This is a genomic window from Campylobacter hyointestinalis subsp. lawsonii (assembly GCF_013372165.1).
GTDB lineage: Bacteria > Campylobacterota > Campylobacteria > Campylobacterales > Campylobacteraceae > Campylobacter > Campylobacter lawsonii.
Window position 1 is genome coordinate 805,457 of sequence record NZ_CP053828.1, and the last position, 57,671, is coordinate 863,127.

The following is a 57,671-nucleotide window of genomic DNA, read 5'->3' on the forward strand; positions in this document are numbered from 1 at the left end:
TCGATATCGCTTCCATCTCCGATAAGTGGAAAAAATCCCTCTTCAAGCCCGATGACAAAAAGATGCTCAAACTCAAGCCCTTTGCTAGCATGAACGCTCATTATAGAGATAGCGTCATCGCTAATTCTATCTTGTTCGCTTTGCAAAGAGAGTTCATTTAAAAACTCTTCTAGCTCAAAATTTGGTGAGTTTAGAATTTGATCTTTTAAAAGTGCGTAAAATTCGTCTATATTTGCTACTCTATCGACGCCATCAGGCATATTTTTATAGTATTCTTTTATACCAAAACTCTTATCTAGATCGCTTAAAAGATCATAAGGTGTTTTATCTTTTAGATCTCTTAGTGAGTTTGCAAAATCTAGTAAATTTAAGCGTAGTTTTTTGCCTACTACATCATCGTCTATCATATATAAAGCGTTGTAAATAGAGGTCTTGTTCTCATAAGCAAATTTTTCCAGCTTTGCAAGACTTACTTTTCCAAGTCCGCGTTTTGGTCTGTTTATGACTCTATTTAGTGAAAAATCATCATTTGGATTTAATACAAGTCTTAGATAAGCGACTATATCTTTTATCTCCATTCTTTCATAAAACTTTACTCCGCCAACCATTTTATATGGGATTTTGGCTTTATTTAAGCCGTCTTCTAAGCTACGAGATAGAGCATTTACCCTATAAAGTATGGCGATCTCATTAGCTTTTATTCCGCTAGAAAGTAGCTTTGTGATATGCTCTGATATGACTTTGGCTTCTATATTTTCGTCTGCGTTTTCTATGATTAAGATAGGATTAGTATCTTTTTTGGTGCTTATAAGCTTTTTGCCTAAACGACTTCTGTTGTGGTCTATTAGATCATTTGCAGCTTTTAAGATAGATGGAGTTGAGCGATAGTTTTCTTCTAGTTTTACTAGTTTGACATCTTTAAATTGATCTTTGAAATTTAGTATATTTTCTATCCTTGCGCCACGCCAACCATAAATGCTTTGATCATCATCTCCGACTACAACTAAATTTTCGTGTGTTAAGCAGAGTTTTCTAAGGAGTTTGTATTGTAAATCGTTTGTGTCTTGATACTCATCTACCATTATATATTGATATCTATTTGATATTTGGGTTGCTAGTTCATTATTTAAACTAAGGATTTTATAAGTTAGCACTAAAAGATCGTCAAAATCGACGAGATTATTTGATGCTAGATACTCTTCATATAGCTTATAGGCATTTGCTATTTTTTCATAATTATCTTTTGTAAATTCATTTTCTGCGCTTAGTTTTGAACTATTTAAAATATCTTTTTCGCTCAAAAGCAAGTTCTTATATCTAGAAATTTCGTTTGAGATAATAGAAGCTGGAATATTTGTTTCTATATCTTTTATGATCTTTTTTTTATCATCAGAATCTATGATAACAAAGTTGTTTTTTCTACCTAGTTCGTTTATGTAAAACTTTAAAAACAAAAGCCCAAATTTATGAAACGTACAGAGTAGGGGCGCACATGGTAAATTTGTATTTAGTAAATTCATAGCTCTATTTTTCATAGTGCTAGCGGCTTTGTTTGTAAAAGTAAGGGTTAGAGTATTTAAAGGGTCTATGCCTACTTCACTTATGAGATAAGCTAAGCGTGAAGTGATTGTTTTTGTTTTGCCACTCCCTGCACCTGCAAGGATAAGCATCGCACCATCTATATGAGTAGCAGCGTCTCTTTGAGCTTCATTTAAAGAATCTAATAAATTATCCATACTATCATTTTCGCTTTTAAATTTAAGTATTTCATTATATCATAGTTAAACTTTTAAACGTTTTAATACATTAAGGATAAAAATCATCTTGTAATTTTATATATAATTTGTTACATAACTAAACACAATATTTAATATAATAGAGATAAATTGTCAAAATAGTTATTTTAAAACTAAATTTTAAAGCTATGGTTATATAATTGTCAAAAAATATAAGGATAATTGATAATATAAGGGATAAATATGATTAATGAATTTAACAAGATCTACACTTTTATGGCTATAGTAAAAGAAAGAAGCTTTTCTAAGGCATCGCAAATCTTGGGTATTTCTCAGCCTGCTGTTACTTTGCAGATAAAAAAGTTAGAAGAGATGCTTGGGGCTACTCTTATTATGAGAAAGAAAAATGGTATTATCTTGACAAAAGAGGGTGAAAAGTTTTATAAGCTTTGCTTGAAATTTGAAGGTGCTATGTTTAGATTTAAAGAAGAGGCTGGACATATCAAAGATGCGAAAACTCCGATCGTAGTCGCTACGGATGTTTTATTAGGAGAGACTGTTTTGCCTATGATGCTTGATAAAATTTGTGATATAGCAGATAGTAGTTTGGATATAAAGATTACCGATCATACAAATTTGCTTCCTTATTTGCTAGATAGAAGATGTGATTTTGTTTTGATGGCTGATAAAATTTATAACGAACAGCTCGTGTTTAAAGAGCTATTTGAATACAATGTCGTCCTTGTATCAAATTTCAAACAAAATTTAGCTATAAAGATCAACGATCTAGAAAAACATCTTTTTATAAAAGATAGAACAAAAACTTTTATAAATGCATATTTTGATCAATTTGGCATAGACTATGAAAACATTCCTACTGCTTATGTTATAGACGGTTCTATAGCGGTAAAATCAGCTATTATGAATAATAAAACAAAAGAATATTTCGCTTTTTTACCTAAATTTATAATAGAAAAAGAGCTAGAAAACGAAGATATGTTTTTAGTAGAGATAGAAGATGTAAAGATAGTAAGAAAGATATATATAGCAGGGCTTAAAGAGAACGAAGATATAGTCGAAAAATTAGGAAATATGGAAATTACTATTGTTTGTTAAAAAAATCTCTATTTTTTGGATTAGACATAAAAATATGCTTTGATTTTTGTGTCTTCATCTCATTTGATTTTTCTTCATATACTGCAAAATTTATTAGTATAGGGCTTTCTTCTATAAGTATTTGAATTACAGCGCCAAGTGGTATGGTAACTAAACTAGCAAAGTTTTCATTGCCAAATCCAGCTTCAAAATTAATATGTTTTTGTGATAAATTTGCACTATCTAATGTATATCCACCAAGAGTAAATAAAACAACCGGGGCGCTTAGATTTTTATTTATATCTTCAGGGAGATTTGGTTCAAATTTAGTGTAATTTATATTTGCCAAGATAGAAAATGTTATGTCTTTTCTTAAAAGATACTCTAAACACTCATATACATGCATTTTCATAAGTGTTGCAAACTCTTCGTTTTTTAAAATATTTTCTATCATAATACTTCCTTTTTTTAAATTGTGATAAACTCATCTACTAATTTTTTTATCTCATTCATTCCTATATCCCAAAACTCTTCTTTGTTTATATCAAAACCAAACATTGCTACCATATCTTTTGGACTTTTACTTCCACCTAGGCTTAAAAATTTGGTATAAATCTCTACAAAATTCTCGCATTTTCCACTCTTATATAGACCAAATAGAGCCAAAACAAGCAATTGAGCATAACCATAAGCGTAGCAATAAAATGGAGAATGAATAAAATGTGGTATATAACTCCACCAAATTTTATAATAATCATTTAAAACAAGACTATCTCCAAACATCTTCTTACTCTCTTCAAGCCAAATTCTATTTAGCTCATCGCTTGAAATTTCGCCATCATATGAGTGAATGCGACGCTCAAAGGTTGTGAAGTTTATCTGTCTATAAAGTGTAGCGAAGATATCTTCTATTTTGCCAGCTAGCAAGGCGACTCTTTGCTCTTTTGGAAGGCTATTTTTGATATATTCAAAAACCAGCATTTCACAAAATACTGACGCCGTCTCGGCCGTAGTTAGCGGTGTGTGAGAGCTTAGATACCCAACACTATAGCTAAGATATTGATGAATTGCGTGTCCTAGCTCATGAGCTAGAGTAAAAACGTCTCTTCTTCTATCAGTATAGTTTAAAAGCACAAATGGATGAGTATCGCTACTAGCAGAGTGTGAGAAGGCTCCGCTTTGTTTATTCTCATCTGGATAGACATCGCACCAGTTTTCATCAAACGCTTTTTGGGCTAAATTTCCAAATGTAGGACTAAAATCAGTAAATGCTTTTAAAACTATATCTTTTGCCTCTTTAAAATCAAATTTTGCATCATCATTAAGTGGGGCGTATCTGTCGTAGTCATAAAGCTTTTCATAGCCTAAAATCTCGCGTTTTTTATTATAGAATTTAGAGACTAAATCGAAGTTTTCTTCAGTTACTTTTATGAGTGAATCTACGCCTGATTTATCTATTTGGTTGCTTTGGTGACGTGGAGTTTCTGGAAATTCGTAATTTCGCAGTTCGCATTCGTTTTTTAGATCGGTTTTTATCATATTGTAGATAAAGGTCAAAAGATGCTGATTTTTACCTAAAGTATCACTAAGAGACAAGGCGGCTTTTTTTCTTATCTCTCTATCTTTATCATACATTTTTGAGAGAATTTCTTCTTCGCTTAACTCTTTATCTTTAAATTTAAATTTAAGTTTTGCCATACTTTCGTCAAATAGTCTTGAAAATGCGTCTGCACCTGTATTTGAAGTGCGAAGTAGTATTCTTTCCTCAGCTAGGCTTAGTTGATGAGGTTTATTTTTCAAGCTTAGCTCTAAATAGTAGCTGTACGGCTTACAAAACTCTATGAAAATATCTTGTTTTTCTTTTGAAATTTGATTAAATTCAAGCATAAAAAACAGCATTTTTTCTTCTATCTTCGTGCAAATTTCTTCATATTTTGCTAAAAGCGCACCTTTTGAAGTATCTTTTGCGAAGCTGAGCTGCGCGTAACTCATAATCTTATTTAAATTGCAAGTGATATCTTCATACTCTTTTATCGCAAGTAAAAAATCATCTGGATTTAGATCATTTAAATTTGAGTTGTATGTTTGATTAAATTTAAGTGCTTTTTCTTCCGTGATTTTAGAAAATTTATCAAGTTCATCTAGGTTTTTAAAAAATATAGTCAGATCCCAAGTCATAATATTCCTTTAATTTAAAGAAAATATTATATCAAAAAAGAGTAAAAAAAGGAATTGCAAATTATGCAAATCCTTTAAATTTAATTCTTAGAAGCTATAGCTGTAAAAAGTACATCGGTTGAACTGTTTAACGCGGTCTCGACTGAGTCTTGAATGACTCCGATTATGAATCCTACTGCTACTACTTGCATAGCTATGTCGTTGCTTATACCAAATAGCGAACAAGCAAGCGGTATAAGCATCAAAGAACCTCCAGCCACCCCGCTAGCTCCACACGCTCCTATTGCGGCGATCACGCTAAGTAAAAGGGCGTCTAAAAAGCCTATTTGGATATTTAGCGTATTTACAGCACTAAGTGCTAAAACGGCTATTGTTACAGCAGCTCCAGCCATATTTATAGTTGCTCCTAGAGGAATAGATATAGAGTAGAGTTTTTCATCTAAATTTAACTTTTTGCAAAGATTCATATTTACAGGGATATTTGCCGCACTGCTTCTAGTGAAAAATGCAGTGACCGCACTCTCTTTTACGCAAGTCATTATGAGTGGATATGGATTTTTCTTTGTTACAAAATAAACTATGAGAGCATTTACCACAAATGCTACAAAAAGCATAGTGCCCACCAAAACAATAAGAAGTTTAGCGTACCCGCCAAGCGCAGCAAAACCAGTTTGAGCCACACTAATACTAACAAGACCAAATATACCAAATGGCGCTAGGCGAATTATAAATTTAACCACCTTAGTGATGCCATCACTGATATCTTTAAACATTTTTTTTGTTTCTACAGCGCAGTGGCGAAGAGCTATACCCATACCTATAGCCCAAGTAAGAATTCCTATATAATTTCCTGTGCTTAGAGCATGAACTGGGTTATCTATCATTTTAAAAACAAGATCTTTTAATACGACTATTATGCTTTGTGGTGCTAGAAGTTCGGCATTGTTTGTTTGGAGAACTAAAGTCGTTGGAAACAAAAAGCTAGCTATAACAGCACAAAGAGATGCTAAAAACGTACCTATGAGATATAGAACAATGATCTTTTTAAGTCCATTTGCATTGCCAAACTCTTTTATTATTATAGAAGATGATACTAGTATAAAAACCAAGATAGGAGCTACTGATTTTAGTGTGCCTACAAACAAACTTCCTAGTACAGACATACTATTTGCGATAGAAAGAGCAGTTTGATTGCCTGAGTTTGCTATAAATCCAAGCACAGCACCAAGCACTATGCCGATTATTATTTGAAGTATTAAGTTGCCATCCATATAACGTTTTGTTATGCTTTTAAGCATTCCCATTTTAACCCTTTTTTTGTATTTATTAAATTAAGGCGTTTATTATAGTTAGATTGTTATTAAATGAAAATTAAATTTAGTAGGCATTGTCAAAATATGAGCTTTTTATAGAAAAACATTAATCTGCATTTCAATTTTTGTATGTTACAATCTGCCCCAAATTTATAACAATAAGGATTTTAAATAATGTATCTATTTACAAGCGAAGTTGTAAGCCCCGGACACCCTGATAAATGCGCAGATATCATCGCAGATAGCATAGTTGATGCAATACTTAAAAAAGATCCAAATGGTCGCGTTGCAAGTGAAATTTTTGTCGCTGGAAAACACATCGTAATAGGCGGCGAAGTAAATGCTAAGGTTGATTTTACTCATCAAGATTATAGAAATATCGTAAAAGAAACATTAAAGAAGATAGGATATAACGGAAATCCGTATTTTACAAGAGCTCAATGTTTGCACCCTGAAGACATTGAAGTAGATGTATTTTTAAATCAGCAAAGCCCCGATATCAATCAAGGAGTCGATCAACAAAGCGGTGAAATCGGTGCTGGAGATCAAGGCATAATGTTTGGATTTGCTTCAAGTGAGACTGAAAATTTAATGCCAGCGGCGATAACTTACGCAAGAATGCTTTGCGATAAAGTTTATGAATACGCTCTTAAAAACCCTGATAAATTAGGCGTAGATATAAAGACTCAAGTTACAATAGACTATGGCACAAAATCAAATTTTGAAAATTGCAAACCAGAAAAAATCCACACAATAGTAGTTTCCGCCCCAAGTGTTGAAAGCTTAAAAATAGAAGAGGTAAGAGCCCTAATCCAAAGCTTAATAGACGACGCAGGACTACCAAAAGAGCTTTATGACAAAGATAAAACCATAATCTACATAAATCCAACAGGCAGATATGTAAATCATAGCTCACTTCACGATAGTGGTCTAACAGGCAGAAAATTAATCGTAGATAGCTTTGGTGGATACTCACCAATCGGCGGTGGCGCTCAAAGTAGCAAAGACTACACAAAAGTCGATCGTAGCGGTCTATACGCAGCTAGATGGATAGCAAAAAATATAGTCGCAGCAGGTCTTGCTAAAAAGTGTATAGTCCAGCTAAGTTACGCTATAGGTGTGGCGAAGCCTGTTAGCGTGAGCGTGGATTGTATGGGAACAAACAAGAGTTTAAATGATGATGAACTATCTAAATTTGTTTATGAGAACTTTGCCTTAACTCCAAAGTGGATTACAGATAAATTTGGACTAGACAAGCCTAGTAAAGATACATTTTTATACGCTGATGTAGCAGCCAAAGGTCAGGTTGGAGTCTCTAGCTATCCATGGGAACAGCTAGATGCTGTAGAACTTTTTGAAAAATTAAAATAACTCTAAATTTAGCACCTTTTTTTGGTGCTAAACCATTAAAAATTCTAAATAATAAATTTTATTAATTACTTAGCTAAATTTAAACTAAATTATCATATAATGCGCCATATTATTTATCAAGGAAAGATATGGTTAAAATAGCAATCTTGCTACTATTTTTATCTATTTCATTTTTAAATGCCAAAAAATTGCAAGTCATAGCAAGCTTTAACATCATAGCAGACATAGCAAAAAACGTAGCAAAAGATAGCGCTGATGTGCAAAGTCTTACGAAATTAGGTACAGAAATTCACTCATACGAGCCTACCCCAAAAGATATCTTAAGAGCTAGAAAAGCAGATATCGTGCTTTTTAATGGGCTAAATTTAGAAACATGGCTTAGTAAATTTTTAGATAGAACACAAAAACCAAGCTATGACGTAAGTAGCGGAGTTAGCGTGATATACGCAGACGAAAATTCACTCATACCAAATCCTCACGCTTGGATGAGCCTTAAAAATGGTGAAATTTACGTAAGAAACATACAAAAGATACTTTCTAGGCACGATCCTAAAAATAGTGAAATTTATGCTAAAAATGCAGATGAGTATATACAAAGATTACGGAATTTAGATATTTTATTTAAAAATATGCTTAGCAGAATTCAAAATAGATATCTTGTTACTAGCGAGGGAGCTTTTAGTTATTTGGCTAGGGATTATGGCTTTAAGGAGCTCTATATATGGGGTATAAATAGCGATGAAGAAGGGACTACAAGGCAGATAAAAGATCTGATAGATAAAGTAAAGTTTTATCAAATTCCAGTTATTTTTAGCGAAAGTACCATCAGTCCAAAACCTGCTAAAACAGTCGCAAATGAAAGCGGTGCTAAATATGGTGGTGTGCTTTATGTAGATAGTCTTAGCAAAGATATCAATACGTATGAAAAAATGTTAGAAACTACGATTTTAACCATAGAAAGCGGATTTAAAGATGCAAAAAATTAGTCTAGAAGTATCAAATTTAAATGTCAAATATGCAGATCTTACGGCGCTAGAAGATGTAAATTTTAAACTAGAAGGTGGCAATATATGCGCACTCATCGGGACAAATGGAAGTGGAAAATCCACTCTTTTTAAATCCATAATGGGAGTCATAAAACCAAAAAACGCTTCTATAAAAATTTGCTCTTTAAGCCTTAAAGACGCTATAAAAAAATGCTTGATAGCCTATGTTCCTCAAAATGAAGAGATAGATTTTGATTTTCCTATAAGTGTTTGGGAGCTTGTGATGATGGGTAGATACGCTCATATGGGTTTTTTCAAAAATCCTAGTCAAAAAGATGTCCATATCGTGAGCGAAGCTCTTAAAAAAGTAGATATGTATGATTTTAAAGATCGTCAAATATCAAAGCTTAGTGGCGGACAAAAAAAGCGTATATTTATAGCTAGGTCTTTAGCGAGCGGTGCAAAAATAATACTACTTGATGAGCCTTTTAACGGCGTTGATGTTAAGAGTGAAAGTATGATATTAGATCTTCTTATATCTCTTAGATCAAGCGGTCATCTCATACTCATCTCTACTCATAATCTAGGTATGGCGGCGCAGTATTGTAACAGAGCTATCTTGCTAAAAAGAAAAGTTTTGGCATTTGGATTTACGAATGAAGTTTTAACTCCGCAAAACTTAGGTCAAATTTTTGGTGGAAGTCTTAGGTATTTTAAGGTTGAAGTTGATAATATGAGTTGTAATATAGCTCTCATTAGTGATGATGAAAAACCACTTATAATGGTAGATGAAAAGGTGCAAGATGGAATGGTTAATAGAGCCTTTTAGTTACGTTTATATTTTAAAAGCACACTTAGTCAGTCTATTTTTATGTGCATTTTGCGGGTTTTTATCATCTTTTTTGATACTAAAATCATACTCATTGTTAGCTGACGCTCTTTCTCATAGTATAACTCCTGGTATAGTCATAGCTTACACGACTAGCTTTTCTTACACAGCTTCTAGCTTTTTGTGCGGACTTTTTGCACTTTTTAGTATGGCTATAGTCTCAAAAAGTTCGAAACTTAAAACAGATACGATAATAGGCATAGTTTTTTCATCATTTTTTGCTTTAAGCTTATTTTTAGTTTCTATATTCGCTATCCCAGTTAAGCTTGAAAGTCTGTTTTTAGGAGATATCTTAAGTCTTGAAGATAGTGAAGTTTTTGAGCTTGCTATTTTGCTTGGATTGCTTTTTTGTTTTGTTTTATTAAGCTATAAAAAGATTAAATTTATATTTTTTGATGAATTAGGCGCATTTGTAGCAGGATTAAACGTGGGCTTTTATAAGATTATGTTTTTTATTTTGCTATGTTTTTGTACTGTAGCAAGTCTAAAAACAGTAGGAGCCGTGCTTGTCACTGCTATGTTAGTAGCACCTGGAGCTAGTGCTTTTATGATAAGTAAAAAATTTGATAAGATAGTCTTTTTAGCGACTATATTTGCTGGTTTTAGTGGATTTTTTGGTGTGTATTTAAGCTATTTTTTAGATACTTACGCTTCGGCTATGATAGTTTTAACTCAGCTTTTTATATTTGCCTTGTGTTTTATTTATAAAAGGGTTGTTTATGATAGAGTTTTTGCTTGAACCTTTAAGATATGACTTTATGAGAATTGCTTTGTATCTAGCATTTAGTATATGTGTAGTTTGTGCTGTTTTGTCTTGTTTTTTAGTGCTAAAATCATACTCTTTATTAGGGGACGCTTTGTCGCACTCTGTAATGCCTGGTATGATAGTGGCTTACTCTATAGGTTTGCCACTTGGCTTTGGGGCGTTTTTGTCTAGTATAGTTTGTCTTTGGCTTATAGAGTTTTTAAAAGAGCGTAGCGGACTAAGAAGTGATGCCATAACAGCCATTTGTTTTACGGGATTTTTCGCACTTGGACTTCTGCTTTATAGTAAAGTAGAAAGCCCGCTTCATATACATGAAGTTTTATTTGGAAATCTTTTAGGTGTTAGTAAGAGCGATATACAGACTTCAGTTGCTATTTTTGGCATGGTTTTAGTATTTACCTTGCTATTTTTTAAGAGATTTTTTGCGGTATTTTTTGATGAAGTAAATGCTTTATTAGTTGGTATAAATCCTAAATTTTATTATTATTTGATGCTTTTGTTGCTTAGTTTTGTAGTGGTTTTTGGTTTTAGTGCAGTGGGTATAATATTAGTCGTTGCGATGCTGATACTTCCTGGAGCTGCAGCATTTTTGATAACTAGCAAATTTTGGCTTATGCAGATAGTTTCAGTAAGTTTTGCTTTGCTTAGCTCATTTTTTGGTATCATAATAAGTTTTCATAGTGATACTAGCACTCAAGCATTGATAGTTTTATTTCAAACTCTATTTTTCATTTTATCTTTGATATATTCTAAATTTAGGGCGTTATGATCTTGCTAGGGCTACCATTTACGCTATGATAAATGGTAGTATTATACTTATAAGCGTAGTATTTAAGCAAAATTTCTTGTAAAGTTGGCTCTGTTGATGGGACAAACCAGCCGTTGTTTGTGATGGCTATTACGAATTTAGGATTGTTCGCATAAATTTCATCTCTAGTAGCTTCATAGCAGATCGCATTTCTGATCTTTACGCCACCTATCTCATAATCACTTATCTCTTTTGCGGCTCCAAAATCCTTATTTCCGTTAAAAAATATTTTGTTTATGAAATTTGTAGCAAATTTTGGAAGCGGAATTTCTTCTCCAAATGGTACTAATATGACTTTATCTAGTCTTTTTACGTCTCCGTTTAAAAACAGATAAGTCGAGTTATAAGAAGTGCCATTTTCATATCCTAAAGATCCAGTTACTATGCTTATTTTTTTAGATTTTTCTTTTAGATATTCAAGAAGCTCTTTTTGATGATCTAAAAATAGCGCGAACGCACTTTCTGGTAAGACAACTAAAGATGCGTTTTTATCTATGGCATTATCTATGATTTTTAAATTTTGAGATATAAGCTCGTCTTTATAGTTTCTCTCCCATTTTATACTTTGAGGTATTTTTGTATTTGCTAATTCTACTTTAAAAGGTAGTAAATTTGGTGTTTTTTTATCTAAATTTATATTTATGAGTAAAGCACAGATCAAAACTGCTACCCCGTATCTAAATTTAATCATACACACTAGACCTGTTAAAACAGCTGCTAAAGTCCAAATTTGCGGTTTAAAGATCGTATCTACAAATATCAACTCAAGATTGAACCAATTAAAATTAAACGGATAAAAATATCCAAGCAATACAAGTAAAGATGCTCTGATAATTAAATTTGAAAAATATCCACATACTAAAAATATAAAAGCATATATAAATCCTATACTCAAAATTTCTACTGGTATCAAGTACCAAAAACCATAATAAATAAGGCTAAAGCTTATCCAGTAAAACCATAAAATTCCACTAAAAAATCCACTCCAAAACCAAATTTGCTTATCTGATTTGAGTAGCAAATACAGACCAAATATCGCTAAAAAGCAGCCTACAAGGCTAAGATAGCTTATTTCAAATATGGATAAAAAAATGAAAATCGAAAGTAAAGTTGCAACTCCAAAGCCTTTTATTATAAAATTTAAGGTAAAATAGTCTCTTAAATTTTTTTTACCAAAGGAAACCCATGCAAGAAGGAAATATTTTAACTTCATTACTACCTCTAGTTGTGTTATTCGCAATTTTTTATTTTTTAGTTATCAGACCTCAACAAAAACAGCAAAAAGCTCACAAAGCTATGCTTGAAGCACTTGAAAAAGGCGATAAGATAGTTACTAACGGCGGTCTTGTTTGTGAGGTTGTAAAACCAGAAGATGATTTTATCAAAGTTAAGCTTAATGATGAAGTAATCGTTAGAATAGATAGAAACTTTGTTGCAAAGAAACTAGACAAAATCGAGAAGAGCGATGCGAAGAATAACTTATAGGCTTGTTATTTTTATTCTAGCTTTGATATTTGGACTTGGCTTTTCTATGCCAAGCTTCCTTCAAACACAGGGCGGACATAAAATCAGCTTAGGTCTTGACTTGCAAGGCGGATTACATATGCTCCTTGGCGTACAGACCGATGAAGCTATAGCTTCTAAGGTAAAATCAGTAGCTTCAAGTATAAAATATTTTACAAATAAAAATGATATTTTGGTTGATGAGCTAAAAGTCGATAAAGAAAAAGTAACTTTAAAGATATTAGATATCGATGAAGCTAAAAAAATAGATGAGATGTTAAAAGATATAAAAGGTCTTTCTATACAAAAAGATAATCTAGTTTATACTATATCTTTAACCGAACAAGAGAAAATCGATACCGCAAAGTATGCGATAGATCAAGCAGTAGAAACCATTAGAAATAGACTTGATCAGTTTGGTCTAGCCGAACCGACTGTCGCAAAACAAGGGGAAAATCAAATCCTAGTCGAGCTTCCTGGTATCAAAACTATGGAAGATGAGCAAAGAGCAAAAGATCTTATAGCAAAAGCGGCTCATTTGCAGCTTATGGCGCTTGATGAAAAACGTCAAGATCAAGCAAATAGCATAAGCGAAGCTGAGGCTGAAGCTTATGGCGATATTCTTTATCCAGATGTAAAAAATCCTAAATTTAAATACCTTATAAAAGATATACCGGTACTTGATGGCAGTATGCTAGTTGATGCTAGGGTGGCGTTTGATAATAAAACAAATTCTCCTATCATAAATTTCACTTTAAATGCTGAAGGTGCTAGGATCTTTGGGGACTTTACAGGTTCAAATGTAGGCAAACGTCTTGCCATAGTACTTGATGGTAAAGTTTATTCAGCGCCTGTTATAAATGAAAGAATAGGCGGTGGAAGCGGTCAGATAAGTGGTGGATTTAGTGTAGAAGAAGCTCACGACGTAGCGATAGCTCTTAGAAGTGGTGCGCTTTTGGCTCCTGTAAAATTATTAGAAAAAAGAAGTATAGGTCCTAGTCTTGGTCAGCAAAGCATAGATCAAAGTATGGTAGCTCTTAGCGGTGGTGCTATATTAGTCATTTTATTTATGATGATAGTGTATGGTTTAGCAGGCGTTCTTGCAAATATAGCTTTGGTTGTAAATATACTTATTTTGATAGGAGTTATGGCTTTATTTGGAGCTACTTTAACACTTCCTGGTATGGCAGGAATACTTCTTACTATAGGTATGGCAGTCGATGCAAATGTTATCATAAATGAACGTATTAGGGAGCTTTTAAAATCTGGAAAGAGTGTTTATGTGAGTATAGAAAAGGGCTATGAAAATGCTATGAGCGCTATAATTGATTCAAATTTAACAACTCTTATCACTTCTATCGCGCTTTATGCTTATGGAACAGGGCCGGTAAAAGGCTTTGCTGTTACTATGAGTATAGGTATCATAGCTTCTATGCTTACTGCTATTTTAGGAACTCATGGAATGTTTGAAGCTCTTGGTAAAAAGATAGAAAAAAGCAAAAGCACGGTTCTTTGGTTTGGTTATAAGATAAGAAAGGCAGACTAATGCAGATATTTGATAAGGGAAAAATTTATGATTTTATGGGCAAAAGATGGATATTTTTTGCTCTATCTTTTATAATGTTTTTTGGTTCTATCTTTTTGCTTACAACAAGAGGCTTAAACTATGGTATCGACTTTGCTGGTGGTACATTGATACAGATAAAATATGATAACATCGCACCTCTTGATGAGATAAGAGCTAAGCTTGCTACTAATGAAACTTTAAAAAATGCAAATGTAACGGAGTTTGGATCTGCTAAGGAGATAACCATAAGATACGCTGGAAGTAGCGATAGTCTAGGAAATGATCCTGCGACTACGGTTTCACGTATTCTTGCTGATACTGGTAAATTTGAAGTAAGAAGAGTAGATATCGTAGGGCCAAAAGTAGGTAGCGAACTTAGGCAAAAAGGCATTATGGCAGTAGCTGTATCGCTTGTATTGATTCTTGTATATATAGGTTTTAGATTTGAGTGGAGATTTGCTCTAGCTGCTATTTTTAGCGAAATTCACGATGTAGTTATCACACTTGGTGCAATTAGCTTGTTTATGATAGATGTAAATTTAGATACTCTTGCGGCGATTTTAACTGTTCTTGGATATTCATTAAATGATACTATTATCATATTTGATAGGATTAGAGAAGGTATTAAAGAAGACCATTCTATAAAATTAACAGAGATTATAAATGAGTCTGTATCTCTAACTCTGCCAAGGACTATTATGACTTCTGTAACTACACTTTTAACTGTTTTAGTGCTATTTTTCTTCGGTGGAGATATGATACACGGATTTTCTATTATTATGATAGTTGGTATCATCATAGGAACTATAAGTTCTGTGTTTATAGCAGCTCCAATGCTTGTTTGGTTTAAATTTAATGTTGAGCGTTATAGAGTTCATCTTGCAGAAAAAAATCGCATAAAAAAAGAAAAAGAAAAAATACGTGCTATGTATGAAAAAGGCACAGTTTGAAAGGTGGCAAATGAACTGGGGTAAGGTAATATATACATTTTTTGCTCTTATGAGCTTAACTACTACGGCTGGATTTTTATATGATAAAAATGAGATTGCTCTTTTTATAGCAGCTAGCATAAACCTTATTTCTACGCTTCTTAAAATAGGTGTTAGAAATATGCTTTCAGCCGAGCTTTTTGCTAGTTCTTTGGTGGCTGATTTGCACTTGATACCTGCTTTTATATTTTTGGTGGTTTCTGGAAATATGACCGTTGTCTATTCTTTAGCTATAGGTGGAATCATAGCAAATGTATTTTCTATGTGCTTACTGCTTACTGAAGCAAATAAAACAAGAGATGAATTCTAAGGAATATTATGGAATATAATGCTAAAAATATAGAATACAAATGGCAAGAAATTTGGAAAAAAAATGGTTATGCAGAACCAAAAGACGACTATACAATGCCAAAAAAATATATACTTTCTATGTTTCCATATCCTAGCGGTAGGCTTCATATGGGTCATGTTAGAAACTATAGTATAGGTGATGCGCTTTCAAGGTACTATAGAAATCAAGGCTTCAATGTTCTTCAACCGATCGGTTTTGATAGTTTTGGTATGCCAGCAGAAAATGCAGCAATAAAGCATAAAATTCATCCTAAAATTTGGACTTATGACAACATAGATTATATGACAAAAGAGCTTGACGCTTTGGGATTTAGCTTTTCTAAAAAACGCCTTTTGGCTACAAGTGATCCGCTTTATACAAAATGGGAACAAGAGTTTTTCATAAAAATGTATGAAAAAGGGTTGGTATATAGAAAATCAGCCGTTGTCAATTGGTGCGAGAGCGACCAAACTGTTTTGGCAAATGAACAAGTTGAAGATGGAAAATGCTGGAGATGTGGTAATGAAGTGGTGCAACGCGAAATGCAAGGATACTATCTAAAGATCACTGACTATGCAAAAGAGCTTTTAGACTGCTTAGAAACGCTAAAAGGCAGATGGCCAAATCAAGTTTTAACTATGCAAGAAAATTGGATAGGCGAGAGTTTTGGACTTGAGTTTGAGTTTAAATTTGATGATGAGAGTAGAACATTACTAGATGGAATAGATGGTTTTAAGGTTTTCACAACTCGCCCAGATACTATTTATGGAGTAACTTACGCAGCACTTGCACCAGAGCACGCAGTCGTAAAAAAACTACTTGATAAAGATCTTTTAAGCGATGAAGCGTCTATAAAACTAAGATCTATTTTAAACCAAAGTCCAAAACAAAGACAAGCTAGTGATAAAGACGGCGTTTGTTTAAATTTAAATGTTATTCATCCTTTAACAGGTGAAAAAATTCCAGTATGGTGCGCGAATTTTGTCTTAAACGAATACGGCGGTGGTGCAGTGATGTCAGTACCTGCACACGATGAGAGAGATTTTGATTTTGCTAGTAAATTTGGTTTGCCTATCAAACAGGTTATAAAAGCAGACTCATTGCCTTATCCTGAAAAAAATAGTACGTATATAAACTCAGATCTTATAAATGGTATGCATTATGATGAAGCTTTAGAGTTTATCATTTCTAAATTTGAAGAGCAAAACTTAGGTAAAAGAGTTACGAATTATAAGCTTAGAGATTGGGGGATTTCTCGTCAAAGATACTGGGGTGCGCCGATCCCTATGGTGCATTGTGATAAATGCGGTATCGTAACTGAAAAGCTTGAAAATTTACCTATTTTACTGCCTGAGGATGTGAGTATTACTGGTGAGGGAAATCCGCTAGACAAGCATCCAAATTTCAAAAATTGTAAATGCCCTAAGTGCGGCGGTGAAGCTAAAAGAGAAACCGATACTATGGATACATTTTTTGAAAGTTCGTGGTATTTTGCAAGATATGCAAGTGATGAGAAAACTTGGGAAAAAGTAGCTTTTGATAAAAAAAGCGTTGATTATTGGATGAATGTAGATCAATATATCGGTGGGATAGAGCACGCCATACTTCATCTTTTATACGCTAGATTTTTTCAAAAAGTTTTAAGAGACCTTGGATATTTGCGTGATAGCGAGCCTTTTGCTAGTTTATTAACTCAAGGTATGGTCTTAAAAGACGGGGCTAAAATGAGTAAAAGCAAGGGCAACACAGTTGATCCAGATGAAATTATCGCTAGATATGGTGCTGATACTGCAAGACTATTTATACTTTTTGCAGCCCCACCGCAAAAAGAACTTGAGTGGAATGATAGTGCTGTTGAGGGTGCTTTTAAATTTATAAATAGACTTTGTGATAGAAGCGTAAATGCTTATAAAACAGAGCAAATTCCACTTATAAACCACTTAAATTTAAATAAAGATGAAAAATATGCAAGACTAAAAGTCTATGAAGCACTTAAAAAATCAAGCGAAGTTTTTGAGAGTAGCTTTACTTTTAACACTTTAATCGCAGCTTGTATGGAGGCTCTAAATGCCTTAAACGCTCAAAACAATAAAGACGTATGGACAGAGGGCTACTATATCATCTTAAATTTACTAGAACCTATCATTCCACATATTTGCTGGGAGCTTAGTAGTGAGCTTTTTGGGCTTAAGAACTTTACAAAGATAGAGCTAAAAAATGAGGTTTTTGTTCAAGATAGTATAAATTTAGCCATAACAGTAAATGGAAAACGACGCGCTGAAATCGAAGTAGAAAAAAGCCTAAGTAAAGATGAAATTCTACAAATGGCTAAAAAAGAAGTTGAAAAATGGATCTTAGGCAAAGAGCTAATAAAAGAAATTTATGTGCCAAATAAGCTGATAAATTTGGTTATAAAGGACTAAAGTGAAGACGCTTTTAAATTTAATAGCAGTGTTTTTGCTAGTAGGTTGCGGATATAAGCCAGTTTCTAAGATCTCGCAAGATATCTTAGGAGATAGAATTTGGGTAGATGTTGTGATGAGCAAAACAGATCCACAAAATACGGTTGCTATTAAAGACAGCATTAGAGCAGGTATGATAGAAAGATTAGGCAAAGATCTAGCAGACAAAGAAGATGCAGATACTGCTATATTAGCAAGTATAAGATCTTTGAGTTTTAGTCCTATACTTTATGATCAATTTGGCTATGTTACTGCTTATAAAGCAAATTTAACTGTTTTATATAATGTTAAATTCTCAAACTCACAAACAAAAGATATATTAACTTCAGGTGAATATGACTTTAAGATAACAAAACGTGTTAAAAACATAAGATACACAGATAGCGTTATAAGCGATAAAGATAGATATGAGGCTATAAAAAATGCGTCTTCTGAAGCGTTTGGTGAGTTTATATCAAAATTAGCTATAGAGGGTTTAAAAAATGGCAAGTATAATTAATGAAGTTATAAAAGATGCTATAAAAGAGGCAAATACAAGGCATCTTGTATTAACGCCTGATAATTATATGAATGTATTTTGCGATATAGCAAATAAAAAAGGTGTGGTAGTAGAAGACTGCCAAAAGCTATCTAAGTTTATATCAAAACTTGACCCATCTTATCAAGCTCAGCTTAATAAGCTAAGTATAAATACCATAGATGAGCTTTTTGCTTTTATAATTTCAAGATTAAATAGGCAAAGTTCAGTAGATACAACAAAAGTATTTATTCTTCTTACAAAAAGGATTTTACAAAGCATTAGCTTATTGCATAACAAAGAAGCTAGAAATTTAGCAAACATTAGCCTAGAGACCATAGACAAAAAAGTAAGCGTAGAAAATTTGGAGATCATAAAAGATAAATGGTTTGATTTTGTAAGTAACTACGACGATAGCTATTTAAAACTTTTAGAGATGTATGGTGTGAAGCAAAGCGATGATCTACAAAAGATAATAAATACTCTATTAAATTCAAAAATAAGCGAACAAGAAAATCCTGAACTAGAGTCTTTAGCCGATCTGATGATAGCAGCCCTTGTTCCTTCCATAGCTTCAAGTATGAATGATGAACTAGCTGCTATCTGCGAAGAGATAAAAGCCAAACCAGAGCTTTTGCAAAGTAAAGCGATGCAAGGCGATATAAAAAAGATAATACTAAAGCGAGTAGAGTTAGACAAAGGCGAGTTTGCCCAAAAAATCGCTATATTAGATAATATTTTAAATGGTATAAATGATAAAATTATATACTTTATATCTATTTTTAACAAAAATCAAGCAGATGTTAGAAATATCAAAAACGATATAGAAAATATGAATGAAAACTCAGATTATACTTTGGTAAAAAATAAGCTATTAAATATCGCAGATACGCTTGATTTAGAGATTAGTGATCTTGTATCAAAGCTATCAAGCAATGAAAAAACTATAAAAGAGCTAAATGAACGAATACAAGATTTAGAAAATCAACTAAGTCAAGCAAATCAAGCTATAAAAAGCGATTTTTTAACCGGAGTAGGAACAAAAAGAGCCTTTGAAAGTGAGCTGATCCGTATAGAAGAGGCTTATAAAAGATATGGCATAGAATATTGCATCTGCTTTTTTGATATAGATCATTTTAAAAAAGTAAATGATAACTATGGACACGAAGCAGGGGATAAAGTCTTATCTGTCGTCGGTAAAATATTAAAAAAATACTCAAGAGATTTTGATTTTATAGCAAGATATGGTGGCGAAGAGTTTGTTGCTATCTTGCCAAAAACAAGCAAAGAAGGCGCAGTCTCTTTTGCAAATAAGATTTTAAGAAGTATATCAAGCTATAAATTTATGTATAAAGACCAAGAAATAAATTTAACGATTAGTTGTGGTATCTCTTCAAGACAAGATAATACGAGCGATACTGAGACTCTAACCAAATCAGATGAGATGCTATATCTAGCAAAAAATAGCGGTAGAAATTGTATAAAAGCCTGATGATGTATGATTTTTTAAATTCAAAACCGCTTTATTATGATACGATTGACTATTTAAGATTTCCAAAAGCATTTAACGCCATAAAAAGCAATTTTTCCTTGCCAAAAGTCATTCATATAGTAGGGACTAACGCTAAAGGTAGCACCGGAAGATTTTTAGCTCAAATTTTACTAAAAAGCGGAAAAAAAGTAGGGCATTATACGAGTCCGCATATTTTTAAATTTAATGAAAGATTTTGGATAAATGGAAAAAATGTAAGCGATGATGAGCTTGAGTTGGCTCATGAAAAATTGCTTTTATATTTTAAAGCGGTAAATGGCGGCGATAGGTTTATTGACGAATTGAGCTATTTTGAATGGGCGACGTTGCTTTTTGCGGTTTTGTTTAGCGGACTTGATGAGATTGTATGCGAAGCAGGGATGGGAGGCGAGTTTGATGCGACAAATGTTTTTAGCAAAAAACTTAGCGTTTTTACGCCAGTTGGACTTGATCATACAGCTATGCTTGGAGATAGCTTAGAAGCTATAGCTACTACAAAACTAAATTCTATGGATAAATTTGCAATTGTCTGCGAAGACTTTGTATGTTTAAATTTAGCTAAGAAAATTGCAAATTTAAAAAATACTAAACTTATCTTATCGCCAAAAGCGATAGAAAATAGTGTAAATTTATACTCTTCTAAATTCAATTTACCCGGTTTTTTAGCTTCAAATTTAAATCTTGCTTATCACAGTACAAAGTTTTTAGGAGTGCAAGGTTTAGATGATATAGTTTTAAATTTAGACGCTCTAAGTTTAAGAGGGAGATGTGAAAAAATAGCCCCAAACATCACTATAGACGTAGGGCATAATGCTCACGCTGCAAGGGCTTTAAAAGCTGAGTTTGGTGCTAAAAAAGTGAGTTTAGTCTATAATGCTTTTGACGATAAAGATATAAAAGCTGTTTTTGATGAGCTAAAAGATATTATTACTGAAGTTTTGATTTACGAGTATGAGAGTTTAGATAGAAAATTAGCCGGTGCAAAAATACAAAGCATTGCTAAAAGCTTAGGCATAAGCGTATCTAAATTTTCTTGCATCGATAAAGATAAGGATTATCTTGTTTTTGGCTCTTTTGTATTAGTGGAACATTTTATAAAGGAAGTGATTGAAAAATAAATTTATCATAACCATAACAGACATAAATGGCTCAAAAAACTATTTATTGCACCAGCTTATAAAGAAGATTGCTATATATATCGTTCTTATAGCTGTGGTTAGTTTTTTTATCGGCTTGGCCTATATAAGCTATTTGGAAAATAGAACAAACAGCTTAAAACAAAAGCGTGATGAGCTTACTAAGATAAAAAATGAACTATTCTTAGAAAATGAAAAAATGCAAAAAAAAATAGCCGCTAGCAATGAAGAATTTGCAGCTATAGAAGATAAAATAGCTCTACTTGAAGATCAGCTAGGACTTAATACTGATAATAATATAACTATGGAAACTAGGCTTGAAAATCTGATTTTAACTAGCTCTCAGCAGCAGCTTATGTTTTCTATGATACCAAATGGAGAAGTGATAAAATCAAATGGTGTTAGTGCTGGATTTGGGTGGCGTTCTCATCCGATTTTAAACAAAAAGGAATTTCATCCAGGAATTGATCTAAGAGCTGATATAGGAACTCCTATTTATGCTCCAGCAGATGGAGTTATAGAGTTTGCCGGGTATAATAACAGCGGTTTTGGATATCTAGTTATTATAGAACACAATTTTGGTTTTAAAACACGCTTTGCACATATGAGCAGAAAAGACGTAGTAAAAGAAGGCGATTTTGTCAAAAAGGGCGATTTAATAGGATATAGTGGAAATACAGGACTTAGCACAGGGCCGCATTTGCATTATGAGATCAGATTTATCCAACGCCCTTTAGACCCTATAAATTTTATAAAATGGAATAGTAAAAATTATGAAGAAATATTTAACAAGGAGCAAAGAGTATCATGGCAGTCTTTAGTAAATACTCTAACAACTTTAATGCCCAAACAACAATAATATCAAATGGAGCCTATATAAAAGGTGATTTAAACCTAAATTCGATGCTTCACGTTAATGGTACAATAGAAGGTGTCTTACATAGTGATAACACTATAATTATTGGAAAAGATGGCAATGTAATAGGTAATATGTATGCACAAAAAATCGTCATAAATGGTTGTTTTGAAGGAAATATCGACGCTGAGTTTGTTGAGTTGCTAAGTGGTGCAATTGTAAAAGGAGATATAGTATCTTTAAATTTAAGCATAGAAAATGGTGCTAAGTTTATCGGACAAAGCATATTAAAAGATCATTCAAAAGTGACCTTAAATTTAGAAGCTATCGAGGATAATAGTGCAAGCAAGGATTTATGAGTTTTTCAAAGAGATAAAAAACGATTATGAAATTTTAGTAGTAAATGATGACAAAGAAGCACTAAAAGCTAGTAATGCCGCAAGTTTTGCAGGTAAAAAATGCTACGTTCTTCCTGATTTTAGAGCTGTAAAAGGCGATGATCTAAGAGCTTTTAATAGCGAACTTTTAGAGATCAGCAAGACTTTAAGCGAATTTTATAAAGATAAGAGTAAAGATGCTCTTATAATCTCTCCTATAAGAACTCTTTTAAACCGCCTTCCAGCAAAAACTCACCTTAAAACTAAAAAATTTAGTTTTGCAGATAAGATAAATTTAAATGAACTAAAAGATGAGTTGCTATGCTTTGGATATAATTTTGTAGATATTGTTCAAAGCAAAGGCGAAGTTAGAATCAGTGGCGATATCATCGATATATTTAGCGTTGGCGCTAATCAGCCTTTTAGGATATTGCTAGATATTGATACTATAGAAAGCATAAGGACTTTTGATCTAAGCACGCAAAAATCAGATAAAAACGAGCTTGAAAGTATAGAGATAACTCCGTTTTTAGCAAGTCTTAGCAAAGATGAATTTGATGAAGTGAGTCAAAAAACAGAGGCATTTCAGTCAAATGCTTTGATAAATGATATTAACTCATTTGGTTTTTGGGTTATAGATGGATTTATTGATTATTTTGAAAATTTCAAATGTATTTTAGCAGGGAATTTAGATATCAATGATATTTTTGATAAAGATTTAAGTTTTTTAAATTCAGTTGCGAAATTGCCAGAACCAAAGCATTTCAAAGATTTAGAAGTAAGCGTAAATAGCGATTTAATCCAGTTTCATAGCGACAAAAAAATAACCATACTTAGCAAAAACGAGAGTAGTTTTAATGCTCTAAATTTGACTCATTTTAGCAATGTTTCTCTTAAGATAAGCCCTTTAGTATTAAATGTGATCAGTAGCAATGAGCTTATAGTTTCGCTAAATTCATATGAAAAAAGGCAGCGCGTAAAAAAGGCTAGTTTAGTAATAGATGAGCTAAAAAAAGATGATTTTGTCGTGCATAGTGAGTATGGTATAGGTAAGTTTTTAGGGCTTGAGCTCATCACTGTTTTAGGCAGCAAAAAAGAGTTTGTGGTCATCTCTTATCAAAATGATGATAGGCTTCTTTTGCCAGTTGAACATTTAAATATGATAGATCGTTACATTGCAGGAAGTGGCTCTATAGTCGCTGTAGATAGACTAGGAAAAGCTAGTTTTGCTAAGATCAAAGAAAAAGTTAGGGAAAAACTATTTATCATAGCTAGTAAGATCATATCTTTAGCCGCAAAAAGAGAGCTCATAGAGGCGGTTAAATTTAATCCTAGCAAAGGATATTACGATTTTAAACTAAGTGCCGGATTTACTTATACTAGCGATCAAGAAAAAGCCATAAATGATATAGAAAATGATTTAAAAAGCGGTCGTGTTATGGATAGGCTTCTTAGTGGAGATGTCGGTTTTGGTAAGACTGAAGTCGCGATGAATGCTATTTATCTATGTGTAAAAAGTGGTTATCAAGCTCTATTTTTCGTGCCTACTACACTGCTTAGTTCTCAGCATTTCAAAAGCTTAAAAGAGCGTTTAAGTAAATTTGATATAGATGTTAGAAGGCTTGATCGTTTTACTAGCCCAAAGGAAAAATCGCTTATTATAAAAGATTTAGAGGGTTCAAAACCGATGGTGGTTATCGGAACTCACGCTTTATTATCTTTAAAAGCTAAAAATTTAGGGCTTATCATCATAGATGAGGAGCATAAATTTGGCGTTAAACAAAAAGAAAAGTTAAAAGAAGTCAGCGAGCATTCTCATATACTTTCTATGTCAGCAACTCCGATCCCAAGAAGTTTAAATATGGCTTTGAGCTCAGTCAAAAGCTACTCTACGCTTTTAACCCCACCACTTGATAGGCAAGATGTTAGAACATTTGTAAAGCAGTGGGATGAAAAACTCATAAAAGAGATAATCTTAAGAGAGATCAGGCGTGGCGGACAAGTTTTTTATGTGCATAATTTGATAAAAGATATGAGTGGCGTTGAAAATGAGCTAAAAGCTTTGATGCCAAATTTAAAGATTTTGACTCTTCATAGTAAAATAGATGCAAAAACCACAGAAGATGAGATGATAAAATTTGCTGATAAAAAGTATGATGTTTTGCTTTGTACTAGTATAGTTGAGAGCGGGATACATCTTCCAAATGCAAATACTATCATCATCGACGATGCAAATAAATTTGGTATGGCAGACCTTCATCAGCTAAGAGGAAGAGTCGGTAGGAGCAGTGTTCAAGGATATTGTTATTTCTTAGTACAAGACAAAGATAGTCTTAGTAGTGATGCTATAAAAAGACTAGTGGCGCTTGAGAGTAATTCATTTTTAGGATCTGGTTCATTACTAGCCTATCATGATTTAGAGATCAGAGGCGGTGGAAATTTAGTAGGAGAAGCTCAAAGTGGGCACATAGAAGCTATAGGTTATTCTCTATATTTAAAAATGCTTGAAGATGAGATAAACTCGCTTTTAAATAAAAAAACATTTGAGCTTAAAGATATAGATCTAAAACTTAGCGTAAATGCGTTTTTAAACAGCGATCTTATAAACGAAGACAGACTAAGGCTAGAGCTTTATAGACGTCTTAGTAAATGCGAAGAGGTAGATGAAGTCTATGAGATAGGTGCTGAGATAGAAGATAGATTTGGTAAATTTGATATCTATACAAAGCAGTTTTTAGATATAATTATTATAAAAATTTTGGCAAGCAAGCAAGGTTTTAAGGCTATAAGCAATTACGAACAAAATATTGCTCTTACAAAAAATGATGATACTAAAGTGATTTTAAAATCACGCAGCAAGGACGACGATGATTTGCTAGCTGAAATTTTAGCTTATCTAAGGAAAAATAAAACGTGATCATAGGAAATTCTTTTTCTACTACTAGCCCTTATTTGGATTATGGCGCTAAAAATAGTAGTGATAAAGAAAATGCTATAAAAACTAGTCAAACTAGCGACGATTCTTCTAGTGATAATAAAGATAAAAAAAATATCACTCAGCTAAGCGACGAAGAGAAACTTCAAGTAGCAAAATTGCAGCAACGAGACTCTGAAGTCAGAACTCACGAAGCTTCACATATGGCAGCAGGCGCTGGGCTTACTAGCGGAGCAGATTTTACGTATCAAAAAGGGCCCGATTCAAAAATGTATGCCGTGGGTGGCGAAGTTGAGATAGATACTAGCCCAGGTAGAACACCACAAGAAACTATCCAAAAAGCACAGCAGATAAAAAGGGCAGCTCTAGCTCCATCGAGTCCTAGCCCAGCAGACCTTAAAATAGCAGCAAATGCAGCTAGTATGGAAGCTTCTGCTAAGGCTCAGATGCAACAAGTTCAGCAAGATGATAGTAAGGGCGAAGATAATAATGCCGCCTTACCAAACTCAACTAATAAAAATAACACCAAAAATCCATATAATCAAGACACATATATCCCAAGCACTATCGGGCTATTTTAAATTTAAAGCAAAGGAGATATTTTGAAGATAGACTGGAAAAAGACTAAAGCCGCCACTTTAAGAGATGGAAAACTAAAACCTATAAAAGATATATTAATCAGTGATCTAAATGAGCTTGTAAGTATAGATAGGCAAAAAGACGAGCTTATCAAAAATACTTTAAATTTTATAGATGATAAAGGTGCAAATCACGCACTTTTATGGGGCGAAATGGGTTGTGGGAAATCAAGCCTTGTTAGGGCTGTATTTTGTAAATTTATGGATAGAAATTTAAGATTGATAGAGATAAGCAAATTTGAACTTGTAAATTTATATAAGGTTTTAGACAAGATAAGAGAGAAAAAACGTTTTAAATTTATAATATTTTGCGACGATTTTAGCTTTGAAACTAGTGATAAAACTATAGGAGAGCTTAAAAAACTGCTTGAAGGAAGCATTCAAGCCCCGCCAAAAAATGCAATTTTTTATGCTACAAGCAATCAAAAACACATCATAAAAAGCGAAAAAAACCACGAAAATTACATAATAGAAAAAGAGCGTAATAGAGAAAGTTTAAGCTTAGCAGATAGATTTGGTCTTCATATAAGCTTTTATGAGATGGAAGTATCTGAGTATCTAGATATAGTTGATAGCTATTTTAAAGATATAGATGTAGATAAAGAGTGGCTAAGAAAAGAAGCTCTTATTTATGCCGCATCAAAAGGCGTAAGAAGCGCTAGAAGTGCAAAGCAGTTTTGGCTATCAGTTAGGAGTAAGTTTGAGAAGTGAAGATCTGTTTTTAGTTTTGAATAAAGAAGTGATATTTGACTTTAAGGAAAATCCGTTTTGGTGGCCAGATTATGGGAGCTTTTGGGTCGTCATCGGAGCTGTTTTGACTCAAAATACAAAGTGGGAAAATGTAGAGAAATCTTTTTTAAATTTAAAAAATGCAGGCGTTCAAAGCCTTGAAGATGTGGCAAATTTAAGCGAACCAAGTTTAGCAAATTTGATAAAGCCAAGTGGATTTTATAACACAAAAGCCAAAAGGCTAAGTATGCTTTGTAAAAATATTTTGGATAAATTTGGTTCATTTGAGGAATTTATGAAAAATGTCAGCAGGAAATGGCTGATCTCTCAAAAAGGTTTGGGTTTTGAGAGTGTTGATAGCATACTTTGTTACGCTTGTTCGCGTGATATAATGGTGGTGGATAAATACACGTTTAGAATATTTGAGTTTTTGGATTTTACTTTTGAGAGTTATGATGAAGCTAGGCAGTGGCTAGAAGATATCGATAGAAAATGTGTTTATAAAGCAGTAGGTTCTATAAGCGACAATGAGCTTTTTGCTCGTTATCACGGGCTTATTGTGGAATTTTGTAAAAGCCATTTAAAAGGGGCTAAATTTGATGATTTTGCTTTGAGTTTATTTAGTGAGATTTCTATTTAAATAGCGTTTAAATCAATTTCTATCTTTATGGTTAAAATTCACAATAGCTTAACAAATATCATATATAATTACGCAACATTTAAATAAGGAATTAAGATGAAAAAACTCAGTTTTATAGCTATTTTAGCTTTAGCAATTAGTGCAAACGCAGCAGGCTTTACAGGCGATGCTAGTCAATCAAATACTACAGGCTTTACAGGTGGTCAAGCACCGATAAATCAAGGTGGATTTTTAGGTCCTAGATATGGGGTAAATAGCGTCAAAGCAGCACTTGGTGCGTGGGATGATACCTGGGTTGAGATAAAAGGCAAAATCATCTCTCAAGTAGGACATGAAAAATATAAATTTAGCGATGGCAAAGATACGATTATTATAGAGATTGATGATGATGATTGGGGTGGAGTTAGTGTTGGGCCTAATGAGCTTATCACAATATATGGCAAAGTTGATGGCAACGCTGTTTTGCCTAATGAAATAGATGTAAAAAGAATAGTAAAATAGCTTAAATTCAACTTAAAAATTTAGTCCCAAAAGTTGATTATAGTAACTTTTGGGAGATTTTAAATTTAAACTTAGTAAAATTTCGTTACAATCCAAATCCAAATTCCAAAAAAAGAAAAATAATGCAAAATATCTTAAATTCAATGAAAAATATAGCCGTTGTAGGCTTTAGCCCTGATCCAAATAAGGCTAGCAATCATGTCGGCAACTACTTGATAGAACAAGGTTTTAATGTGTTTGCTATCTATCCAAAAAGTGTAGAGATAAATGGATGTCAAACATATCAAAGCTTAAGCGAGATTAAGCAAAATATAGATACGATTGTTATGTTTAGAAAGGCTGAATTTGCCACAGAATTAGCCAAGGAAGCCCTAAATTTAGGTGTGAAAAATCTATGGCTACAATTAGGAATTGTAAATGATGAAGCCAAAAAAATCGCCCAAGATGGCGGATTGAACTTTGCTCAAGATGCTTGTATAATGATAGAGCATAAAAGGATGAAAAATGATAAGTCTAAATAAAATTATTCAAGCTAAACGCAATATTGATGGATTTGTGGTTAAGACTCCATTTGGTTTTGCGCCAAAATTAAGCAAAATAGCAGATGCTCAAATTTATCTTAAAAAAGAGAATTTACAAATCACTGGAGCATATAAGGTTAGAGGTGCCTTTAATAAAATAGCTCATTTAGATGAAGCAGCCAAAAAGTGTGGTGTGGTAGCAGCAAGTGCTGGAAATCACGCTCAAGGTGTAGCTATCAGCGCAAGACATTTTGGTGTTAAAGCTGTCATCATTATGCCTGAAGCTGCTCCGCTCTTAAAAGTAGCAGGGACAAAAGCTTTAGGTGCAGAAGTCATCTTAAAAGGAGACAATTTCGATGAAGCTTATGAGTTTGCTTTGCAGTATGCTAAAGAAAACTCTATGACCTTTGTGCATCCATTTGATGATGAGTTTGTTCAAGCTGGTCAAGGAACTATCGCTTTAGAGATGCTTGATGAGGTTGCAGATCTTGACTATATAGTAGCTCCTGTGGGTGGTGGCGGACTGATAAGCGGTGTGGCGAGTTGCGCTAAACAGATAAATCCAAACATAAAAGTTATCGGTGTAAGCGCAAAAGGAGCGCCGGCGATGTTTGATAGTTTTAAAGCTAAAAAACAGCTAAACTCAAAATCTGTTAGAACTATAGCCGATGGTATCGCCGTGCGTGACGCTAGTCCTATAACTTTGGCAAATATCATTGAGAGCGTTGATGAGATGGTACAAGTAGGCGATGATGAGATAGCAAACGCCATACTCTATCTTTTAGAGCAACAAAAGATAGTAGTTGAAGGAGCTGGGGCAGTTTCAGTAGCTGCTCTTTTGGAGCGTAAGTTCAAATTTCCTAATGGTGCGAAGATAGGTGCTATACTAAGTGGCGGAAATATCGATGTTCAAATGCTAAATGTCATCATCGAAAAAGGTCTTATAAGAAGCTGTAGAAAGATGATCATAAATGTTACTTTGATAGACAAACCAGGCGCTCTTATGGGGCTTACTGATGTTCTTAGAAGTTCTGGAGCAAATATCGTAAAGATAGACTATGATAGGTTTTCAACTAAGCTAAGTTATGGCGATGCGTCTATAACTATCACTCTTGAGACTAAGGGCAAGGAACATCAAGAAAAAGTGGCTTTGGCTCTAACTTCAGCAGGATATGAATTTACCCAAGAGTTTTAATATGTCGTATCTAGCTTAGTCTTATGTGTCTAGGCTAGATATAAATTCTTAAATTGCTTTGATAAAACTATATAAATTTAAAATCCATCTTAGCAATAAGATAGGCAAAACTCTTTTTTCTAAAACTACATTGTGCTTGATCTTTTCTAACTAAACTCATCTAGCCAAACCGATATTTATCCACCATATTTTTTAAAAAATTCAAAAAATTTCTAAACACATTTATGGTTCGCACCAAACTTTTTTTAAATTTAAATAAAGCTTTTCTAAATTTTTACGCCCATTTTTATAGCTTAAAAAGTTATCCTAGCTTTTATCTGATATGATATTGTCAATATTTTTAAAAATTGCGCTACTATTTTGCTCGATCGAGTTAAATTTACTGACTAATCCATCAATATCTTGTCTATTTTTGTCTTTTAAAATATTTGCTATAGTCTCTAAGGCATCTTTGAGTTGAACCGCTTGTGATGGTTTGAATTTGGCAAAGTTTTTATCACAATCACTTAATAATTCATCTATATGTGCTTCTTGCTCTGGTGTGATAACTAGGTCATTTAGAGCGTTATTATAGGCATTAGTTTTAGCTAAGATTAGATCGATTTTGGTTAGAATTCCGATTGCTTTATTCTGTGTTAGTTCAGAGATTTTAGCCGTTGCAGTGGAGTCTGTGCTGAAATTTTGAAGTGTGTCTTTTAGCTTACTTGTATTATCAATGGCGGTTTGTGCTACTTTGTTTATCATATCAGTTGAGCGGTTTAGCTCATCAGCGTCTTGGCTTAGCATTGTTACGGTACTTTCTATATCAGCTGTGGCTTTGGCGGTATTTTCAGCTAATTTTCTAACCTCATCAGCCACCACGGCAAATCCCCTACCATGCTCGCCTGCCCTAGCTGCTTCGATGGCTGCATTTAGGGCTAATAAATTTGTCTGGTCTGCGATATCTTTAATCAAATTTACCATACTGCTAATATCAGTAGCTCTTTGGTATATGCTTTGTGTGGTTTGGTTGCTATTTGCGGTAATTACGCTGAAATTTGAGCTTAGCTCTTCTACATTATTTATGCTTTGTTTAGCTATATCTGCTGTTTGTCTGCTAGAATCAACAACCTTAGATAGATCATTTACACTCTCTATCAAATCTCTTTGGACCCTATCCATTCCGCTTGTGCCGTTGCCTAGCTCTGTGAATTTCTGACTCAAAATCCCTCTAATTCTGCCTTTTTGACCTTCTAAAACGCCACTTACGCCTTCGCTTAGAGATTCTGCGTTGTTTCTAAAAATCCCTTTAAATCCCTCAACATAGATATTTCGATACTCTTCGCCATTTCTGGCTGCTAAAATGCTACTTTGAGTCTCTCTTTGTAGGGCTTCTACTTGGTCTAAAAGGTCATTGATACACTTAGCTATAGTTACTAATCTAGAATCATTATCGATATTTGTAACTCTAGCTTCTAATTTTCCTTTTGATGCGGCGCATGCTACTGCTACTATCTCATTATAAACAATATCATCAAATTTGCTTTTTTTGCTAAATATACTCATTTACTATCCTTTTACTCTTTGTAGTTCATTGACAAAGCGGTCGTAAGTTGTATTGTGGGTAGCTAATAGATCGGCTATATATTTTTGGCTAGCTTCTATACCCCCCCCCAATTTCTCTAACTCTAGCATTTTTTGGTATATCGGAATTATCTTCTCTACAGCTTTTGGATTAGCCTTGCGACGGACTGAGTAGTAGCCTATGATATTGCCACTTTCATCAAGAGAGCTTGTAACATTAGCAAAAACCCAGTAATATCCGCCATCAAAGGTTATATTTTTAACAAAAGCAAATATCTCTTGTTTGTTTTTTATCCTATCCCAAAGTAGCTTAAATACATATTTTGGCATATCATGATGGCGAACTATATTGTGATTTTTGCCTATGAGATCTGAATTTTTTGCATTTACGATATTTAAAAAATAGCTATTAGCATAAGTAATGTGGCCTTTTAAATCTGTCTTTGTAGTAATGAAAGCCTCATCACCAATCTCTTTTTGATGATTATATATCATTTTGAAATTCATTTTAACTCCTAATATTTTCATCATTGTATCTAATAATATATTAAAAAATTATAATATAAATTAATCTAAATAGATATCTAATTTTCTGTTTGCGGACTTGTAAAGACAAAGCTAAGAGCTAAAAATAACGATAAAAGATATCATTTAAATTTAAAATACACGCGACAAAAAACTAATATTTTTTAAATATTTATATGGCTATTATTTTAAAAATTTCAATATATTTTATGCTTATCTAGGGTAAAATATCCCCACTAAATTTAAAGAGAAAAAGATGAATGATATAAGCATAATAATCCTAGCAGCCGGTAATGGCACACGTATGAAATCAAGCAAATCAAAGGTTTTGCACGAGCTTTGTGGTGAGCCTATGATAACTCACATACTAAAAAAATCCTATGAAATAACTAGCGATGTTAGAGTCGTCTTGTCATATCAGTTTGAAGAGGTAAAAAGCGTAGTTTTAGCAGAATTTGAAAATACTAAAATTTGCAAACAAGATATAGTAAATTTCCCAGGAACCGCAGGAGCACTAAGAGCTGCTATAAATGATCTAAATTCAAAAAAAACACTTATCATCTGCGGAGATATGCCTTTAGTGCAAGTCGATGAGCTAAAAGCACTTTGTAAAAACAGTTCAGACGTCACGCTTAGCGCATTTAAAGCTATAGATCCAAACGGATATGGCAGAGTCATAACAAAGGATAAAAAAGTAGTAAAGATCGTAGAGCAAAAAGACGCAAACGAAGATGAGATTAAAGTAGATCTTTGCAATGCAGGAGCATATTGTTTTGATACGAATTTACTTAAAGATCTTATTCCGCTTATCAAAAACAACAACGCTAGTAAAGAATTTTATCTCACCGATGCCATAGAACTAGCTATAAATAGAGGTTTTAGCGTAAGTTTTAGTTTGGTTAGTGAAGCAAATTTTATGGGTATAAACGATAAATTTGCTCTAAGCTTGGCAGAAGAGATTATGCAAAATTCTATAAAAGAAAAACTTATGAAAAATGGTGTCATAATGCACCTTCCAAAAACTATTTTTATAGATAGTAGAGCAAAGTTTGAAGGAGAATGTATAATCGAGCCAAATGTTATGATAATAGGAAACTCTGTGATAAAAAACTCGGTTATCAAAAGTGGCTCGGTCATAGAATATAGTCAAGTAGATAGCAGCGACGTAGGACCTATGGCTCATTTAAGACCAAACTCAAAGATCCAAAAAACACATATCGGAAATTTCGTCGAGCTTAAAAACGCTAACTTAGATACCGTAAAAGCTGGGCATCTAAGCTACCTTGGAGATTGTGATATAAGTAGTGGTACAAATATAGGATGTGGCACTATAACTTGCAATTATGATGGTAAAAAAAAGCATAAAACTATCATAGGCAAAAACGTATTTATAGGAAGCGATACTCAGTTAGTCGCCCCACTAAGCATAGCTGATGATACTCTAGTAGCAGCTGGAAGCACTGTCACAAAAGATAGCAATAAAGGCGATCTAATCATCACTAGAAATGCTCAAATCAACAAACCCATGTATTTTTACAAATTTTTTGGTAAAAATGATGAAAAATAAAAGAGTTTTACTAGCAGTTTGTGGAAGCGTAAGCTTTTATAAGGCTTACGAAATTCTAAGTATCCTAAAAAAAGAAGGGGCAAATGTCCGCGTTATGCTAAGTGATGGAGCTTTAAAATTTACAAATATTTTAAGTTTTGAAGCACTTTGTGATGAAAAAGTACTTTCTAGCGTGAGCGAAGACTGGCAAAAAGGAGTAAATCATATAAACTATAGCAAAAACGACCTTATCATCATAGCGCCGGCTTCTGCAAACACTATAAATAAAATAGCGTATGGCATCGCAGATAGCGTATTTTTACAAACCATACTAGCTTCTACTTGCCCAAAGCTTATAGCGCCTTCAGCAAATAACAATATGCTTGAAAACTTTGCAACCAAAAAAAGCTTAGAGATACTCTTGCAAAACGGTTATGAGATCTGTGAGCCAGTCTCAAAAACTCTAGCTTGTAAAGACTTTGGAAAAGGCGCTTTGAATGAACCTAAAACTATAGTTGCTATGGCTAGAAGAATTCTAAACAAAGACGAGTTTTACGCAAACAAAAAAGTCATTATCACAGGCGGAGCCACAACAGAGAAAATAGACGACGTAAGAGGTATCACAAACTTTTCTAGCGGTAAAATGGCAAAAGCCCTAGCAGACGCATTTTACTACGCTGGAAGTGAGGTTATTTTCATCAGTTCAACGCAGTTTGAAGTGCCATATAAAATAGTTAAATTTCAAAGCTCAAATGAGCTTTTAGAAACTCTAAATTCACAAAAAGTAAAGGATAATGATCTGCTAGTTATGTGCGCGGCAGTCAGCGACTATATACCAAAAAATAAATTCAATGGCAAGATGAAAAAAGATAAAAATGGGCTAAATTTAGAGCTAGTTTTAAATAAAGACATACTAAAAAATATAAATTTAAACTGCAAGAAAATCGGCTTCAAAATGGAAATGGATAAAAAGACAGCAGTGCAAAATGCTTTAAATTTACTAAAAGATAAAAATCTAGACGCTGTTTGCTTAAATATTTTAGGAGATGAAATAAACTTTGGAAGCGACGAAACAACCATTTGCTTTATCACTAAAACAGATTCAAAATCCACAGAGCTAAAAAGTAAATTTGAAGTCGCAAAAGAGATAGTGGAGTTTAGTAAATTTATATGATAAGTAAAATTTCAAAGATCCAAGCTCAAAATACGCCAAATAGCACCACTATCATAAATGCAAGTCTTCCTGTCATCATAAAAGTCATAGAAAAAACCGGATACAATAGATACAATCTCAAATTTGGAAGTAAATTTCTAAGTACAAAATCACAGCGAGATCTTGAAGTAGGTGGTGAATATTTCGCAAATATAAGCTCTCAAAGCGGTGGCGTGATAAATATAAACGGACTTATCAAAAGACAATCTTACCACTATTTAGAAGATGGAGCGAGTTTGGTAGAATACCTGCTTACAAATGGCGATCTAGATCTATTTGCTAAAGAGATCAAAAACCGCCTTGCTAGGGCAAAAAATAGTACGGATTTTAGCATATACACATCTATGATACTAGCATTAGAAAGCGGAATAATCAGCGTTCCATTTCTATATGAGAATAGATACGCGCTAATAGAGATAAAACTTGGAGATCCACTTGAGCTATATCTACTTTTTGACAATTTTGCACCATTTAAAGCACTTATAAGTGAAGGTAAATTTATAAAGATAACTACCCCATATAAGAGCTTTTCGTCAGCATTTTATAATATTTTTGGTTGTAATTGCGAAGTAGGAAATGTAGAGCCATTTTGGCAACAAAAAGAAAATTTTTTAGATTTTAGAGGTTAAGACTTGAATAAACTAGATCACTTAGCTATCATAATGGACGGCAATGGTAGATGGGCTAAAAATAGGGGGCTTGTCCGCACAAAAGGACACGAAGCAGGAGCTAAAGCCGTCACAGATATCGCTAAGTTTTGCATAGAAAATTCTATTAAGAATTTAACTCTTTACGCATTTAGCACAGAAAATTGGAAAAGACCTAAAAAAGAGATAGATTTTCTAATGAAATTACTAAAAGATTTTCTAGTATCAAAACAAGATCTATTTATACAAAATAGCATTAAATTTCACACTATAGGCGATATAGAGCCTTTTAGCAATGATTTAAAAGACGAGATATCAAATTTAAAAAATCTCACTTCTAAATTTGATAAACTAAATTTTATTTTAGCTATAAATTACGGCGGTAGAGATGAGATAATTCGCGCTGCAAATAAAGCCATAGAAGATAGCAAAGATGGAAAACTTAGCGAAAAAAGCTTAAGCCAGAATCTAGATACGAGCGAGTTTGGCGACGTAGATTTACTCATTCGAACAGGTGGCGAGCAAAGACTCAGCAACTTTTTGCTTTGGCAAGCAAGCTATGCGGAGCTCTATTTTACGCCGACGCTTTGGCCAGATTTTAAAAGCAGCGAACTTAAAGATATCATCCAAAAATATCAAAAAACGCATAGAAAATTTGGAGGTCTGTAGTGGAAATTTACTATGCGTTATTTTTTATATTTGGAGTTTGTATCGGCTCATTTTGCAATGTTTTAATTTGCAGAATGCCACTTGGAAAAAGCACCATATATCCGCCTAGTCATTGTCCAAAATGCAAACAAAATCTCAAATATATCCATAATATACCGCTGTTTTCTTGGATATTTTTAGGCGGACGCTGTGCATTTTGTAAAACAAAAATTTCTATTATTTATCCGCTAGTTGAGTTTGCTTGTGGTATATTTGCTATGGCTGGACTATATTTGGGCGAAGGCTTGGTAAATTCGGCGTTTTTAGGACTTTGCTTTATACTACTTTTTACGTTAAGCATTATAGATTTTAAACACAACGCCGTACCTGAGATCTTGCTTATATCTGCATACTTTTTTGCTGTTTTTAGTGTTTTAAATTTAACCTTTAATGTATTAGATGGCGACTTTTATAGATCTCCTATTATAGTTTCTTTTATATTTGCCGGAGGTATTACTATCATCAAAAGCATTGCAAGTGCTTGGATAAATAGAAAAAATAACGGCGAGATAATAGAAGCTATGGGAGATGCAGATAGTATCATTATAGCGATCATTGGACTGCTTTTAGGAGTAAAACTTGGTGTTATAGCTATACTTTTAGCAGGTATTTTACAGATAATTTTACATATAATTTTACGCATAAAATCAAACCAAACAGAAGCGCCTTTCATACCGTCATTAAGTTTTGCACTATTTTTAGTTATGATTTTTAGAGACTTTTTCTTAGAACTTTTTGACATTTATACTAAATTTATGGGGTTAAAATGAATAGGGTAAATAGATATCTTTTTAATAGCTTTTTGAGTACTTTTATATCTTTATTTGCTACTCTTTTTCTTATTATGTCGATTGTATTTTTTTTGCAGATAGCTCGCATTACAAGCTATATAGAGATAAGCTTTGTAGAACTTCTTAGACTGTATCTATTTATGATGCCCCAAATCCTACTTTTTACTACACCAATAGCATTTTTTGTATCCGTTGCTATGAGCTTTTTTAAACTATCAAAAGAAAATGAAAGTATAGTTTTATTTACACTCGGGCACAATCCAAAAAATATAGCGAATTTTTTTATATTGATATCATTTTTGCTTTCATTCTTACTACTCATAAACTCTCTTATACTTATGCCTATGGCTCAAAATTTAAATGATGATTTTATACGATACAAAAAAACAGAACTTAGTCTAAATATAAAACCTAGCGAATTTGGACAAAAATTTGGCGACTGGATGGTATTTATAGAAAAAAGAAACGAGCAAAAAGATCTGCCAGAGTATGAAAATATAGTCATGTACAACACAGCAGATGATAAAGAACGATTTATAATGGCTCATAGTGGAGATATAAAAAATAACAACTCAAATTTAGAACTTTTACTTCTAAATGGAAAAATGTATGACATATATGATGATAAATGGCACATAAGCACATTTGATGATATGACTATTAGGACATTTACTACAGATACTGCTAAAGAAGATTACTCTTTAAAAGAGTACTGGAAAAAAGCGTTTAGCGACGATAAAAGAGCCAAAGATCTAAGCATTTACACACTTGTGTCTATATTTCCACTAGCCTCAGTATTGTTTGCTCTAAGCTTTGGTATAGTTACTTATAGATATGAAAAAGGCATTATATATTTTGGAATTTTCGGTGTTTTGTTTGTATATTTTGCTCTAATAATGATCTTTGCAAAACAGGTGTTTTACGCGGTTCCGCTTATATTTCTTGGCTTCATTATATCTTCTATGCTGATTTTTAGCAAGAAAATACTTAAAAAATACTAAATGAAAATCGCTCTTATCTATTCTTATGATGGTTCTAAATTTAGCGGTTCGCAGTCTCAGCCAAATCTACTAAGTGTTGAAGATAAGCTAAACTCGGCTCTAAAACGCGTAGGTATATTTGAGCGTATAGTATCAAGCTCACGCACAGATAAAGGCGTCCATTCATTAGCGCAAGTATCTAGTGTGGAGTGCGGTGAGTTTTGGAAAGATAGACTTAAATGGCTAAAAAAAGAGCTTAATAAACACTCTGCGCCTTATATTTTTATAAAACAGCTATATGAGGTAGGTAGCGACTTTCATCCTCGTTTTTTTGCAAAAGCTAGGAGTTATAGATATATTTTGCATCACGGAAAATTTAATCCTTTTTTAAGTGATTATGTATGTTTTTATGATGAGTTGCACTTAGATAGATTGAACAAAGCTTTAGAATGCTTTTTAGGACTACACGATTTTAAGCCTTTTTATAAAGTAGGAAGTGGTGAAAAATCAACCATAAGAGAGATATACCTGGCAAAGGCTTACCAAATTTATAAAGATAAATTTGGTAAATTTAAACGTATAAAAAGTGGCTTTCTACCGCACCAAAGCAGTATATCTAAACAAAACTTAAATATAAAACAGACTTTTACCATTATAAATTTCAAAGCAAACGGATTTTTAAGAGCACAAGTAAGACTTATGGTAGCAAATGCTTTGCAAGCTTGTAAAAGCGATGAGAGCTTAGCTAAATTTATCTCGAATTTCAAAGAGCAAAAACCGATTACTAGAATGCCTTCACCGCCAAATGGCCTATATTTGAAACGCGTATTTTATTAAATTTAGCTAGTAGTAGATTTATTATTTATTAGTAAATTTTATAAATTTAGAACCTAGTGAATATACAAATCTACCAGACAATTAAAAACATAAAATCAGTTATCATGTAGATAATAATCACGCTAGATATTATGATAATGCAACTAATAGAGCTATTTTTTTATTTTATATCAGTTTTAGTATGAGTATTGTAATGGCAATATTTTAAAATTTATATTAAAGATTAAAAATTTAATTTTTGAATATAAATTATCAAATAAATTTATCTATATTAAGTGAATTTAAACTAAAATATAGATAAAATCCACTCCATGAAAAAGATTAAAGCGCTATTTTTAGATCGTGATGGGGTGATAAATAAAGACCCCGGTTATGTTTATCGTATAGAAGATTTTGAGTTTATGCCTGGGATTTTTGTGGCTTTAAGTGGATTTATGGAGCTTGGATTTGAGATTTTTGTCGTGACAAATCAATCTGGCATAGGTCGTAAATACTACACTCAAGCTGATTTTGATAAGCTTAGTGATTATATGATAAACGAGTTTAAAACTCAAGGTGTGAATATCAAAAAAATTTACTATTGTCCGCATGCGCCTGATGATAATTGCGAGTGTAGAAAGCCAAAACCCGGTATGTTTTTAGAGGCTTTGAGTGAATTTAATATAGATATGAAAAGCTCAATTATGATAGGTGATAAGCAAAGCGATATTGACGCAGCTAGTGGCGCTGGAGTTGGTATGAGCTTTTTGCTTGATGGTGGTAAATTTAGTAGCGTGATGGATGTTTTGGAGTATGTAAAATTGCATAAATGATAGTATTTGTAACTGCTTATTTGGATGTTCAAAGCCCACAAAGTGTAGGCGAAAACTAGGCTAATATCTATGGTTTTGCAATTAATTCCAAGTGACAATACCACAAGACTCTTTGAAGAATTTCATATGCCTACTATGCTGTGCGTGATGGAATTTGTGGATTTTGTCGTGATATTTGATGATTACTTATGATATACTTGTTAAGTGTGCTAATTATGAAAGTAGGGTGGTTATGGATAGATATAAAAGCGAGAGAATCTTTCTTGGTGTTATAGCACTGACTGCTCTACGCTTACTGTAATTAGCAATAACTAGTATGGTATGTATTAAGCTGCGGAGCAATATTAAGAGTTATCATTAATAAATTTTTTATAGTCTTGTGGAATTCCAATATCAATGAAGTAGTCATCAAACACGCAGGCTCTAGCTTTAAGAGCTAAAAAATTGTTTTGAAAAAACTCTTCAAATGAGAATTTGCTATTTAAACTAAAATCGTCAAATATATCTTTGCTAACTAGATAAATTCCGCCATTTATCAAGCCATCGGATCTGAATTTTTTCTCATTAAATGCTGTTATATTATGATTTTTATCGATATTTACACTTCCGTATCTATCAAAATTATTCATATGTTTTAAAGCTACGCAAATTTTGCTATCTTTTAATTCTAAACCATTTAGGTTTATATCAAAAATTGTATCACCATTAAGTATATATACGCTATTTTGATCTACTAATTTTAAGGCTTCCACAATCGCTCCACCAGTGCCTAGTGGCTCATCTTCTATGCTATAGACAATCTCCATATTTAAATATGAATTTTGAAAATAATTTTGTATTATTTCATATTTATATGAAACGGCTAAGATAGCTCTTTTAATATTTTGTCTTTTTAAATACTCTAATATAAATGCTAAGAAAGGTTTGTTTTTAACAGGTGCCATAGGTTTTGGCAGGTTTGGTAATACGCTTTTAAGGCGTGTCCCAAGTCCGCCACATAAGATGATTGCTTCTTTGGGGCTATTCATCTATTTAAAACCTTTTCCAAATATCTCTTCTTCTACGATAGCACAAATGATATGCCCTATAACAATGTGAGATTCTTGAATTCTAGGGGTGCAATTTGATGGCACTTTGATACAATAATCACACAAATCAGCCATTTTACCGCCACTTTGACCAGTAAGGCCTACGGAGATTATCTCTTTTTCTTTACATACTTTTAGGGCTTCGATGATATTTGTGCTATTTCCGCTTGTTGATATTCCTATAAAAATATCACCTTTTACGCCTTGGGCTTGAACTTGTCTAGCAAATAATCTATCATATCCATAGTCATTGCCAATAGCTGTTAAAATGCTTGTATCAGTAGTGAGAGCTATACTAGGAATTCCTGGTCTATCAAAATAAAATCTACTTACAAACTCACCTGCTATATGTTGAGCGTCAGCAGCGCTTCCACCATTTCCTGCTAGCATGGTTTTAAAGCCATTTTTATAAGCATTTGTAGTGATTAAAGCTACCTTTTGGATAAGCTCTATTAGGGCTTTATCTTGTAAAATTTGATTTTTTACTTGTATTGAGTCTTCAAAATGACTTTTTATATATTGATTTATAATTTCCATGATTTTGCTCCTTCTTTGGTAAATGAGAAGTCTTGGATGTAGCCTTGTTGTTGGTTTAATATTTTAATTAGATTGTATTTTTTGATCGGATCTACTAAGAAAAACATAAATCCACCCGCTCCAGCTCCACTAGTTTTGCCACTATATGCGCCATTTTCCATAGCTAGATCATAAATTCTATCTAATTCATCATTGCTAACTATATCAGAGATAATTTTTTTAGATTTCCATGATTTGCCTAAAATTTGCGCTATAGTATCAAAATCCGCTCTAAATAGAGCCTCTTTCATAGACACTGCATCTTGCTTTATGGCATGCATAGCTTCTAAAGATTTATTATCACCAAGTTTGCCTTTTTTGTGCTCTTCTATATCTTTGGCTTCTCTAGTAATGTTGGTAAAATATAAAACTACTCTAGATTCAAGCTCGCTAGCGATCCAATTTTTGATTCTTAGTGGATTTACAATTACTCTTTTATTATCATAAAATTCCATAAAATTAAATCCGCCAAATGTAGCAGCGTATTGATCTTGTGCGCCACCTACTATTCCTAAATCTTCTCGCTCGATTTCATAAGCAAGCTTTGCTATATCATATTCTCCAAGCGGTAGATTTAACCACTCTTTAAATGCTACAATAACCCCTACAACCAATGTTGAGCTTCCACCAAGACCACTTCCACTAGGGACATCTGAATATGTATGTAGCGAAAAGCTCAAAGGTTTATGGGTAAAATCTTTTACAATTCTATTATATACTGCTTTATAAATATCCAAATTTCCGTCATTTTCTAAATGCGATTTGCTATCGTATTTTGCGTATGAGTTGGTATCTGGTGAATCAAATATAATTGTATTATCATCTCTTGGGATTAATGTACAATGAATATAAAGGGATATCGTAGCGTTTAAAACATAGCCAGTGTATTTATCACAATATAAATTGATATCTGTACCACCACCAGCGAGTCCTAATCTAAGCGGGGTTTGAGAACGAATAATTTTCATAAAATTTCCTAATATTTTAAAAAATGGGACGATTAATTATAACCTAAAAAAATTAAAACTAGTATAAATATTATATTAATTTTCTATTTTTGCAAAAGCAGTAAAAACCAACATAACTTTTGGTTTTATCATAATTTAAAATAGTCCAAATTTCTTTTACATTGTGTCCTAATTTTAATAATTTTTTAATTTGTTTTATATCCTTATCATAAAAGCTATTAAATGAATTCTTAGGTCTTCCTAGGATTTTTCCTTTGGCTTTTGCGTTATGAAGTCCAGCTTTTGTCCTTTGAGATATAAAATCTCTTTCTATTTCGGCTAAATACGCATAAATAGAAAGTATCAATTTAAAAGTTGGATTATTAAAGTTATTTAATTCCATTTGTCTTAAAAAGCATAGTTTGACGCCGTTTTTTGTAAATTCTAATACTATGTTTATTATCTCTAGCATATTTCTACCTAATCTAGATATTTCTGTAACTAAAAGCATATCACCAGCTTTTAATTTGGATTTTAACTCTTGGATTTTTCTTTTTTCTTGTGATTTTGTAGAGCTAATCTCAAGACTTATAATTTCATCAATGACGATATTTTGACTTTTACAATATTCAAATATTTGTAGTTTTTGTGCGTTTAAATCTTGCTTATTTGTGCTAACTCTAATATAAGCTATTGTCATCATATGTCCTTTTTATATTTTATTTTAATTAATCGTCCCATTTTTTAAAATTTGGTTTTGGAGTTTTATATGACTAATGTAATATTGTGTGGAGGTAGCGGAACTAGGCTTTGGCCGCTTAGTAGGAAGCTTATGCCAAAGCAGTTTTTGCCACTATTTGATGATAAATCTTTGTTTGAGCTTACATATGATAGAAATTTTAAAATTTGAGATAATATAGTTATTGTAGCAAATGAAGAGCAATATTTTTTGGCTTTAGATCAATTGGGTGATAAAAAAGCAAAATATATTTTAGAATCCTTATCTAAAAATACAGCAGCAGCAATAACATTAGCCGCTTTATCTTTGCCAAAAGATGAGATAGTTTTGGTAACCCCTAGTGATCATATAATAAAAGATGAGATAAAATATAATGATATTATACAACAAGCCGTAAAATTCGCAAATGATGATTGTATAGTGATATTTGGCGTTGAGCCGACATATCCAGAAACGGGATATGGGTATATTAAATTTAATAATAATGATGTAATAGAATTTGTAGAAAAGCCAAATTTACAAAAGGCTAGTGAATTTGTAAATTCAAAAGAATATTTGTGGAATTCGGGTATGTTTGTTTTTAAGGTTTCGTATTTTTTAAAACAGATGAAAGAGTTAGCTAATGAAATTTATACTCTATGCTTAAATGCTTATAACAACTCTATAAAATTTGATGATATTATAAACATTAAAACTCAAGATATGATAGATATCCCATCAACAAGCATTGATTATGCGCTGATAGAGAAATCAAGCAATATCAAAATCATAAAAGCCGATGTTGCATGGAGTGATGTAGGGAGCTTTGAGTCTTTATCAAAAGAGCTTAAAAAAAGTGATAATTATATAAATGTCAAAAATAAAATTATTGAATCTAAAAATAACTTCTTTTATAGTCAAGATAAAAATAAATTTATAGCCGCTATAGGCGTGGATGATTTGGTTGTAGTAGATACAAAAGATGCTTTGCTAATCACAAAAAAGAGCGAATCTCAAAGAGTCAAAGAGATATATGAATATATTAAAGATATTGATGATCTTAGCAAGACACATTTAAATGTCCATAGACCTTGGGGAACTTATACTATTTTGGAAAATGAATTTGGCTATAAGATTAAAAAAATTGAGGTAAAGCCTGGCAAAAAGCTCTCTTTACAAAAGCATTTTCATAGAAATGAGCATTGGATAGTTTTAAGCGGAACTGCGACTGTAGAGATAGATAATAATACATTTACTATTTGTCCCAACGAGTCAATTTATATAAAAATGGGACAAAAGCATAGGTTGATTAATGATGGCAAAATACCTATAGTTTTGATAGAAGCGCAAGTTGGTGAATACACAAATGAAGATGATATTGTAAGATTTGATGATGATTTTGGAAGAAAGGATATAATATAATGGCAAAAAAGGCTTTAATAACAGGCGTTACCGGTCAAGATGGGGCGTATTTGAGTGAGTTTTTATTAAACAAAGGTTATGAAGTTCATGGGATAAAAAGGCGTTCATCGTTTTTTAATACAGATAGGGTAGATCATCTTTTTGATGGACATCATGATAAAAGTCGGCATAATTTTCATCTGCATTTTGGCGATATGACTGATTCTATGAATTTAACAAGGCTTATATCTGATGTAAGACCTGATGAGATATATAATCTAGCAGCTCAAAGCCATGTACATGTGAGCTTTGAAACGCCAGAATACACAGCAAATGCCGATGCCTTAGGAACTTTGAGAATTTTAGAGGCGGTTAAATTCTTAGGCTTAGAATCAAAAACAAGAATATATCAAGCATCTACATCTGAATTATATGGAAAAGTTCAAGAGATACCGCAAAATGAAAAGACTCCATTTTATCCACGCAGTCCTTATGCTGTGGCTAAAATGTATGCTTATTGGATTACTGTAAATTATAGGGAGGCTTATAATATTTTTGCTTGTAATGGAATTTTATTTAATCACGAAAGCCCTATTCGTGGCGAGACATTTGTAACTAGAAAAATTACTAGAGCTGTTTCTAAAATAACTTTAAATTTACAAGATTGTGTATATTTAGGAAATCTAAACGCAAAAAGAGATTGGGGACATGCTAAAGATTATGTAAAGATGATGTGGCTTATACTTCAATATAAGGAGCCAAAAGATTGGGTGATTGCTACTGGACAAACGACAATGGTTAGGGATTTTGTGAAATTAGCTTTTTTGTATTGCGGGATTGAGCTTGAATTTAAGGGTCAAGGCGTTGATGAAATAGGCGTGATATCAAGCATAGATTATCAAAAGGCTTTGAATTTAAATATCGATCTATCTCATCTTAAAATAGGTCAAGTAGTGGTGAAAATAGATCCTAGATATTTTAGACCTACAGAGGTTGATCTATTGCTAGGAGACCCAAGCCAAGCTCAAAATGAATTAGGTTGGAAAAGAGAATTTTCTTTACCTGATTTGGTAGATGATATGATGCAAAGCGATCTAAATTTGATGAGAAAAGATCAATTTTTACAAAATAATGGCTACAAAATAATGCGTTATTATGAATAAATTTGATTTATTTAAACTCAGATAAATAGCAATATTGCTATTTATCTTTAAGTATATAAATTTATCTATTTAGAGGGATTCTACCTTTTTTAATCTCATCTCGCCAATGATTTAACAGGTCTTCAAACATCTTTCTAGCTGGAATTTCTGGTTTCCAATTGATAAAGCTTTTAATCTTAGTATTATCAAACATTTGATAATCAGCATCAATTGGGCGAAGTCTATTGGTATCTTCTTGAATTTTGATATCATCTCTTTTTGAAAATCTAAGCAATATATCTATAACTTCAGGCAGCTTAAATGCCTCTTCTCCTGCTATATTAAAAGCCTCCCCACAAGGCACTTTGCCTTTTTGGCTCTCTAGCGATAAAAGATAATACGCTCTAATAGCATCACGGCAATCTTGGAAAGTTCTAACACTTGATAGATTTCCAACTTTTATAATTGGCTCTTGAAGACCTGCTTCTATTAGGGCAATTTGCTTAGCGACTGTACTTTCAAAAAAGACATCGCTACGCCTTGGGCCACTATGTGTTCCCATTCTAGTTACATAGGTTTTAATACCATAAGCCTCGCCATAAAATCTACCTAAATAGTCAGTTCCGATTTTGCTAATACTATATGGACTAGCGCCGTGAAATGGGGTATCTTCATTTAATTTTATTCCAACTTTTGCTCTACCATAAACCTCGCTTGATGAGCATACATGGACAACTGGGTCATAAGCATCTTTTTGTTTTAAGGCTCTTATATTTTCTAATATATTTGCTGTGCCTATGATATTTGTTTGTAGTGTTTCAATAGGAATATCAAAAGAAGTTTTAGGAAAAGATTGCGCCGCTAGGTGAAAGATCACATCTGGACGATGTGTTTCAAAAAGCTTTTGAATGCTTGAATAGTCATTTAAATCTGCATAATATACACTTATTCTATCATTTTTGTTGATGCGATCACTTAAGTGGTATATATTATCCATAGGCTCTTGCCATCGCATCATACCTATCACTTCATAATCTGTATTTTCTAGCAAAAAATCAGCCATTTGAGAGCCTACTTGCCCCGTAAATCCTGTAATTAGAGCTTTCATATTAGCGCCTTTAATTTAAATTTAGCAAGCTAGTATATCACTAGCTTGCTAAAAATAATCTAAATTAACGGTATTTGATTTTAGCTTAGAGAATTTAAAATATCTTTAATATCTTTAAAACCGATATGATTGAGTGAGTGTATGAATTCTCTATCGCCTATATCAAAAGTATATTTTTTGGCAAAGCCTAAATTTATTATATTCTTGTTTTTAATATAAAAATTAATATAGCTATCTAATCCACCGCAATTTATAAAGCCCTCTTCTAGGGTAATTATATGCTCATATCTATTTATATACTCGATTAATTTATCATTTTGATTTGAATTTATAGAATAGATATCTATAAGTTCTATATCATACTCTTTTGAAATTTCATATGCTTTTTGCGACATATAGCCAGTAGATATGATTGCGATATTGGATTTTTTAGATTTTTTGACTCTAAAACCATCATTAATATCATAAGCATCATATTCTAAATTTAAAAGCGCCGTAGCATCAAAGCGTAAATATTTTGGCCTTTTTATCTCAATTGTATGCTTGAAATATCTATTTACTAGTTCTGAATCGCTAGGTGAAAATATCTCAAAATTTGGTAGGGTTCTAATTAGGCTTAAGTCTTCTAAGCAGTGATGTGTAGGCCCACTAATAGAGTAGCTAACCCCAGCGCCTACACTAATAATATTGACATTTATATTTCGCAAACTACTTAGTGCGCTTAAATTTATACGAAGTTGCTCAAATGGACGCATACTAATAAATGGCGCAATGCCATAGACATAAACGCATTTACCCTCCAAGGCCAAACCAGCAGCTATATTAATAGCATTTTGCTCGGCAATCCCGATATTTATGGCTCTTTTATTAAAAGACTCTCTAATCTTATCAAGCATAGGGGCGCCAAAATCAGCCGTGATTAGATATATATTCTCATTTTTACTCATCTCTTCATATAAATTTATAAAAAACGCATCTCGCATTGTTAGGTTACTTTTCATTTTTGATCCTTTTAATTGTCTCTTCAATCTCTTCATCGCTTAGTGATAACACATGAGCTAGTGGGCTTTTTTCTAATTTATCTACGCCTTTGCCTTTGATAGTATTTGCGATTACAACTTTTGGGGCAATAGAATCATTAAAAAACGCTTTCTTTAAGCCTTCTAATAAATCAGCTGTATTGTGGCCATCTTTGACCTCTATAGACTCCCAGCCAAAAGATTTAAATTTATCGCTCATTGGCTCTATATCTAAAATATTTTTACTAAAATCAAGCATCTGTTTTTTATTTGAATCTACAATGACAATAAGATTACTAAGATTGTATTGTTTAGCAAACATAATAGCCTCCCAGTTTGAGCCCTCTTGTAATTCGCCATTACCAACTAAAACAACTACTTTTTCATTTGAATTTGAGTTTTTTAATCCATAAGCCATCCCAGCACCTACGCCTAGACCATGGCCTAATGAGCCATTAATCGTCTCATAACCAGGAATTAAAGGATCAGGTATGCTACCTAAGAAACTTCCCTTTTTGCCTACATTTAATAGCTCCTTTTCATCAAAATAGCCTAAATCTGCCAAAATAGGATACATACAAATCGAGCCATGCCCTTTGGATATAATAAATCTATCTCTAGTTTTGTCTTGTGGATTTTTAGGGTTAAATTTGATGATATTTCCATAGAATAAAGCTACAAATATCTCAATTGGTGATAGACTAGAGGCTATTCTAGTCTCTTTGGCTCTTTTGTGAATTTCTAGTGTTTTGATTCTTATTTCATCTGATTTATTTTGTAAATTCATTTTCTTTTTCCTTTAATATTTTCATCCATTTTATGTTTAATTCTAAGCCTTCATCTAAAGAGATAAAGCTATTTTTGCCAAATTTATTTATATACTTTGATATATCTAAATTTACTACACTTTGACCAGATATGCTCTCATCGCTAATATCAGGCAAGACTACATCTGCGTTAATTAAATTTCCAATTTTATTCGCAAGGTCTAGAATTGATCTGTTTTCAAATAAACCTGCGATATTATAAACATCATTATTTGCGTTAATCAAAATATTTAAACACATCTCTATCGCATCTGTAATGAAATTAAATTGTCTGTAAGCTCTACCTTGATCTAATAAAACAATGCGTTTGTGATTTATAGCTTGAGTTATAAATTCATTCATAACTCTTTTATCATCTAGTTTAAATCCAGGCCCATAAGCAATAGCAATGCGTGCTATAGAAATTCTAACCCCAGCATCTATGTAAATTTTACATATTGTCTCTGCTACTCTTTTTGATTGGGCATAGATGGAGCTTGAATCAAATGGATTTAAATAGCCAAAATAGCTTTCACAAGTTGGCAAATGCTCTTTATCTATCTCGCCATAAATAGAGCTAGAGCTTAAAAACAGAACCTTAGCATTATACTCTTTGGATTTTTCTAATAATTGTATCAACGAAGCACTATTTAATAATATAGTGCCAACCCTGTTTTCTAACACTTTTTTAGGCTGTCCATATGTAGCAGCATGTATCAAATAATCAAATTTAAAATCTATTTTTAGATTATTAAGATCTGAATTTAGATATGTTATATTATCATCTTTAGGCAAAAACCAAATAGGCTTTGAAAAGCTATGAGCGATAATTTTAATATTAAAATTAAAATTTTTATTTAGATAATAAAAATAGCTTACAAAATTAGAACCTATCAAGCCATTAGAGCCTGTTATAAAGATAGTTTTATCCCTAAGCTCTTCTAAATTTAAAACTGAAATTTGAGAATAGTATTGATTTAAAAATTGATATAATAGCATTATTTCTCCTTATTGCTAGTATTGAAATTCGCATAATAAAGAGAAATATTACGAAGTCTATAAAGAGCATAAAAGAAAATTAGATAGTTACGCTCTACCCCCCCCCACTTAGTGTTATATGCTTCTATCATCATTGTAAGGCCTTTTTCAATAGAAATTTGATTTTCAAAGCCAAGTTTATTAAATTTATCTTTACTCATTGATTTTTTAAGGGTTCCATCATCTTTGCTAAGCTCTTTTTCAAAGATAAGCTCACCTTTGTAATCCATAATTTTAGCCATCAAATGAGCTAACTCTTTAATGCTAATTGGGTCTTCATTTGTGAAATTTACAAAAGAGCTTATCAAATTTCCGTTTTCATCATACTCGCACAGATCTTTAAAATCTATATTAGAGGCTAAATATATACAGAAATTAGCTAAATCCCTAGCATTAGCAAACTCCCTAGCAGCAGCGCCTGTACCTATCATCTGTATATGAGTATCATATATGCCGTGTTTGTGGCAAAATTCCAAAGCCGACTCTTTATCTAAGCTCAAATCTTTAGATAATAGATCCAAATTTCCTTCATTTAAACATTTTGCTAGATAAATTTTACGGAAAATTCCAGCTTGAACATGAGAATCTTCTAAATCAAAATTATCATTTTCTCCATAGATACTAGTTGGAGCAACGCATAAAAAGTTTTTTCCTTTTTCTAAATTTAGATATTCACATAGTTTAATCCCAGCAACCTTGCCAATAGCGTAACTCTCATTATTTGGCTGAAATGCACCCTCTAGCATATAGCTCTCACGAAGTGGCAATGGGGCATCTTTTGGATAGACACATGCTGAAGCTAAATATATTAATTTTTTGACGCCGTATTTGGCTGCAGCCCAAATAACATTATTTTGCATCATGATATTATTGTATAAAAATTCAGCCGGATATTTCTTTTGTTTGATAAATCCGCCCACAAAAGCAGCACTGAAAAATACATATTCAGGTAGTTGAGTTTTGAAAAATTCATCAACAGACTTTTGATCTATCAAATCTAATTGATCGTGCGTTTTGTAGATTATATTATTATAGCCTTGTTTTTGTAACTCTGCTAAAATCATACTTCCTACTAGTCCATTATGTCCAGCTATATAAATTTTAGAGTTTTTATCCATTACAGATCCTTTTATGATCTGTAATGTAGTTTGGATTATTTGAAGAGATAAAGCGATAATGTGTTAAATATTCAAATTTACGCTCTACCCCCCCCCTATGGTTATTTAGATACCATTTATACATCATTTTGATTCCTTCTTCTAAATTTATTTTGTGTTTCCAGCCTAAGGAGTGGATTTTTGATACATCCATTAGCCTATCCATAGTAGAATCCGGTCTAGAAGAGTTGAATTTTAATTCCCCTTTAAATCCCACTATATCTTTTGCTATTCGGGCAACTTCTGCTATGCTATAATCCACGCCAGAGCCGATATTAATATGAGTATTTTGTGGATTTTTGTCAGTTGCTAAATCTTTAAAATCAATATTTTGCATAACAAAAATAGACCCATCTGCTAAATCATCGCTATGAATAAACTCTCTTCTTACTTTGCCAGTACCCCAAATTTCAACACTATCTTTAGATATACCAAAATTATCTAATATATTTTTAGCATCACTTTCATTCATACCTAAATCTTCTAAAACAGCATTTAAATTATCATCTTCAAGCATTTTAGCTAAATGAAATTTACGAAGTAAAGCAGGCAAAACTCTGCTTTTGCCAAAATCAAAATTCGCTCTTGTGCCATATAGATTATTTAATGCCAAGCATAAGAAATTTGTACCATATTGTATATTATATGCCTCGCACATTGCAGCCCCTGCGATTTTGGCTATTCCCATTGTGTAGGCGTTATATTCTAGGTTACTTTGGAGCATGTACTCTTCTTTTAGTGGATTTTTTGCATCATAAGGATACATATATCCTGAGCCATAACAGATGAGCTTTTTAACACCATTTAGATATGATTGATGGATGATATTATTTTGTATCATTAAATTTTCATATATGAAATCAGCTCTTTGTGCGACATTTGCTGCCCCACAAGGCAAAACAGCACATAAAAATACATATTCAGGTTTTTCATTTTTAAATAAATTTGCGACGGCTTCTTGATTAGTTAAATCAAGCTCTTTATGAGTTTTAAGTATTAAATTATTATAACCTCTAGCCCTTAAATTATCCACAAGTGCCGTCCCAGCCGTCCCATTATGCCCAGCTATATAAATTTTGGAGTTTTTATCCATTTAGAATCCTTTAGTGTGATCTTGAGTCATTGATTCAATATCTCTATTTGATAAAATTGGAGTATTAGTAGGCCAATCAATTGCGATTCTAGGATCATTCCAAGCAAATGTAAATTGATCACTTGCATCGACATATTCGCCCTCATAAGCCCATTTGTAATAATACATAGAGTCGCATTTTGAGCTAACATATTGAGCATTGCCAAATCGTGGCGGGATTAAAATTAATTTTTGATTATCGGAGTTGATAATGAATTTTTCATATTGTAGATATGTTGGGGATTCTTTTTGGCAATCTACTACAACTTGGTGGATTTCGCCAGTTACACAAGTTACAAGCTTCCAAGATTTATGATCGCCATGAATTCCTCTTAAAACATTTGGTTTTGAAAGTGTAAATTTATCAAGGACAAAATTAAGGCCATTTGGTAAAAGTTTTAATATCGCTTCGCTTGAATACGCCGACCAAATCTCACCCCTTAAGTCTTTGAATTTGCTAGGAGTTATGATATAAACGCCTTTTAGTTTTTTAGATTCTTGTATATCAAATTCTATCGCCATCACACAGCCTTTAAGCCTAAGCCAAAAGGCATAGTGAAATTACAATTTAAATATAAATGAGTAAATTTAGAATTATTTATTGATTTTAAATTTAGCTCATACCCCCCCCCATTTTTATACCATTGATACAGCATTTTGACTCCTTCTTCTAAATTTATTTTATGTTTCCAGCCTAAAGAGTGAATTTTTGAACAATCAGTTAGTTTATTTATTGCTCCATTAGGGCGATTAGAATTAAAAGTCAAATCGCCTTTAAATCCAACTATCTCTTTGATTAATGTTGCTAGCTCTTTAATTGTAATATTTTTATTTGGGCCTATATTTAGATGGGTATTTTGTATCTCTTTTGAGTTATCGATAAGATCTTTAAAATTTATCTTTTTCATGATAAACAAGGCAGCCTCTGCTAGATCATCACTATGTAAAAATTCTCTTGTAGGAGTGCCATCACCCCATATTTCTACGCTATTTTCATTTATGCCAAATTTGTTTAAATAAACTAAAGCTTCATCTAAATTTGGCATATTTAAATCATTTAGTAGCTCATCATATCTATTTTCATTTAGGAGTTTGGCTAAGTGCATTTTTCTTAAAATTCCAGGGACTACATGCGATTTTTCTAGGTCAAATTTATCGTTATTCCCATATAAATTTGTAGGAGTTATGGATATGAAATTTGTATTGTATTGTAAATTATAGGACTCACACATCAAACAACCAGCGATTTTAGACAAGGCATAAGGCTTATTAGCATAATCCAAATCACCTTTTAACATCCAAGATTCATTAGTTGGCAAGGTGGCGTTTTTGGGATAAACTGTAGTTGAAGCTATAAAAAGCAATTTTTTAACACCACTTAAATATGCTTGATGAATGACATTACACTCTATCATTAAATTTTGATAGATGAAATCTGCTCTATATTTGCTATTAGCACCTATACCACCAGCTTTGGCGGCACATAGTATCACAAATTCCGGTTTTTCTATCTCAAAAAATTTTTTAACTTCTTGCTGATTAGTAAGATCTAATTCATCATGTGTTTTATATATCAAATTTAGATAACCATCATTTTGTAATTTTTGTAAAATAGCACTACCGACTAGACCTCTATGTCCTGCGATATAAATTTTAGAGTTTTTCTCCATTTATTTCCTTGGTAATAGGCTTATTTAACCTATAATTATACATTAATTCGCCTAATTTTTACTTAAATTTAAGTTTTAATTTTGCGTGATAAGCATATCTCGCTCTGATAAAATCGGATTAGTTGTAGGCCACTCTATGCCTATTCTATGGTCATTCCAAGCATAAGTAAATTGCTTATCTGCGTCTATATATTTACCTATATATGCACATTTGTAATAATATACCGCACTTTGTGAGCTAACATAATGAGCATTGCCAAAACCAGCTGGGACTAAAATCATCTTTTGATTATTAGCATCTATTACAAACTCTTCATATTGTAAATATGTAGGTGAGTTTTCGTTACAATCTACTACTACTTGGTGTATTTGCCCATATACGCAAGTAGCTAATTTGTATGTATTTTTATCGCCATGAATGCCACGGATTACATTGTGCTTTGAGTGAATAAATTTATCATGGATAAATCTTAGATTGTTTGGAAGGAGTTTATCAATAGCCTCACTAGTAAATGCCGACCAAATCTCACCCCTTAAATCCCTAAATTTATTAGGAGTGATGATATAAACGCCTTTTAGTTTTTTAGATTCTTGTATATCAAATTCTATCGCCATCACGCAGCCTTTAGCTCGCTAAGATAAGCGATAGAAATTTGAAATTTATTATTTAGAGGTCTGCCCCCCCCTATAACGCTATTTAGCAAATTTATTTGATTGCTAATATCTATTTGGTGATTGCCTACGAAAAAGCCATTTTCTTGTAGATATTTTGCGTTTTTTAGTTCGCCAAAAATTTCGTAATCAAAATATTTGATAACTTCATTTTGAGTAAAATCACCAGTAGCAATAGGGCGATACTCTATATTATTAGCTTCTAAAAGCTTGATAATATCAGATCTTTTTAAATTTGAATTAGGTTTGATAATGAGTGAAAATCCAAACCACGAGCTAGAGCCAATCTCTTGTTGTATGATAAAATCAGGATGATTTGCGAAGTATTTTTGGAAAAGCTTAGCATTTTCTCTTCTGTGTTTTAAGAAATTTGGAAGTTTTTTAAGTTGTTCTATACCGATTGCTCCACTCATTTCAACTGGGCGGACATTGTATCCAGGCAATACAAATCTAAACGACTCACTAAACCAATCATCGCTTTTTGGTGCTACTAGATTATCTTTTGGCAAATTCCTAGTCCAACCATGCGCCCTAAGACATAATAAAATATGATAAAGCTCCTCATCATCAGTAACGACAAAACCGCCCTCCATAGTAGCCATATGGTGAGAGTAAAATGTAGAAAATGTCCCCATAATACCAAATGTTCCGGCTTGTTTGCCTTTATATTCAGCTCCCATTGACTCGCAATTATCTTCTAATAAAATTATATTTTTATTAGAAATCATAGCTTTAATAGCGTCAAAATCATTTGGATTTCCGAGCAAATTTACACACATTATCATCTTTGTTTTATCGCTTATAGCGTTTTTTAACGCTTCTAAATCATAATTTAGTGTATGTAAATCTATATCAACAAATTTGAGTTTAAGGCCATATTGATGAAGCGGGTAATATGTAGTACTCCAAGATACGGCTGGGACTATTACTTCATCGCCTCTTTTTAGTTTATTATTTTTGGTATAAAATAACGCTGCAGTTGCGATTAAATTTGCTGTCGAGCCTGAGCTTGTCATAACGGCGTATTTTGATCCGACAAATTTAGCGAAATCTTTTTCAAATTCAGCTACTTTCTTGCCCATTGTAAAGATATCGCTTTTGATAACTTCATTAATGGCGTTTAACTCTTTTTCATCCCAAGTTGATGATGCTAAAGAATATCCTTGCATAAAAGCTCCTTTCTAAAAAATGAAAGACAATTATACAAAAAATTTCTTAAAATAATACACAAACCAACACATCTTAATTTTTAATAAAGCAATGAAATTTTAAGGCAAACAGTGTATTATTTTTATGATTTAATTTTTCTAAAACCTATAACTCACGCCAAGATATGCCCCCATATCAAGCTGTTTTAGTCTAAATGGCTTATCTTCTATCTTATAGGTTTTGCCACCATAATCAAAGCTTATATCCAAATCTTTGCTTTTATACATTGTACGCATAATTTTTGCACCAAATTCTATATCCCATCTATCATCTATTTCATACAACGCACCCAGTTTTGCTCCATAGCTAAACCCATCAAGATAGCTAGGAATTGCTTGGGCTATATCTTGTATTAGGCTATTTTTTACATCAAATTTACCCAAAGAGTATCCAGCAAATACACCTATATCGGCTCTTAAATTAGGCTGTATTAATGGGGTATAGTCATATCCTAATAAAAATCTATGAGAAGTAAATTCATATTTTTCCCACTCATTTGCTACGACTACGCCGCCTAGTTCGATATCATAGCTTCTGCTACCGCTTGATTTACCGCCATATTCATATGATATAGAGTATCTGTGCGTATTATCTATTTGATAGCCAAATTTAGGTGATAATAAGAGATTATTGTCTGATATTAAATCATAATTATCCTCATCGACCAAGCTATGATTTAAGCCACCACTAAATCCGATGAAATACCCATCAGCTAGAGCAAATGTAGCACTTAAAGATAGCATAAGAATTGTAGATTTAAATTTAAACATATTTATCCTATTTATTTTTGATTAAGGGATTATAATGGCACTTTTATAAAATAAGGCTGAATTTCGTCAGCAATCTAGTCAATTTGGATATATTTTGTATTAAATTTATTTATATCTATTTTATTTTTTGTATCCGCATTATATTCACCATCGTTATTTTTCGCCTATTAAAGAAGGATTTTATGGAATAAGAAATTTAGACAATACTTTATAGGACAAACTCAAATAAAAGGAAGCTTTATCTTAAAAATGGCTTTAATTAATAGAAAATTTCACTTTAATACATCAAGTAAATTTTCTGATTATTGATATTTTTATTAATTGCAAACTATCTTGTTTGAGATTTAATTAACACTTTCTAGCTCAGAGAGAAAAAGGTCCAAATTCTGAGATACTCGAGTTTTAAATTTATGTATGAAAATAATTCATAAAGATATTGACTATATCGTATAAAACATCCATTTTTTACATTTTTCAAAGCTAACTCTATGTAAAAATTAAAACTTATTGAATACAAAGCTTATTTTCTATAGAATTAGCGATTTTAAAAATTATTGGAAATTATGTTGTCTAAATTTGAAATATTTAAATCAACTATCCCAGTTATGATGGGATACGTTCCTCTTGGTATAGCTTTCGGGCTTTATGGTATAAGCTCTGGACTTCCACTTTGGGTCATGAGTCTCACACCCATATTTGTTTACGCAGGAAGTGTAGAGTTTGTGCTAGTCGCGTTTGTAGTCACAAGCGCATCTCTTGTTGATGTTTTTATAGTGTCGTTTTTACTGAATTTTAGGCATTTTTTCTATACTATGGCGTTACTTGGAGAGATAAATCAGCTAAAAAATCGTATTTATTTTATCTATGCTTTGACAGATGAAACTTTTGCTTTGCTTAAAGCTCGTAAATCAAACATAGATGAAAATAAAAATTTGCTTTTTAACCTAACTGCATTTTTAAATCAAATTTACTGGTTTTTTGGCGTAAATTTTGGTGCATTGCTTGGCTCAAATTTAAATATATCATATAAAGGTATAGATTTTAGTTTGGTTGCGCTTTTTGCAGTTTTGATATATCAAATTTTTAAAAATAATCCAAACACTAAAGTCTTGTTTTTAGGTTTTGGTTGCTCTATCGTCGGACTTTTTATATTTCCTGAGCGTTATTTTTTATTTGGTTCTCTTATAGCTGGAGCTGCTATTTTATTGATATTTAAGAAAAAATTTAATTAAAAGAAATTTGTGATGGAATACTTGCCATATATTTTGATAGCTGGATTTGCTACTATTTTAACTAGGTTTTTGCCATACTTGATGTTTAAAAAACGTACCCAAAACCAAACTTTGCTATATTTGCAAAAAACTATAAGCTTGATAATAATGGTAGTTTTGCTGATCTATGCTTTAAGAAATATGGATTTTTCTACTTATAGTCTAGGGACTGCTGCGATATTTTGTTTGATTTTAGTTTTTGTTTTACAAATTTGGAAGAAAAACTCGCTTCTTAGTATAGTGCTTCCGACTATTATTTATATGTTGCTAGTTAGGATACTAGGTTAATTTATATCTGTTTTATATCAAATATGATATTTTGTTATATTTTTACTGATTATTTTATTTAAATTTATTTTTAAAATATTGATTTATAGATTTTAATTATGCCGATTATAAAGCCAATTAAATATTCGACTTTATCATTTAGATATTACTAAACTTGATTTGATATTACAATTTTTAATAAATTTTTATATTAAATAATTAAAAAATATTTGTTAATTACTTTAAGATAAATAAGTGTAGAATAATGAAGTTAAAAATTTGTTATATATAAATTTAATTTCAATTCCAAGGAGGATTTATGGTTGAGCATAAACTCTTAAATACTATACAAGATAGGCTAGATGCTTTATCAAAGATGCCTAAATTTAAAAAAAATAGTTCTATAATGTCTGTTTTAAACGAACACGGCTTTACTCGTAGAGATTTTATGAAATGGGCTGGAGCGATGACTGCTCTTATGGCTTTGC

57 protein-coding genes and 2 pseudogenes (2 of these 59 running past the window's edge) are annotated in these 57,671 nt (G+C 32.5%); 37 read left to right on the top strand and 22 right to left on the bottom strand.

All coding sequences use genetic code 11. From position 1 onward, the window contains the following. A protein-coding gene (locus CHLWT_RS04155; RefSeq protein WP_112000350.1) for an ATP-dependent helicase crosses the window boundary here: on the bottom strand, nt 1-1,736 show its 5' portion. Its footprint begins 322 nt before the window's first position; 1,736 of the gene's 2,058 nt are visible here — the first part of the coding sequence; it begins with the start codon at nt 1,734-1,736; its stop codon lies off the left edge, out of view. 243 nt (nt 1,737-1,979) lie between these two features. Here CHLWT_RS04155 and CHLWT_RS04160 point away from each other — a divergent pair, with 243 nt between their 5' ends. Then, on the top strand, nt 1,980-2,852 hold the full coding sequence (locus tag CHLWT_RS04160; RefSeq protein WP_111975381.1) for a LysR family transcriptional regulator: 873 nt from the start codon (nt 1,980-1,982) through the stop codon (nt 2,850-2,852). On the opposite strand, the gene CHLWT_RS04165 is transcribed toward CHLWT_RS04160, so the two are convergent. The 3 genes from CHLWT_RS04165 to sstT form a co-directional block, all read right to left on the bottom strand. Next, nucleotides 2,839-3,285, bottom strand: a complete 447-nt coding sequence (locus tag CHLWT_RS04165) for a hypothetical protein (RefSeq protein ID WP_112000351.1) — start codon at nt 3,283-3,285, stop codon at nt 2,839-2,841. The genes CHLWT_RS04160 and CHLWT_RS04165 overlap by 14 nt on opposite strands. A gap of 14 nt (nt 3,286-3,299) precedes the next feature. Then, a complete protein-coding gene (locus CHLWT_RS04170; RefSeq protein ID WP_112000352.1) occupies nt 3,300-5,012 on the bottom strand; it encodes a M3 family oligoendopeptidase in 1,713 nt (570 codons plus the stop codon). Nucleotides 5,013-5,089: 77 nt separating this feature from the next. Beyond that, nucleotides 5,090-6,313 (bottom strand): serine/threonine transporter SstT, encoded by a 1,224-nt coding sequence (sstT, locus tag CHLWT_RS04175; RefSeq protein ID WP_111995674.1) that lies wholly within the window; start codon nt 6,311-6,313, stop codon nt 5,090-5,092. A gap of 183 nt (nt 6,314-6,496) precedes the next feature. Between sstT and metK the strand changes: the two genes are divergently transcribed. The 5 genes from metK to CHLWT_RS04200 all read left to right on the top strand — a co-directional run bounded on the left by metK (nt 6,497) and on the right by CHLWT_RS04200 (nt 11,103). After that, complete coding sequence (metK, locus tag CHLWT_RS04180; protein ID WP_112000353.1) at nt 6,497-7,693, top strand: methionine adenosyltransferase; 1,197 nt, start codon at nt 6,497-6,499, stop codon at nt 7,691-7,693. Between the two features lie 128 nt (nt 7,694-7,821). Next, on the top strand, nt 7,822-8,679 hold the full coding sequence (locus CHLWT_RS04185; protein ID WP_111985638.1) for a metal ABC transporter solute-binding protein, Zn/Mn family: 858 nt from the start codon (nt 7,822-7,824) through the stop codon (nt 8,677-8,679). Further along, nucleotides 8,666-9,508: a metal ABC transporter ATP-binding protein gene (locus CHLWT_RS04190; RefSeq protein ID WP_112000354.1), complete on the top strand. Its 843-nt coding sequence runs from the start codon at nt 8,666-8,668 to the stop codon at nt 9,506-9,508. The genes CHLWT_RS04185 and CHLWT_RS04190 overlap by 14 nt, the downstream gene beginning before the upstream one ends. Continuing rightward, on the top strand, nt 9,483-10,307 hold the full coding sequence (locus CHLWT_RS04195) for a metal ABC transporter permease (protein WP_112000355.1): 825 nt from the start codon (nt 9,483-9,485) through the stop codon (nt 10,305-10,307). The genes CHLWT_RS04190 and CHLWT_RS04195 overlap by 26 nt, the downstream gene beginning before the upstream one ends. Continuing rightward, complete coding sequence (locus CHLWT_RS04200) at nt 10,288-11,103, top strand: metal ABC transporter permease (protein WP_063998306.1); 816 nt, start codon at nt 10,288-10,290, stop codon at nt 11,101-11,103. Before CHLWT_RS04195 ends, CHLWT_RS04200 begins: the two co-directional genes overlap by 20 nt. Here the strand turns inward: CHLWT_RS04200 and CHLWT_RS04205 are convergent. After that, nucleotides 11,090-12,355: an apolipoprotein N-acyltransferase gene (locus CHLWT_RS04205; RefSeq protein ID WP_112000356.1), complete on the bottom strand. Its 1,266-nt coding sequence runs from the start codon at nt 12,353-12,355 to the stop codon at nt 11,090-11,092. The genes CHLWT_RS04200 and CHLWT_RS04205 overlap by 14 nt on opposite strands. Here CHLWT_RS04205 and yajC point away from each other — a divergent pair. The 17 genes from yajC (at nt 12,328) to ilvA (ending at nt 29,570) form a co-directional block, all read left to right on the top strand. Next, nucleotides 12,328-12,627: a preprotein translocase subunit YajC gene (yajC, locus tag CHLWT_RS04210; RefSeq protein ID WP_059433384.1), complete on the top strand. Its 300-nt coding sequence runs from the start codon at nt 12,328-12,330 to the stop codon at nt 12,625-12,627. The two genes, CHLWT_RS04205 and yajC, sit on opposite strands and share 28 nt — an antisense overlap. After that, the gene (secD, locus tag CHLWT_RS04215) at nt 12,608-14,191 is read left to right on the top strand and encodes a protein translocase subunit SecD (protein WP_112000357.1); all 1,584 of its coding nucleotides are present in this window, start codon (nt 12,608-12,610) and stop codon (nt 14,189-14,191) included. Before yajC ends, secD begins: the two co-directional genes overlap by 20 nt. Then, entirely contained in the window at nt 14,191-15,162 is a 972-nt protein-coding gene (secF, locus tag CHLWT_RS04220; RefSeq protein WP_112000358.1) for a protein translocase subunit SecF, read from the top strand. Before secD ends, secF begins: the two co-directional genes overlap by 1 nt. A gap of 10 nt (nt 15,163-15,172) precedes the next feature. Continuing rightward, nucleotides 15,173-15,511 (top strand): DUF6394 family protein, encoded by a 339-nt coding sequence (locus CHLWT_RS04225; RefSeq protein WP_063998302.1) that lies wholly within the window; start codon nt 15,173-15,175, stop codon nt 15,509-15,511. An 8-nt stretch (nt 15,512-15,519) separates the two neighbouring features. Continuing rightward, complete coding sequence (gene leuS / locus CHLWT_RS04230) at nt 15,520-17,955, top strand: leucine--tRNA ligase (RefSeq protein ID WP_112000359.1); 2,436 nt, start codon at nt 15,520-15,522, stop codon at nt 17,953-17,955. Between the two features lies 1 nt (nt 17,956). Then, nucleotides 17,957-18,493: an LPS assembly lipoprotein LptE gene (lptE, locus tag CHLWT_RS04235; protein ID WP_112000360.1), complete on the top strand. Its 537-nt coding sequence runs from the start codon at nt 17,957-17,959 to the stop codon at nt 18,491-18,493. Further along, nucleotides 18,477-20,003 (top strand): GGDEF domain-containing protein, encoded by a 1,527-nt coding sequence (locus tag CHLWT_RS04240; protein ID WP_112000361.1) that lies wholly within the window; start codon nt 18,477-18,479, stop codon nt 20,001-20,003. The genes lptE and CHLWT_RS04240 overlap by 17 nt, the downstream gene beginning before the upstream one ends. Before the next feature lie 2 nt (nt 20,004-20,005). Continuing rightward, nucleotides 20,006-21,160, top strand: a complete 1,155-nt coding sequence (locus CHLWT_RS04245; protein WP_309300091.1) for a folylpolyglutamate synthase/dihydrofolate synthase family protein — start codon at nt 20,006-20,008, stop codon at nt 21,158-21,160. Beyond that, the gene (locus tag CHLWT_RS04250; protein WP_112000362.1) at nt 21,150-22,037 is read left to right on the top strand and encodes a peptidoglycan DD-metalloendopeptidase family protein; all 888 of its coding nucleotides are present in this window, start codon (nt 21,150-21,152) and stop codon (nt 22,035-22,037) included. Before CHLWT_RS04245 ends, CHLWT_RS04250 begins: the two co-directional genes overlap by 11 nt. Further along, a complete protein-coding gene (locus CHLWT_RS04255) occupies nt 21,986-22,393 on the top strand; it encodes a bactofilin family protein (RefSeq protein WP_112000363.1) in 408 nt (135 codons plus the stop codon). The genes CHLWT_RS04250 and CHLWT_RS04255 overlap by 52 nt, the downstream gene beginning before the upstream one ends. After that, nucleotides 22,374-25,328, top strand: a complete 2,955-nt coding sequence (mfd, locus tag CHLWT_RS04260; protein ID WP_151062173.1) for a transcription-repair coupling factor — start codon at nt 22,374-22,376, stop codon at nt 25,326-25,328. The genes CHLWT_RS04255 and mfd overlap by 20 nt, the downstream gene beginning before the upstream one ends. Next, nucleotides 25,325-25,927: a putative metalloprotease CJM1_0395 family protein gene (locus CHLWT_RS04265; RefSeq protein WP_112000628.1), complete on the top strand. Its 603-nt coding sequence runs from the start codon at nt 25,325-25,327 to the stop codon at nt 25,925-25,927. Before mfd ends, CHLWT_RS04265 begins: the two co-directional genes overlap by 4 nt. A 27-nt stretch (nt 25,928-25,954) precedes the next feature. Then, a complete protein-coding gene (locus CHLWT_RS04270) occupies nt 25,955-26,695 on the top strand; it encodes a DUF815 domain-containing protein (RefSeq protein WP_244948809.1) in 741 nt (246 codons plus the stop codon). After that, nucleotides 26,685-27,353, top strand: coding sequence for a 3-methyladenine DNA glycosylase (locus CHLWT_RS04275; protein WP_112000630.1), 669 nt, complete (start codon nt 26,685-26,687; stop codon nt 27,351-27,353). Before CHLWT_RS04270 ends, CHLWT_RS04275 begins: the two co-directional genes overlap by 11 nt. A gap of 96 nt (nt 27,354-27,449) precedes the next feature. Then, complete coding sequence (locus tag CHLWT_RS04280; protein ID WP_063998127.1) at nt 27,450-27,854, top strand: YgiW/YdeI family stress tolerance OB fold protein; 405 nt, start codon at nt 27,450-27,452, stop codon at nt 27,852-27,854. 122 nt (nt 27,855-27,976) lie between these two features. Continuing rightward, nucleotides 27,977-28,375: a CoA-binding protein gene (locus tag CHLWT_RS04285; protein ID WP_063998128.1), complete on the top strand. Its 399-nt coding sequence runs from the start codon at nt 27,977-27,979 to the stop codon at nt 28,373-28,375. Then, nucleotides 28,359-29,570: a threonine ammonia-lyase gene (ilvA, locus tag CHLWT_RS04290; protein WP_112000631.1), complete on the top strand. Its 1,212-nt coding sequence runs from the start codon at nt 28,359-28,361 to the stop codon at nt 29,568-29,570. Before CHLWT_RS04285 ends, ilvA begins: the two co-directional genes overlap by 17 nt. 306 nt (nt 29,571-29,876) lie before the next feature. On the opposite strand, the pseudogene CHLWT_RS09710 reads toward ilvA, so the two are convergent. Continuing rightward, nucleotides 29,877-30,545, bottom strand: a pseudogene (locus CHLWT_RS09710) (methyl-accepting chemotaxis protein); the annotation flags it as partial. 573 nt (nt 30,546-31,118) lie between these two features. Then, entirely contained in the window at nt 31,119-31,640 is a 522-nt protein-coding gene (locus CHLWT_RS04300) for a PAS domain-containing protein (protein WP_235598080.1), read from the bottom strand. A 274-nt stretch (nt 31,641-31,914) separates the two neighbouring features. Between CHLWT_RS04300 and glmU the strand changes: the two genes are divergently transcribed. The 9 genes from glmU to CHLWT_RS09560 all read left to right on the top strand — a co-directional run bounded on the left by glmU (nt 31,915) and on the right by CHLWT_RS09560 (nt 39,384). Beyond that, complete coding sequence (gene glmU / locus CHLWT_RS04305; protein ID WP_112000633.1) at nt 31,915-33,225, top strand: bifunctional UDP-N-acetylglucosamine diphosphorylase/glucosamine-1-phosphate N-acetyltransferase GlmU; 1,311 nt, start codon at nt 31,915-31,917, stop codon at nt 33,223-33,225. Continuing rightward, nucleotides 33,212-34,378, top strand: coding sequence for a bifunctional phosphopantothenoylcysteine decarboxylase/phosphopantothenate--cysteine ligase CoaBC (gene coaBC, locus CHLWT_RS04310; RefSeq protein WP_112000640.1), 1,167 nt, complete (start codon nt 33,212-33,214; stop codon nt 34,376-34,378). The genes glmU and coaBC overlap by 14 nt, the downstream gene beginning before the upstream one ends. Then, nucleotides 34,375-35,046, top strand: coding sequence for a hypothetical protein (locus tag CHLWT_RS04315; protein ID WP_112000634.1), 672 nt, complete (start codon nt 34,375-34,377; stop codon nt 35,044-35,046). The genes coaBC and CHLWT_RS04315 overlap by 4 nt, the downstream gene beginning before the upstream one ends. Nucleotides 35,047-35,049: 3 nt before the next feature. After that, nucleotides 35,050-35,733, top strand: coding sequence for a polyprenyl diphosphate synthase (gene uppS, locus CHLWT_RS04320; RefSeq protein ID WP_112000635.1), 684 nt, complete (start codon nt 35,050-35,052; stop codon nt 35,731-35,733). Continuing rightward, the gene (locus CHLWT_RS04325) at nt 35,733-36,542 is read left to right on the top strand and encodes a prepilin peptidase (RefSeq protein WP_112000636.1); all 810 of its coding nucleotides are present in this window, start codon (nt 35,733-35,735) and stop codon (nt 36,540-36,542) included. The genes uppS and CHLWT_RS04325 overlap by 1 nt, the downstream gene beginning before the upstream one ends. Further along, the gene (locus CHLWT_RS04330; RefSeq protein ID WP_111985909.1) at nt 36,539-37,564 is read left to right on the top strand and encodes an LptF/LptG family permease; all 1,026 of its coding nucleotides are present in this window, start codon (nt 36,539-36,541) and stop codon (nt 37,562-37,564) included. The genes CHLWT_RS04325 and CHLWT_RS04330 overlap by 4 nt, the downstream gene beginning before the upstream one ends. Beyond that, nucleotides 37,565-38,380: a tRNA pseudouridine synthase A gene (locus CHLWT_RS04335; RefSeq protein WP_112000637.1), complete on the top strand. Its 816-nt coding sequence runs from the start codon at nt 37,565-37,567 to the stop codon at nt 38,378-38,380. Between the two features lie 311 nt (nt 38,381-38,691). Next, a complete protein-coding gene (gmhB, locus tag CHLWT_RS04340; RefSeq protein ID WP_112000638.1) occupies nt 38,692-39,192 on the top strand; it encodes a D-glycero-beta-D-manno-heptose 1,7-bisphosphate 7-phosphatase in 501 nt (166 codons plus the stop codon). Between the two features lie 69 nt (nt 39,193-39,261). After that, nucleotides 39,262-39,384, top strand: coding sequence for a hypothetical protein (locus CHLWT_RS09560; RefSeq protein WP_258521934.1), 123 nt, complete (start codon nt 39,262-39,264; stop codon nt 39,382-39,384). Between the two features lie 152 nt (nt 39,385-39,536). On the opposite strand, the gene hddC is transcribed toward CHLWT_RS09560, so the two are convergent. The 4 genes from hddC to CHLWT_RS04360 form a co-directional block, all read right to left on the bottom strand. Continuing rightward, nucleotides 39,537-40,220 carry a D-glycero-D-manno-heptose 1-phosphate guanosyltransferase gene (gene hddC, locus CHLWT_RS04345; protein ID WP_112000639.1) on the bottom strand — a complete coding sequence of 228 codons (684 nt, stop codon included), beginning with the start codon at nt 40,218-40,220 and terminating at the stop codon, nt 39,537-39,539. Beyond that, nucleotides 40,221-40,817 (bottom strand): D-sedoheptulose 7-phosphate isomerase, encoded by a 597-nt coding sequence (gene gmhA2 / locus CHLWT_RS04350; RefSeq protein ID WP_111969324.1) that lies wholly within the window; start codon nt 40,815-40,817, stop codon nt 40,221-40,223. Further along, on the bottom strand, nt 40,805-41,824 hold the full coding sequence (gene hddA, locus CHLWT_RS04355) for a D-glycero-D-manno-heptose 7-phosphate kinase (RefSeq protein WP_111949455.1): 1,020 nt from the start codon (nt 41,822-41,824) through the stop codon (nt 40,805-40,807). The genes gmhA2 and hddA overlap by 13 nt, the downstream gene beginning before the upstream one ends. 70 nt (nt 41,825-41,894) lie before the next feature. Then, complete coding sequence (locus CHLWT_RS04360) at nt 41,895-42,503, bottom strand: recombinase family protein (RefSeq protein ID WP_111949453.1); 609 nt, start codon at nt 42,501-42,503, stop codon at nt 41,895-41,897. A 69-nt stretch (nt 42,504-42,572) separates the two neighbouring features. Here CHLWT_RS04360 and CHLWT_RS04365 point away from each other — a divergent pair. Together CHLWT_RS04365 and gmd are read left to right on the top strand one after the other, a co-directional pair. Beyond that, nucleotides 42,573-43,943 (top strand): annotated as a pseudogene (locus CHLWT_RS04365) (mannose-1-phosphate guanylyltransferase/mannose-6-phosphate isomerase). Next, nucleotides 43,943-45,085, top strand: coding sequence for a GDP-mannose 4,6-dehydratase (gmd, locus tag CHLWT_RS04370; protein ID WP_151062174.1), 1,143 nt, complete (start codon nt 43,943-43,945; stop codon nt 45,083-45,085). The pseudogene CHLWT_RS04365 and the gene gmd overlap by 1 nt, the downstream one beginning before the upstream one ends. A 61-nt stretch (nt 45,086-45,146) precedes the next feature. Here the strand turns inward: gmd and CHLWT_RS04375 are convergent, their stop codons facing one another. The 11 genes from CHLWT_RS04375 to CHLWT_RS04425 all read right to left on the bottom strand — a co-directional run bounded on the left by CHLWT_RS04375 (nt 45,147) and on the right by CHLWT_RS04425 (nt 55,645). Next, entirely contained in the window at nt 45,147-46,172 is a 1,026-nt protein-coding gene (locus tag CHLWT_RS04375; protein WP_112000732.1) for a GDP-mannose 4,6-dehydratase, read from the bottom strand. An 80-nt stretch (nt 46,173-46,252) separates the two neighbouring features. After that, the gene (locus CHLWT_RS04380; protein ID WP_112000731.1) at nt 46,253-47,173 is read right to left on the bottom strand and encodes a transketolase family protein; all 921 of its coding nucleotides are present in this window, start codon (nt 47,171-47,173) and stop codon (nt 46,253-46,255) included. Continuing rightward, nucleotides 47,163-47,978, bottom strand: a complete 816-nt coding sequence (locus CHLWT_RS04385; protein WP_112000730.1) for a transketolase — start codon at nt 47,976-47,978, stop codon at nt 47,163-47,165. The genes CHLWT_RS04380 and CHLWT_RS04385 overlap by 11 nt, the downstream gene beginning before the upstream one ends. Next, a complete protein-coding gene (locus CHLWT_RS04390) occupies nt 47,962-48,996 on the bottom strand; it encodes an NAD-dependent epimerase/dehydratase family protein (protein ID WP_112000729.1) in 1,035 nt (344 codons plus the stop codon). The genes CHLWT_RS04385 and CHLWT_RS04390 overlap by 17 nt, the downstream gene beginning before the upstream one ends. Continuing rightward, nucleotides 48,996-50,153, bottom strand: coding sequence for an NAD-dependent epimerase/dehydratase family protein (locus tag CHLWT_RS04395; RefSeq protein WP_111949981.1), 1,158 nt, complete (start codon nt 50,151-50,153; stop codon nt 48,996-48,998). Before CHLWT_RS04395 ends, CHLWT_RS04390 begins: the two co-directional genes overlap by 1 nt. Beyond that, nucleotides 50,146-51,285 carry a GDP-L-fucose synthase family protein gene (locus tag CHLWT_RS04400; RefSeq protein WP_112000728.1) on the bottom strand — a complete coding sequence of 380 codons (1,140 nt, stop codon included), beginning with the start codon at nt 51,283-51,285 and terminating at the stop codon, nt 50,146-50,148. Before CHLWT_RS04400 ends, CHLWT_RS04395 begins: the two co-directional genes overlap by 8 nt. Next, nucleotides 51,286-51,846, bottom strand: a complete 561-nt coding sequence (locus tag CHLWT_RS04405; protein WP_096016652.1) for a dTDP-4-dehydrorhamnose 3,5-epimerase family protein — start codon at nt 51,844-51,846, stop codon at nt 51,286-51,288. It abuts the gene before it with no gap. Then, on the bottom strand, nt 51,846-52,994 hold the full coding sequence (locus CHLWT_RS04410) for a GDP-L-fucose synthase family protein (RefSeq protein ID WP_176320861.1): 1,149 nt from the start codon (nt 52,992-52,994) through the stop codon (nt 51,846-51,848). The genes CHLWT_RS04405 and CHLWT_RS04410 overlap by 1 nt, the downstream gene beginning before the upstream one ends. Before the next feature lie 75 nt (nt 52,995-53,069). Further along, complete coding sequence (locus tag CHLWT_RS04415; protein ID WP_112000726.1) at nt 53,070-53,609, bottom strand: dTDP-4-dehydrorhamnose 3,5-epimerase family protein; 540 nt, start codon at nt 53,607-53,609, stop codon at nt 53,070-53,072. Further along, entirely contained in the window at nt 53,609-54,835 is a 1,227-nt protein-coding gene (locus CHLWT_RS04420) for a DegT/DnrJ/EryC1/StrS family aminotransferase (RefSeq protein ID WP_112000725.1), read from the bottom strand. Before CHLWT_RS04420 ends, CHLWT_RS04415 begins: the two co-directional genes overlap by 1 nt. Before the next feature lie 138 nt (nt 54,836-54,973). Further along, entirely contained in the window at nt 54,974-55,645 is a 672-nt protein-coding gene (locus CHLWT_RS04425) for a porin family protein (RefSeq protein ID WP_112000838.1), read from the bottom strand. 566 nt (nt 55,646-56,211) lie between these two features. Here CHLWT_RS04425 and CHLWT_RS04430 point away from each other — a divergent pair. The 3 genes from CHLWT_RS04430 to CHLWT_RS04440 form a co-directional block, all read left to right on the top strand. Then, the gene (locus CHLWT_RS04430; protein ID WP_112000519.1) at nt 56,212-56,877 is read left to right on the top strand and encodes an AzlC family ABC transporter permease; all 666 of its coding nucleotides are present in this window, start codon (nt 56,212-56,214) and stop codon (nt 56,875-56,877) included. Nucleotides 56,878-56,889: 12 nt separating this feature from the next. Next, nucleotides 56,890-57,204, top strand: a complete 315-nt coding sequence (locus CHLWT_RS04435) for a branched-chain amino acid transporter permease (protein WP_111948234.1) — start codon at nt 56,890-56,892, stop codon at nt 57,202-57,204. Nucleotides 57,205-57,502: 298 nt separating this feature from the next. After that, a protein-coding gene (locus CHLWT_RS04440) for a hydrogenase small subunit (RefSeq protein ID WP_112000518.1) crosses the window boundary here: on the top strand, nt 57,503-57,671 show its 5' end (the start). The gene runs 983 nt beyond the window's last position; only the first 169 of its 1,152 coding nucleotides appear in the window; it begins with the start codon at nt 57,503-57,505; the stop codon falls past the right edge of the window.

Coding starts and splice junctions, on each gene's coding strand:
- ilvA (WP_112000631.1), top strand. CDS start 28,359: ATGATAAGTCTAAATAAAATTATTCAAGCTAAACGCAATATTGATGGA.
- CHLWT_RS04390 (WP_112000729.1), bottom strand. CDS start 48,996: ATGCTATTATATCAATTTTTAAATCAATACTATTCTCAAATTTCAGTT.
- CHLWT_RS04420 (WP_112000725.1), bottom strand. CDS start 54,835: ATGCAAGGATATTCTTTAGCATCATCAACTTGGGATGAAAAAGAGTTA.
- CHLWT_RS04380 (WP_112000731.1), bottom strand. CDS start 47,173: ATGAAAAGTAACCTAACAATGCGAGATGCGTTTTTTATAAATTTATAT.
- CHLWT_RS04385 (WP_112000730.1), bottom strand. CDS start 47,978: ATGAATTTACAAAATAAATCAGATGAAATAAGAATCAAAACACTAGAA.
- CHLWT_RS04160 (WP_111975381.1), top strand. CDS start 1,980: ATGATTAATGAATTTAACAAGATCTACACTTTTATGGCTATAGTAAAA.
- CHLWT_RS04415 (WP_112000726.1), bottom strand. CDS start 53,609: ATGGCGATAGAATTTGATATACAAGAATCTAAAAAACTAAAAGGCGTT.
- yajC (WP_059433384.1), top strand. CDS start 12,328: ATGCAAGAAGGAAATATTTTAACTTCATTACTACCTCTAGTTGTGTTA.
- gmhB (WP_112000638.1), top strand. CDS start 38,692: ATGAAAAAGATTAAAGCGCTATTTTTAGATCGTGATGGGGTGATAAAT.
- gmhA2 (WP_111969324.1), bottom strand. CDS start 40,817: ATGGAAATTATAAATCAATATATAAAAAGTCATTTTGAAGACTCAATA.
- CHLWT_RS04400 (WP_112000728.1), bottom strand. CDS start 51,285: ATGGATAAAAACTCCAAAATTTATATAGCTGGGCATAATGGGACGGCT.
- leuS (WP_112000359.1), top strand. CDS start 15,520: ATGGAATATAATGCTAAAAATATAGAATACAAATGGCAAGAAATTTGG.
- CHLWT_RS04330 (WP_111985909.1), top strand. CDS start 36,539: ATGAATAGGGTAAATAGATATCTTTTTAATAGCTTTTTGAGTACTTTT.
- sstT (WP_111995674.1), bottom strand. CDS start 6,313: ATGGGAATGCTTAAAAGCATAACAAAACGTTATATGGATGGCAACTTA.
- glmU (WP_112000633.1), top strand. CDS start 31,915: ATGAATGATATAAGCATAATAATCCTAGCAGCCGGTAATGGCACACGT.
- CHLWT_RS04435 (WP_111948234.1), top strand. CDS start 56,890: ATGGAATACTTGCCATATATTTTGATAGCTGGATTTGCTACTATTTTA.
- CHLWT_RS04280 (WP_063998127.1), top strand. CDS start 27,450: ATGAAAAAACTCAGTTTTATAGCTATTTTAGCTTTAGCAATTAGTGCA.
- CHLWT_RS04255 (WP_112000363.1), top strand. CDS start 21,986: ATGGCAGTCTTTAGTAAATACTCTAACAACTTTAATGCCCAAACAACA.
- CHLWT_RS04205 (WP_112000356.1), bottom strand. CDS start 12,355: ATGAAGTTAAAATATTTCCTTCTTGCATGGGTTTCCTTTGGTAAAAAA.
- gmd (WP_151062174.1), top strand. CDS start 43,943: ATGGCAAAAAAGGCTTTAATAACAGGCGTTACCGGTCAAGATGGGGCG.
- CHLWT_RS04335 (WP_112000637.1), top strand. CDS start 37,565: ATGAAAATCGCTCTTATCTATTCTTATGATGGTTCTAAATTTAGCGGT.
- CHLWT_RS04375 (WP_112000732.1), bottom strand. CDS start 46,172: ATGAAAGCTCTAATTACAGGATTTACGGGGCAAGTAGGCTCTCAAATG.
- CHLWT_RS04195 (WP_112000355.1), top strand. CDS start 9,483: ATGGAATGGTTAATAGAGCCTTTTAGTTACGTTTATATTTTAAAAGCA.
- CHLWT_RS04165 (WP_112000351.1), bottom strand. CDS start 3,285: ATGATAGAAAATATTTTAAAAAACGAAGAGTTTGCAACACTTATGAAA.
- CHLWT_RS04200 (WP_063998306.1), top strand. CDS start 10,288: ATGATAGAGTTTTTGCTTGAACCTTTAAGATATGACTTTATGAGAATT.
- CHLWT_RS04410 (WP_176320861.1), bottom strand. CDS start 52,994: ATGGAGAAAAACTCTAAAATTTATATCGCAGGACATAGAGGTCTAGTC.
- secD (WP_112000357.1), top strand. CDS start 12,608: ATGCGAAGAATAACTTATAGGCTTGTTATTTTTATTCTAGCTTTGATA.
- CHLWT_RS04315 (WP_112000634.1), top strand. CDS start 34,375: ATGATAAGTAAAATTTCAAAGATCCAAGCTCAAAATACGCCAAATAGC.
- CHLWT_RS04425 (WP_112000838.1), bottom strand. CDS start 55,645: ATGTTTAAATTTAAATCTACAATTCTTATGCTATCTTTAAGTGCTACA.
- CHLWT_RS09560 (WP_258521934.1), top strand. CDS start 39,262: ATGGTTTTGCAATTAATTCCAAGTGACAATACCACAAGACTCTTTGAA.
- CHLWT_RS04360 (WP_111949453.1), bottom strand. CDS start 42,503: ATGACAATAGCTTATATTAGAGTTAGCACAAATAAGCAAGATTTAAAC.
- CHLWT_RS04190 (WP_112000354.1), top strand. CDS start 8,666: ATGCAAAAAATTAGTCTAGAAGTATCAAATTTAAATGTCAAATATGCA.
- metK (WP_112000353.1), top strand. CDS start 6,497: ATGTATCTATTTACAAGCGAAGTTGTAAGCCCCGGACACCCTGATAAA.
- CHLWT_RS04245 (WP_309300091.1), top strand. CDS start 20,006: ATGTATGATTTTTTAAATTCAAAACCGCTTTATTATGATACGATTGAC.
- CHLWT_RS04225 (WP_063998302.1), top strand. CDS start 15,173: ATGAACTGGGGTAAGGTAATATATACATTTTTTGCTCTTATGAGCTTA.
- CHLWT_RS04240 (WP_112000361.1), top strand. CDS start 18,477: ATGGCAAGTATAATTAATGAAGTTATAAAAGATGCTATAAAAGAGGCA.
- secF (WP_112000358.1), top strand. CDS start 14,191: ATGCAGATATTTGATAAGGGAAAAATTTATGATTTTATGGGCAAAAGA.
- CHLWT_RS04185 (WP_111985638.1), top strand. CDS start 7,822: ATGGTTAAAATAGCAATCTTGCTACTATTTTTATCTATTTCATTTTTA.
- hddA (WP_111949455.1), bottom strand. CDS start 41,824: ATGAAAATTATTCGTTCTCAAACCCCGCTTAGATTAGGACTCGCTGGT.
- CHLWT_RS04285 (WP_063998128.1), top strand. CDS start 27,977: ATGCAAAATATCTTAAATTCAATGAAAAATATAGCCGTTGTAGGCTTT.
- CHLWT_RS04405 (WP_096016652.1), bottom strand. CDS start 51,846: ATGGCGATAGAATTTGATATACAAGAATCTAAAAAACTAAAAGGCGTT.
- CHLWT_RS04300 (WP_235598080.1), bottom strand. CDS start 31,640: ATGAATTTCAAAATGATATATAATCATCAAAAAGAGATTGGTGATGAG.
- hddC (WP_112000639.1), bottom strand. CDS start 40,220: ATGAATAGCCCCAAAGAAGCAATCATCTTATGTGGCGGACTTGGGACA.
- CHLWT_RS04395 (WP_111949981.1), bottom strand. CDS start 50,153: ATGGATAAAAACTCTAAAATTTATATAGCTGGACATAATGGACTAGTA.
- coaBC (WP_112000640.1), top strand. CDS start 33,212: ATGATGAAAAATAAAAGAGTTTTACTAGCAGTTTGTGGAAGCGTAAGC.